The organism is Cupriavidus yeoncheonensis, from assembly GCF_905397275.1.
GTDB lineage: Bacteria > Pseudomonadota > Gammaproteobacteria > Burkholderiales > Burkholderiaceae > Cupriavidus > Cupriavidus yeoncheonensis.
The window spans coordinates 1-55794 of the sequence record NZ_CAJPUY010000027.1 but is presented as its reverse complement, the minus strand read 5'-3'; the positions used below and the strand labels follow the sequence as shown (position 1 = coordinate 55794).

Annotated in this window: 56 protein-coding genes; 18 read left to right on the top strand and 38 right to left on the bottom strand. The window is 63.8% G+C overall.

Features of this window, described 5'->3' with window-relative positions; genetic code table 11:
• Positions 1–64: 64 nt before the first annotated feature.
• The 4 genes from KHO22_RS27950 to KHO22_RS27935 all read right to left on the bottom strand — a co-directional run bounded on the left by KHO22_RS27950 (position 65) and on the right by KHO22_RS27935 (position 3101).
• Entirely contained in the window at positions 65–1291 is a 1227-nt protein-coding gene (locus KHO22_RS27950) for a CaiB/BaiF CoA transferase family protein (protein WP_211950422.1), read from the bottom strand.
• Positions 1288–2109, bottom strand: coding sequence for an HTD2 family dehydratase (locus tag KHO22_RS27945; RefSeq protein ID WP_211950421.1), 822 nt, complete (start codon positions 2107–2109; stop codon positions 1288–1290). The genes KHO22_RS27950 and KHO22_RS27945 overlap by 4 nt, the downstream gene beginning before the upstream one ends.
• A 96-nt stretch (positions 2110–2205) precedes the next feature.
• Complete coding sequence (locus KHO22_RS27940) at positions 2206–2877, bottom strand: isochorismatase family protein (RefSeq protein WP_211950420.1); 672 nt, start codon at positions 2875–2877, stop codon at positions 2206–2208.
• The gene (locus KHO22_RS27935) at positions 2844–3101 is read right to left on the bottom strand and encodes a CoA transferase (protein ID WP_230427059.1); all 258 of its coding nucleotides are present in this window, start codon (positions 3099–3101) and stop codon (positions 2844–2846) included. Before KHO22_RS27935 ends, KHO22_RS27940 begins: the two co-directional genes overlap by 34 nt.
• A gap of 130 nt (positions 3102–3231) precedes the next feature.
• On the opposite strand from KHO22_RS27935, the gene KHO22_RS27930 reads away from it, so the two are divergent.
• Positions 3232–4182 carry a LysR family transcriptional regulator gene (locus KHO22_RS27930; RefSeq protein ID WP_211950419.1) on the top strand — a complete coding sequence of 317 codons (951 nt, stop codon included), beginning with the start codon at positions 3232–3234 and terminating at the stop codon, positions 4180–4182.
• Here KHO22_RS27930 and KHO22_RS27925 read toward each other — a convergent pair.
• From KHO22_RS27925 to KHO22_RS27880, 10 genes are all read right to left on the bottom strand, one after another.
• Positions 4179–4337 carry an LLM class flavin-dependent oxidoreductase gene (locus KHO22_RS27925; protein ID WP_230427058.1) on the bottom strand — a complete coding sequence of 53 codons (159 nt, stop codon included), beginning with the start codon at positions 4335–4337 and terminating at the stop codon, positions 4179–4181. The genes KHO22_RS27930 and KHO22_RS27925 overlap by 4 nt on opposite strands.
• A gap of 37 nt (positions 4338–4374) precedes the next feature.
• A complete protein-coding gene (locus KHO22_RS27920) occupies positions 4375–5709 on the bottom strand; it encodes an acetamidase/formamidase family protein (RefSeq protein WP_211950418.1) in 1335 nt (444 codons plus the stop codon).
• 40 nt (positions 5710–5749) lie between these two features.
• A complete protein-coding gene (locus tag KHO22_RS27915; protein ID WP_211950443.1) occupies positions 5750–6655 on the bottom strand; it encodes an alpha/beta fold hydrolase in 906 nt (301 codons plus the stop codon).
• Positions 6656–6831: 176 nt separating this feature from the next.
• Positions 6832–7584 (bottom strand): HvfC/BufC N-terminal domain-containing protein, encoded by a 753-nt coding sequence (locus KHO22_RS27910; RefSeq protein ID WP_211950417.1) that lies wholly within the window; start codon positions 7582–7584, stop codon positions 6832–6834.
• Positions 7581–8414 (bottom strand): MNIO family bufferin maturase, encoded by an 834-nt coding sequence (gene bufB, locus KHO22_RS27905; RefSeq protein ID WP_211950416.1) that lies wholly within the window; start codon positions 8412–8414, stop codon positions 7581–7583. The genes KHO22_RS27910 and bufB overlap by 4 nt, the downstream gene beginning before the upstream one ends.
• 81 nt (positions 8415–8495) lie before the next feature.
• Positions 8496–8765: a BufA2 family periplasmic bufferin-type metallophore gene (bufA2, locus tag KHO22_RS27900; RefSeq protein ID WP_211950415.1), complete on the bottom strand. Its 270-nt coding sequence runs from the start codon at positions 8763–8765 to the stop codon at positions 8496–8498.
• Positions 8766–8812: 47 nt separating this feature from the next.
• Positions 8813–9577 carry an alpha/beta fold hydrolase gene (locus KHO22_RS27895; protein WP_211950414.1) on the bottom strand — a complete coding sequence of 255 codons (765 nt, stop codon included), beginning with the start codon at positions 9575–9577 and terminating at the stop codon, positions 8813–8815.
• A gap of 70 nt (positions 9578–9647) precedes the next feature.
• Complete coding sequence (locus KHO22_RS27890; protein ID WP_420839662.1) at positions 9648–10094, bottom strand: DoxX family protein; 447 nt, start codon at positions 10092–10094, stop codon at positions 9648–9650.
• Positions 10094–10369, bottom strand: coding sequence for a BufA1 family periplasmic bufferin-type metallophore (locus tag KHO22_RS27885; protein WP_211950412.1), 276 nt, complete (start codon positions 10367–10369; stop codon positions 10094–10096). The genes KHO22_RS27890 and KHO22_RS27885 overlap by 1 nt, the downstream gene beginning before the upstream one ends.
• Before the next feature lie 121 nt (positions 10370–10490).
• On the bottom strand, positions 10491–10823 hold the full coding sequence (locus tag KHO22_RS27880; protein WP_211950411.1) for a hydroxyquinol 1,2-dioxygenase: 333 nt from the start codon (positions 10821–10823) through the stop codon (positions 10491–10493).
• A 437-nt stretch (positions 10824–11260) separates the two neighbouring features.
• On the opposite strand from KHO22_RS27880, the gene KHO22_RS27875 reads away from it, so the two are divergent.
• On the top strand, positions 11261–11971 hold the full coding sequence (locus tag KHO22_RS27875; protein ID WP_211950410.1) for an SDR family NAD(P)-dependent oxidoreductase: 711 nt from the start codon (positions 11261–11263) through the stop codon (positions 11969–11971).
• 338 nt (positions 11972–12309) lie between these two features.
• Positions 12310–12945, top strand: coding sequence for a glutathione S-transferase family protein (locus KHO22_RS27870; protein WP_211950409.1), 636 nt, complete (start codon positions 12310–12312; stop codon positions 12943–12945).
• Positions 12946–13166: 221 nt separating this feature from the next.
• On the opposite strand, the gene KHO22_RS27865 is transcribed toward KHO22_RS27870, so the two are convergent.
• On the bottom strand, positions 13167–13565 hold the full coding sequence (locus KHO22_RS27865; protein ID WP_211950408.1) for a nuclear transport factor 2 family protein: 399 nt from the start codon (positions 13563–13565) through the stop codon (positions 13167–13169).
• A 67-nt stretch (positions 13566–13632) separates the two neighbouring features.
• Positions 13633–14247, bottom strand: coding sequence for an NAD(P)H:quinone oxidoreductase (wrbA, locus tag KHO22_RS27860; RefSeq protein WP_211950442.1), 615 nt, complete (start codon positions 14245–14247; stop codon positions 13633–13635).
• A 296-nt stretch (positions 14248–14543) separates the two neighbouring features.
• Here wrbA and KHO22_RS27855 point away from each other — a divergent pair, with 296 nt between their 5' ends.
• The 3 genes from KHO22_RS27855 (at position 14544) to KHO22_RS27845 (ending at position 17310) form a co-directional block, all read left to right on the top strand.
• Positions 14544–15542 carry an LLM class oxidoreductase gene (locus KHO22_RS27855; protein ID WP_211950407.1) on the top strand — a complete coding sequence of 333 codons (999 nt, stop codon included), beginning with the start codon at positions 14544–14546 and terminating at the stop codon, positions 15540–15542.
• 136 nt (positions 15543–15678) lie between these two features.
• Positions 15679–16590, top strand: a complete 912-nt coding sequence (locus KHO22_RS27850) for a LysR family transcriptional regulator (protein WP_211950406.1) — start codon at positions 15679–15681, stop codon at positions 16588–16590.
• Positions 16591–16848: 258 nt separating this feature from the next.
• Entirely contained in the window at positions 16849–17310 is a 462-nt protein-coding gene (locus KHO22_RS27845; protein WP_211950405.1) for a DUF6130 family protein, read from the top strand.
• A 134-nt stretch (positions 17311–17444) separates the two neighbouring features.
• On the opposite strand, the gene KHO22_RS27840 is transcribed toward KHO22_RS27845, so the two are convergent.
• The 6 genes from KHO22_RS27840 to KHO22_RS27815 all read right to left on the bottom strand — a co-directional run bounded on the left by KHO22_RS27840 (position 17445) and on the right by KHO22_RS27815 (position 24605).
• Complete coding sequence (locus tag KHO22_RS27840) at positions 17445–18926, bottom strand: amidase (RefSeq protein WP_211950404.1); 1482 nt, start codon at positions 18924–18926, stop codon at positions 17445–17447.
• 162 nt (positions 18927–19088) lie between these two features.
• Positions 19089–20402, bottom strand: coding sequence for an MFS transporter (locus tag KHO22_RS27835; protein ID WP_211950403.1), 1314 nt, complete (start codon positions 20400–20402; stop codon positions 19089–19091).
• A 223-nt stretch (positions 20403–20625) separates the two neighbouring features.
• Positions 20626–21900 carry a M20 family metallo-hydrolase gene (locus tag KHO22_RS27830; RefSeq protein WP_211950402.1) on the bottom strand — a complete coding sequence of 425 codons (1275 nt, stop codon included), beginning with the start codon at positions 21898–21900 and terminating at the stop codon, positions 20626–20628.
• 114 nt (positions 21901–22014) lie between these two features.
• Positions 22015–22479, bottom strand: a complete 465-nt coding sequence (locus KHO22_RS27825) for a RidA family protein (RefSeq protein ID WP_211950401.1) — start codon at positions 22477–22479, stop codon at positions 22015–22017.
• Positions 22480–22556: 77 nt separating this feature from the next.
• Positions 22557–23306: a creatininase family protein gene (locus KHO22_RS27820; RefSeq protein ID WP_211950400.1), complete on the bottom strand. Its 750-nt coding sequence runs from the start codon at positions 23304–23306 to the stop codon at positions 22557–22559.
• 12 nt (positions 23307–23318) lie between these two features.
• Positions 23319–24605, bottom strand: coding sequence for an MFS transporter (locus tag KHO22_RS27815; RefSeq protein ID WP_211950399.1), 1287 nt, complete (start codon positions 24603–24605; stop codon positions 23319–23321).
• A gap of 159 nt (positions 24606–24764) precedes the next feature.
• Between KHO22_RS27815 and KHO22_RS27810 the strand changes: the two genes are divergently transcribed.
• Entirely contained in the window at positions 24765–25688 is a 924-nt protein-coding gene (locus KHO22_RS27810; RefSeq protein WP_211950398.1) for a LysR family transcriptional regulator, read from the top strand.
• A 655-nt stretch (positions 25689–26343) separates the two neighbouring features.
• Here the strand turns inward: KHO22_RS27810 and KHO22_RS27805 are convergent.
• Positions 26344–26805: a MarR family winged helix-turn-helix transcriptional regulator gene (locus KHO22_RS27805; RefSeq protein ID WP_211950397.1), complete on the bottom strand. Its 462-nt coding sequence runs from the start codon at positions 26803–26805 to the stop codon at positions 26344–26346.
• 443 nt (positions 26806–27248) lie between these two features.
• On the opposite strand from KHO22_RS27805, the gene KHO22_RS27800 reads away from it, so the two are divergent.
• Positions 27249–28223 (top strand): alpha/beta fold hydrolase, encoded by a 975-nt coding sequence (locus tag KHO22_RS27800; RefSeq protein ID WP_230427055.1) that lies wholly within the window; start codon positions 27249–27251, stop codon positions 28221–28223.
• Positions 28224–28330: 107 nt separating this feature from the next.
• Positions 28331–28732, top strand: coding sequence for a cupin domain-containing protein (locus KHO22_RS27795; RefSeq protein ID WP_211950395.1), 402 nt, complete (start codon positions 28331–28333; stop codon positions 28730–28732).
• A 117-nt stretch (positions 28733–28849) separates the two neighbouring features.
• Here KHO22_RS27795 and KHO22_RS27790 read toward each other — a convergent pair whose 3' ends face one another.
• Positions 28850–29344 carry a winged helix-turn-helix transcriptional regulator gene (locus KHO22_RS27790; protein WP_230427054.1) on the bottom strand — a complete coding sequence of 165 codons (495 nt, stop codon included), beginning with the start codon at positions 29342–29344 and terminating at the stop codon, positions 28850–28852.
• 157 nt (positions 29345–29501) lie between these two features.
• Between KHO22_RS27790 and KHO22_RS27785 the strand changes: the two genes are divergently transcribed.
• The 7 genes from KHO22_RS27785 (at position 29502) to KHO22_RS27755 (ending at position 39144) form a co-directional block, all read left to right on the top strand.
• Positions 29502–30695 carry an MFS transporter gene (locus KHO22_RS27785; protein ID WP_211950394.1) on the top strand — a complete coding sequence of 398 codons (1194 nt, stop codon included), beginning with the start codon at positions 29502–29504 and terminating at the stop codon, positions 30693–30695.
• Between the two features lie 85 nt (positions 30696–30780).
• A complete protein-coding gene (locus KHO22_RS27780; protein ID WP_211950393.1) occupies positions 30781–31992 on the top strand; it encodes an efflux RND transporter periplasmic adaptor subunit in 1212 nt (403 codons plus the stop codon).
• Between the two features lie 4 nt (positions 31993–31996).
• Positions 31997–35161 carry an efflux RND transporter permease subunit gene (locus KHO22_RS27775; RefSeq protein ID WP_211950392.1) on the top strand — a complete coding sequence of 1055 codons (3165 nt, stop codon included), beginning with the start codon at positions 31997–31999 and terminating at the stop codon, positions 35159–35161.
• On the top strand, positions 35148–36563 hold the full coding sequence (locus KHO22_RS27770) for an efflux transporter outer membrane subunit (RefSeq protein WP_211950391.1): 1416 nt from the start codon (positions 35148–35150) through the stop codon (positions 36561–36563). The genes KHO22_RS27775 and KHO22_RS27770 overlap by 14 nt, the downstream gene beginning before the upstream one ends.
• 256 nt (positions 36564–36819) lie before the next feature.
• Positions 36820–37803: a Bug family tripartite tricarboxylate transporter substrate binding protein gene (locus tag KHO22_RS27765; protein WP_211950390.1), complete on the top strand. Its 984-nt coding sequence runs from the start codon at positions 36820–36822 to the stop codon at positions 37801–37803.
• Positions 37796–38662 (top strand): PhzF family phenazine biosynthesis protein, encoded by an 867-nt coding sequence (locus tag KHO22_RS27760; RefSeq protein ID WP_211950389.1) that lies wholly within the window; start codon positions 37796–37798, stop codon positions 38660–38662. Before KHO22_RS27765 ends, KHO22_RS27760 begins: the two co-directional genes overlap by 8 nt.
• Complete coding sequence (locus KHO22_RS27755) at positions 38659–39144, top strand: RidA family protein (protein WP_211950388.1); 486 nt, start codon at positions 38659–38661, stop codon at positions 39142–39144. The genes KHO22_RS27760 and KHO22_RS27755 overlap by 4 nt, the downstream gene beginning before the upstream one ends.
• Positions 39145–39161: 17 nt before the next feature.
• Here KHO22_RS27755 and KHO22_RS27750 read toward each other — a convergent pair whose 3' ends face one another.
• The 12 genes from KHO22_RS27750 to KHO22_RS27695 form a co-directional block, all read right to left on the bottom strand.
• A complete protein-coding gene (locus KHO22_RS27750; protein WP_211950387.1) occupies positions 39162–39932 on the bottom strand; it encodes an AraC family transcriptional regulator in 771 nt (256 codons plus the stop codon).
• Positions 39933–40433: 501 nt separating this feature from the next.
• Positions 40434–40862: a hypothetical protein gene (locus KHO22_RS27745; RefSeq protein WP_211950386.1), complete on the bottom strand. Its 429-nt coding sequence runs from the start codon at positions 40860–40862 to the stop codon at positions 40434–40436.
• Between the two features lie 350 nt (positions 40863–41212).
• Positions 41213–41446: a hypothetical protein gene (locus tag KHO22_RS27740; RefSeq protein ID WP_211950385.1), complete on the bottom strand. Its 234-nt coding sequence runs from the start codon at positions 41444–41446 to the stop codon at positions 41213–41215.
• 391 nt (positions 41447–41837) lie between these two features.
• Positions 41838–42632, bottom strand: a complete 795-nt coding sequence (locus KHO22_RS27735; protein ID WP_211950384.1) for a c-type cytochrome — start codon at positions 42630–42632, stop codon at positions 41838–41840.
• A gap of 31 nt (positions 42633–42663) precedes the next feature.
• Complete coding sequence (locus KHO22_RS27730; RefSeq protein WP_211950383.1) at positions 42664–44286, bottom strand: cbb3-type cytochrome c oxidase subunit I; 1623 nt, start codon at positions 44284–44286, stop codon at positions 42664–42666.
• Positions 44273–44857 (bottom strand): cupredoxin domain-containing protein, encoded by a 585-nt coding sequence (locus tag KHO22_RS27725; protein WP_420839660.1) that lies wholly within the window; start codon positions 44855–44857, stop codon positions 44273–44275. The genes KHO22_RS27730 and KHO22_RS27725 overlap by 14 nt, the downstream gene beginning before the upstream one ends.
• On the bottom strand, positions 44854–45048 hold the full coding sequence (locus KHO22_RS27720) for a hypothetical protein (protein WP_230427053.1): 195 nt from the start codon (positions 45046–45048) through the stop codon (positions 44854–44856). The genes KHO22_RS27725 and KHO22_RS27720 overlap by 4 nt, the downstream gene beginning before the upstream one ends.
• 14 nt (positions 45049–45062) lie before the next feature.
• Entirely contained in the window at positions 45063–46319 is a 1257-nt protein-coding gene (locus KHO22_RS27715; RefSeq protein ID WP_211950438.1) for a c-type cytochrome, read from the bottom strand.
• 88 nt (positions 46320–46407) lie between these two features.
• The gene (locus KHO22_RS27710) at positions 46408–47145 is read right to left on the bottom strand and encodes a c-type cytochrome (RefSeq protein ID WP_230427052.1); all 738 of its coding nucleotides are present in this window, start codon (positions 47143–47145) and stop codon (positions 46408–46410) included.
• An 867-nt stretch (positions 47146–48012) separates the two neighbouring features.
• The gene (locus KHO22_RS27705; RefSeq protein WP_211950382.1) at positions 48013–49392 is read right to left on the bottom strand and encodes a DUF1329 domain-containing protein; all 1380 of its coding nucleotides are present in this window, start codon (positions 49390–49392) and stop codon (positions 48013–48015) included.
• A gap of 304 nt (positions 49393–49696) precedes the next feature.
• A complete protein-coding gene (garL, locus tag KHO22_RS27700) occupies positions 49697–50488 on the bottom strand; it encodes a 2-dehydro-3-deoxyglucarate aldolase (RefSeq protein WP_211950381.1) in 792 nt (263 codons plus the stop codon).
• 15 nt (positions 50489–50503) lie between these two features.
• The gene (locus tag KHO22_RS27695) at positions 50504–51598 is read right to left on the bottom strand and encodes a malate/lactate/ureidoglycolate dehydrogenase (RefSeq protein ID WP_211950380.1); all 1095 of its coding nucleotides are present in this window, start codon (positions 51596–51598) and stop codon (positions 50504–50506) included.
• Positions 51599–52015: 417 nt separating this feature from the next.
• On the opposite strand from KHO22_RS27695, the gene KHO22_RS27690 reads away from it, so the two are divergent.
• Complete coding sequence (locus KHO22_RS27690) at positions 52016–53152, top strand: zinc-binding dehydrogenase (RefSeq protein ID WP_211950379.1); 1137 nt, start codon at positions 52016–52018, stop codon at positions 53150–53152.
• A gap of 160 nt (positions 53153–53312) precedes the next feature.
• Here KHO22_RS27690 and KHO22_RS27685 read toward each other — a convergent pair whose 3' ends face one another.
• Positions 53313–54035 carry a hypothetical protein gene (locus KHO22_RS27685; protein WP_211950378.1) on the bottom strand — a complete coding sequence of 241 codons (723 nt, stop codon included), beginning with the start codon at positions 54033–54035 and terminating at the stop codon, positions 53313–53315.
• A gap of 76 nt (positions 54036–54111) precedes the next feature.
• Between KHO22_RS27685 and KHO22_RS27680 the strand changes: the two genes are divergently transcribed.
• On the top strand, positions 54112–54699 hold the full coding sequence (locus KHO22_RS27680) for a TetR/AcrR family transcriptional regulator (RefSeq protein ID WP_211950377.1): 588 nt from the start codon (positions 54112–54114) through the stop codon (positions 54697–54699).
• 70 nt (positions 54700–54769) lie between these two features.
• On the opposite strand, the gene KHO22_RS27675 is transcribed toward KHO22_RS27680, so the two are convergent.
• The gene (locus KHO22_RS27675; RefSeq protein ID WP_211950376.1) at positions 54770–55633 is read right to left on the bottom strand and encodes a YciI family protein; all 864 of its coding nucleotides are present in this window, start codon (positions 55631–55633) and stop codon (positions 54770–54772) included.
• Positions 55634–55794: the final 161 nt, after the last annotated feature.

The window sequence follows — 55794 nt, the reverse complement described above, 5'->3', positions numbered from 1 at the left end:
TGCGGTGCGACCGGGGGTGTGTGTGGTAGGGCTTAGTCGTCTCCCGGCGCAGTTGATATCCCCATCAGTCAGCTTTTCCACTCGCGGAGGCTCCCTCAGCCAGGACGGCGCCGTCATCGATTAATTGCTGAACGGTGGCGGCCGCCATGCCAAGCTCCTGAAGAACTTCGCGCGTTTCCCATCCACGTGGCTGGGCCGGCGTACGCAGAGGCGGATAAGAATCGTTGAATCGGATCGTGGAGCGCAAGGCAGCAGCAGTACCTTCCGTCGGATGGTGCTCAAAGCTAATCAGGCCAACTGCCTTCAGATGCGGATCGTCTGGCAAAGATTCCAGCGTATGGCATGGCTTGGCGGCGATATCTGCTGCACACAGTATTTCGAGCCATTCTGCAGTCGTCCGTTGCGTCAACGGCGCACCACGGATGGCAAACCATTCCTTCACATACTTTGCGCGTGAGGACACCGATGAAAACCGAGAATCGTCCAGAAGCTCGTCCCTTCCAACTGCTTTCAGGAACGCGCGCACTTGGGAGTCGGTATTCACTGTAAACGAGACCCATCCGTCGGCTGTCTGAACAGGCTTATTATGCGGACTCAGAAGACGCATGTCCCCAGGCGGGCCAATGGGCGGGTCAAAGCTGCGCTGTGCCAGATGCTCCTGCAACACAAACGCAGACATCGTTTCGAACATCGGCACCTCGATGCTGCACCCGGTCCCACTCGTGCGCCATTGCGCCACGGCTGCCAACACCGCGCCTGCGGTAATTTCACCGACAACATGGTCGCAGATGAGCATGGGCACATAGGACGGCGTGCCGTCTCTGGCCAATGAAAGTCCTGTCATTCCAGTGGCCGCCTGGACAACGCTGTCGTACGTGGGCTGACCGGCATAGGGGCCGTCGGTGCCATATCCGGTGATCAAGCAATAGATCTTCTCGGGGTACTTCGCGCGAATCGTGGCGTCATCCAGCCCAAGTCGTTCCAAGGCTGATGGCCGCATGTTTGCAACAATGATATGGGCGGATTCCACAAGCTTCTCGATGGCCGCCAGGGCACCGGGCTTCTTGAGGTCCATGCAAATGTTGCGCTTGCCGCGATTGAAGTGAAGGTAAGTGCCCGAATGCTGGCCGGTAGGAGACAGACCTCCGAGCCCTCGCATGAGATCGCCATCGGGACTCTCCACCTTGATCACCTCGGCCCCATACTGTGCCAGACGCCAGGTACATACGGGACCCACTACGACGCTGGTGAGATCCAGGATTCGGATCCCTTTCAATGGTTCGAAACTCATTGAACCTCCACTTCCATCTTGGCCGCAACAACGCCCCGGTCGTCCAGAGCCCTCACATGCAACTTGCCATCGACCGATTCAGCCGTGAGTCGTATTGGACGGTCACAAAACAGGGGGGCGAGATGCTTCGTCTTGAAGCTGACCGGCAACGCCTTTAGGTCATTGGCGACAAACTCGGTCATCAGGAGGGTCACAAGGCCACCATTGACCACGAGGTCTGGAAACCCTTCGACGTTACGCGCGTAGGTCCGGTCTATATGAATCTTGTGGGAATTGAAACCCAGCGCGGAGTACTGGAACAACAAAGTCGCATCAGGAACAACGATTCTCTCACGCTGCCTGACCGCAAACTCGTCAGCCGCCGCTGGTGCAGCACCTGGGTTGGATTGCGCCGACAGCAGGAGGTATGTCTGCGTCTCAACGATGGCCACTTCGTAACCGGCAATCAGTTCATGGCGAATTTCAACGATTGCCATGCGTCCGGCTGCCGTGTTTTTTTCCACCAGATCCCGTATTGAACTCAGCCTGCGTACTGTGGCCCCTATGGGAATGTCGCGAGCATATTGAACCGACCGACCGCCTAGCATCAGGCGTGGCAAGCCCAAATCGGGCATCGGAACCCCCAGTCCGGGAAAACCATCGCGGCGCAACGCGCTGCGCGGTGTATCCGCACCGAGTAGAAGGAATTGCCAACCACGGGGCAAAGGGCTGCCCTCTACATACGCACCTGGATCACGGTCAAGCATCGCCGCAACACGCCGCGCCATGGCAACGGAGCAGGTCTCTGTCCGGGACACCCTGCCGTTCTCGATATTCATCCCTGCTTCCTGCCTTTTTCAGATATCTCTATAAAGTCGCGGAAGGCGTACTACTGTTCCGCCTTCACGCCAGAACGTCTCACAATATCGTCCGGCTTATGTCAGGAGAGCCACTACTTCGTCGGTCGTGCGTACGTCGGCGAACCATAGCAGCATGTTGGACAGTGTCGCGTTATGTTCTTCATCCGTGCGCGCCGCCGTGGCATCCGCGATGAAATGGACTTTGTAGTTAAGCATCATGGCGTCACGCGCAGTCGATTCACAGCAGACGTTGGTCACGGTCCCTGTGATGATTACCGTATCGATCCCCAGCGCCGAGAGCCGCTCGTGCAGGTCGGACGAACCCTGTATGAACGCGCTGAACCGTGACTTGAGCACCTCCTCGTCGTCAGGGTGGACCTCGAGCGCCGGATAGAGGTCGTGCCCGGTATGCCCCAGGCTCAGCACCTCGCCCAGCAGCTCCCCCCATCCGGCGGCGAACTCGGCGAACCGTTCCCACGGTGTCTCTCCGGCCGACGCCTGGGTATGCTTAAGCCAGAATACATGGCCGCCTGCCTGCCTCAGTGCCGTCGCCAGGCGATTCACGTTCGCGACGATACCTCGCGCCCCCGGCAACTCCCCGGGATAACCGGGGGCGACGAACCCGTTCTGCAGGTCGACCACGAGAAGCGCCGTCCTGGACGGCTGCAGGCCTTGGTACACATGCCGTGAGCCCCGGCGGGTGACGGCTCGGTCTATGACAGTCTGCGGAATATCGATCGTGTGCATGGTATGAAACTGAGTTGGTTTGGATGCCAATGGAAGACTCGACGGCTGGGGCAGGTCAGCGACGGGGCCAGCACTGGAGGCGTGCTGGATAACTGGCCGCGAACGACGCCGACATGCGGCCCCAGTCGCAGGCGGGAGCGCTCGACCTTAATGATCTCGGCACCCTGCTGGCAGAGAATGTGCGCGCAATAGGGGCCGGCGACGCCTTGGCCGATATCCGGCACGCAGGCCGGATATCGCCAAATCGGGATTCGGAAGAAACGCGGTCATATAGGAGAAATCAGACGGTTGGCTTATGCTAGGTTCAGCGCCCGCGCGAAACAATCCCGCAATTTGTGCCACCCGTGTTGACTCATGATTGACAATAATTTCGACCTCAACCTCGTCAGGCTGTTTGTAACGATGGTCGAGTCACGTACCCTCACCGCCGCAGCCGAGCGCAGCAGCATGACGCGGTCAAATGTGTCGCGACGACTGAAGATTCTCGAGGAGCGCTTTGGGGCTCAGTTGATGCGCCGCACTACCCGTCATATCGAACCTACTGAAGCCGGGCGGTTGCTCTATGGGCATGCGCTGCGCATGCTGGACGAGTTGCAGGCGGCGAACACGGCAATCGACAGCCTTGGTACGCTGGTTCGCGGCGATGTCCGCATTCGCCTGCCTACGGGACTTGGGCATCTTTATCTGACCCCATTGCTGCTTGAGTTTGCCCGTACCTACCCACAAATCTCGCTCCGGGTGGCCATCAATGACAATATTGGCGACCTCATTTCCGCAGAGGTGGACCTGGCATTGAAGATCACCTCCCACCCGCCCGAAGATCATGTGGCCCGGCGTATCTGCGACGTAGGCTGGTGCTTGTGCGCGACGCCCACTTTCCTAGATCGCCACGGGCCTATCTTGGGCGTGGAGGATTTCGAGCGTTGCGAGATGATTGCCCCATCATCGCTCGGGCGGCGATTTGCGCTCAAGATCTGGATGGCGGGAACACCGATGACCCTTCCTGTGACGCCTCGCATCCAGTCGGGGGATTATCCGTTCCTGCGCGAGTCCATGATGGCGGGCCTTGGCGTGGCGCTGCTGCCACGTTACGCCGTATGGCAACAGCTCCTGTCCGGAGAGGCTCGCGAAGTACTGGAAGAATGCGAGCCAGAAGGTGTCGGTGACAGCCTCTACATGCTGACCGCACCAAATCGATACCCGACGCTGGCCACGCGCACGCTGATGGATTTCATCCGCATCCATCTGGAGCGCCAGGCGGAGAACTGGGGACGCCGCAATCTGGCGCATCTACCTGTCGCCTAGGGCAGTAGCACGGCGGCGAGCGACCTCGATGCCGAACGCAGGGAATTCGATGGCGCGTCTCCGGACGCGATGCCCGGCACCAGCCGGCCTCCCTTCAACTGGTCAACGCCGGCGGCGGCCTTCGCGGTGTGCAGGGGATGCCGCAGCGGCAGCACGATGGCGCGGGCGACCCCAGGCCCGCGCCATCCATGGTCAGTCTAGCTGGTACTTCTCCCGCACCAGCTTGCCGATCCCCATGCGGTCGAGCACGGCCAGCGGGCACAGGAAGGTGACGCGGACGGTGCCGGGCAGCCTGCTGATGTCGATGGAACCGGTGATCGTCGCGCGATTGAGCACCTCGTCGTACGGCAGCCCGGTCACGTCAGCCGCGCGCTGCAGCCCGTTCTTCGTTGCCGCGTTGAGATCGACGCCGCTGCCGAGGAATGTCACGGGTCCGGATTCCTCGATTTCCAGCTGGCCCCAGCGCGCGCCTAGCTCCCGGGCCTTCTTCCGCTCGGCGGCGGACAGCGGGCGGGCCAGCGGCGGCAGGTCTTCCACATTCTGCAGCAGGATCGGTCCGTCGATCGTCAGGCCCTTGATGACCTCGACAGTCAGTTCCGTCTCGCCGGATACATCGGTCGCATGGCCGGCGATCTCGCCATTGCCCTGCTGCGCATGCATGTCGCCCAGGTACACGCCCGCGCCCGGCACCTTGACCGGGCTGATCAGGATGCAGCCCTCGCGGACCGAGTTGGTGTCCATGTGGCCATCGGTCTTGGCCTGCTGCAGCTCGTCGCTGGTCAGTGCGAAGCGGTGCGGCGCGCCGACCAGGTACTGCCCGAAGTCCGCGCAGTTGTGCGAATCGGGCAGGTCCCGTGCCGGCATCGTGCCGATATTGCCCAGGAACGGCCGCATGCGCGACGCCACACCGGGCATGTCGGCACGCGCCAGCGACAGGATCGAATGCTGCGCAGCCAGTTCGGGCAGCGCGGACATTTCCGACGCCTTGCCCGCCAGCCGGTCCGCCACCGCCTGGTTGACCGTCAGGCTGATCTGGTTTTCCTGGTCCAGCACGATCACGTAGCCGTGGCTGAAGCGGAAAGCGCTGACCTCGGCGCCGCAGTGACTGCAGCGAATGGCATCGTTGCCGATGCCCTCCACGTGGCTGGCGGGATGCTCGGTGCCGCACTGGCCGCAGAACTTGGCCACGAAGGGGTCGCCGTGATAGCGCCCTTCGACGAACTGCATCACGCCGGACGACGTGGCCGACGAGGTGACTGTCATCCGGCGAATCTTCAGCGCCACCGCATCGCCGACCTCGGCGCCGGCAATCGCCACCGGCTGCGTGACTTCATGCCCGCCCTCGAAGGCCGGCGTGATCATCGGGCCCCAGCAGCCCGGCGGCGTGCCGGCGACCAGCGTACCGCCATCGGCCAGCGGTCCCAGCATCGGCTGGCTCGGGCCGATCACTCCCTGCGTATAGCGCTGGACGCGGATCCAGTCCACGGCATCGGCGTCGTCGATGGGTTGAAGCGAATGGGATGTCATGACTCGTTGTCTCCTTGAGGACTAAGGTTGGCGCACCGCATCAGGTGCGCCACTTGCCGCCGCGCACCAGTTCGGTCACGGCATCGGCGAAGGCTTCGGGGGCTTCCTGGGGAAGGTTGTGGCCAACACCAGGGACCTGGCGATGGATGCGCGGGCCGATGAAGCGGGCGGCCGACGCCTTGCCGTCGGTAGCCGGTACCACGCCATCCGCGGTCCCGTCCAGGGTGATGGTGGGAACCGCGATGGGCGGAATGGCCGCGAGCTTTGTCTCGGTGGCCTCGTGCAATGGATAGCCGGCCGCCAGGCCAAGCCGATGCCGGTAGGAATGGATCACGACATCGACATAGTCGGGATTGTCGAAGGCCTCGGCCGCGCGGGCGAACGTCTGCGCATCGAACTGCCACGACGGCGAGTTGTTCTTCCACAGGATGCGGGCAATGTCGCGGCGGTTGGCTTCCAGGCCGGCACGGCCGCGCTCGGTCTGGAAGTAGTACTGGTACCAGAGGCCATGTTCGACCGGTGCCGCCAGCGGTGCGGCGGCATGGGCGATATCCTGGATCAGGTAGCCGTTGACCGAAACCAGGCCGACGCAGCGCGACGGACGGACGGCGGCCACGACGCACGCGGCACGGCCGCCCCAGTCATAGCCGGCCAGCACGGCCTCGGGCATGTGCAGCGCGTCCATCAGGGCGATCACGTCTTCGCCGATGGCGGCCTGCTGCCCGGCGCGCGGCGTGGAGTCGGCAAGGATGCGCGTGGTGCCGTGCCCGCGCAGATGCGGCACGATGACACGGCAGCCACGCGCTGCCAGGATCGGTGCCACGTCGACATAGCTGTGGATGTCGTAGGGAAAGCCGTGCAGCAGGATCACCGGCCGCCCCTTTTCCGGGCCGGCTTCGTGATAGCCGATATCGAGGTAGTCCGTGCGGACCTGACGGACCCGCATGCGCGGCAAAGGGTTGCCTGAAGCGCTTGCCGCGCCGCGATTGGCGTCCGGTGCTGCCAGCACCTGCGAGGCGGCGACCAGCGTGGCGCCCGCAACGCCGGAAAGCAGGACCTTGCGGCGGGAATGGAAGAGATTGCTCACGATGTCATGGCTCAGGGTTGGAGGAAGGGAAGCGCTCAGGCGGCTTCGACGCCGGCGATGAGTTCATTGCCAAGCCAGCTCGCCAGCAACTCGCCCGCCCGGGCGATGCCGTCATCTTCGCCAAGGCGCTCGACCAGCCACGCGCACAGCGCATCGAAGCGCCCGTTCGCCTGGACGTGCACCAGGGCGTCGCGCTCGATGGCATCGACTTGCCGCAGGTAGCATCCGAACTGCCGGCGCCAGACGACCAGGCCCCAGGCCCCCGCGAGCATCTCGCTGTCAGGCGGTGGCTGGTCATCGTTCATGGCAATCCAGATGTCCTGCGCATTGGTGCTGGCGGCCCGCAGCGTCAGTGACGGCGCCAGGACCAGGCGCGCGGCATCCCAGTCGATGTCCGCCAGCGATTCGACCGGCAGTGGGGCCGCGTCTGCCGACACGAACGACTGAGACATCGCGTGCTCGATCCAGGCCAGTTCGTGCAGGTCGGGGTTGTCCGGATACAGCGCAGCCAGCGTTTCGCCAAAGCCGTCGGCATAGGCATCAAGTGTCCAGGCGTGCGGCGGATGGCTGTCGACATGCGCGATGGCGGCGGCCAGGAACGCTTCGTCCCCCATCCATGCATGCACGCGCGGGAACGACGTCTCCAGGCAGCCCATCAGTTGCGCGCGGTAGTTGTTCTGGTAGACCGCGAGCCCGGCCGCAGCGTCCGCACCGAGGCGCCCCGCCGCATCGGGTGATGCCGTCGTCAGCCAGGCCCGGAAGTCCTGCTGCAAGGTCTCGAGCTTCATGCCTGGTCTCCCGCCATGGCACGCGCGATGGCAAGCTCGCCAAGCAGTTCGGCAAGCGGCGGAATGTTGTCGTCCCGCTCGATCATGGTGGCGACCGCGCCGACGCGCGACCGCACGCGGGCATAGAGTTGCCACACGGCCTCGCACACCTCGCTGTCATGGGTGTCGATCAGCAGGTCGCGTCCCTGACTGTGGCCGGCCAGGTGGATCTGGCGTACGTGCGCGGCGGCAATGCCTTCGACAAAGGCCTGCGCGTCGAAGCCGTGATTGGTGGCACTCACGTAGATATTGTTGACGTCCAGCAGCAGCCCGCAGCCGGTGCGATCGCACATCGCGCCGAGGAACTCCCACTCGGTCATGGCTGCGCCGGGAAAGGCAAGATAGCTCGACGGATTCTCGAACAGCATGGCACGGCCAAGCACGTCCTGCGCCATGGCGATGTTGCTGCAGACGATGTCCAGGGCTTCTTCGGTGTACGGCAGCGGCAGCAGGTCGTGGGAATTGAATCCGCCGACACGCGACCAGCTGAGATGGTCGGAGACGAACAGCGGTTCGATCTCGTCGACCAGCGCCTTGAGCCGCTGCAGGTAGCTGCGGTCGAGACCGTCCGACGAGCCGACCGACATCGACACGCCATGCAGCACGACCGGATACCGGCCGCGCACCTCGCGCAGGACATGGCGGGGCCGGCCGCCGTCGACCATGAAGTTCTCGGAGATCACTTCAACAAAATCGACCGGCACCTCGGCTTCCAGGAAGTCCTGGTAGTGCTCCTTGCGCAGGCCGAGACCGTAGCCTGCGAATGGCTGACTGAGTACTGGCATGGTCATGCTCGCTACCGTGCAGAAAGTGGGGCATGGAAAGGCCGGGGGCTTGCGCCGCCCGAATCCTTCCGGCGCGGGTTGCAGTGTTTACTTCGGTTCCGTCAGCGTCCCGCCTTCCTTCAGGCAGACCGACGCCGGCTTGACAAGCACGCCCTTGCCCTTGCATTCGTTCAGGCCGGCGCAGTCGTTGCTGGCCGTGGCGCACAGGCTGGTGCCCTTGCAGGAATTGACGCCGTAGCAGCGGCCCGGCTCATCGCCGCCGGCGGCGCGCGCCGGGGCGGTCATCGACAGGGAGGCCAGCGCGACGAGGGCGGTGGCGGCGGCAAGGGTGGCACGGGACTTGATGGTCATGTTCATGGTGAAACTCCAGGTTGGGTTGGAAAAAAAAGAAGATCTGACTACCGCTAGCGGACATTCAGCGCGGCTTCCTCGATCACCTGCGCAACCGCTTCCGGCTGCGAGATGTGCACGGCGTGGCTGGCCTTGATCTCGGTCACCTTCGAACCGGCGCGCTTGTACATCCAGCGCTGCAGGTCCGGGTTGATGACGCGGTCATCCGAGGCCACGATGCCGTAGGTCGGCTTGTCATGCCATGCCGCCGTCCAGATGTTTCCGGAAAACAGGGCGTTGGGCACCAGCGCCTGCGAAGCCGCCATGAAGTCGGTGCGGTTCACCTTGATATCCGCGGCATAGTCGGCGTTGAACTTGTCCGCATCGACGAACAGGTGGCCGTCACGCGTCGAGCGAACGCTGGCGGCGCCGGCGGCCGGCATGGAGGCGTTAAGCTGCTTGATGCCTTCGCCAACGTCCGGCTGGAAGCCGGCGACATAGACCAGTGCCTTCACCTTCGGCCGGGCGCCGGCTTCCGAGATGACCAGGCCGCCATAGCCGTGGCCGACCATGACGACAGGGCCGAGCTGCATGGCGATGCGGTCGCGCACCACACCGACGTCGTCTCCGAGTGACACGTGGGGAAGCTGCACCACGCTGACCTTGTAGCCCTTGTGGAACAGGATGTCGTGGACCACGCGCCAGCCCGAGCCATCCTCGAAGGCGTCGGATACGAGCAGGATGTGCCTGGCGCCTGCCGGCGCCGGCGGGGTGGCCGCCGGGGCAAGCGAGGGGGCCGCCAGCACCACCGCGGTGGCGATTATCGGTATAAACCGCATTGCGAATCTCCGGCAGGCCGGTGCGGCCTGCATTGAATGGGAAAGACAGATAAAGAGCGAGCGTGTCCGGCTAGTGCCTGCGCAAGGCGCCGCGCACGACGTGATCCAGCGACCAGGCTCCACCGCCGTAGGCCACCAGCGGCAGCAGCAGGCCGGCCCAGCTCAGGTGCGTCGGCCACGCATCGGGATAGACGAAGATCTCGATCACCGCGGTCATGCCGAGCAGCGCCGCTGCCGAGAACCGCGTGCACAGACCAAGCACAAGCAGCAGCGGGAACAGGTGCTCCGACCACGTGGCCAGAGCCGCGGCCAGATCCGGCGGAATCACGGGCAGCGCGTATTCCGATGCGAATAATGCAAAGGTCGACGCCTTGATCGTGAGCAGCCCCTCCACCTTGGTCCTGCCCGACAGAAAAAACACCGAGGCGATGCCCAGCCGGGCGACCAGCAGCAGCGCGGCGTTCACCGCAGCGGTGGCCTGCTCCGGCACGATCGCGTGTTGGCTGGAACGCGACATCATTGGATGGCCTTCAGCGAACCGTAGCCCTTGGGCGTCTTGATCGTCGTGCAGGTGCCTTTCTCGACCATGGTCCAGGCATCGCCCTGGTAATCCGTCTTGGACGTGCCGGCACAGCTGGTGCCCGGGCCGGCGGCGCAGTCATTCTTGCCGGCGAGCGACACGCCATAACATTTTTCGAGGGCCTTGGCCGGCTCCGCGGCATGGGCAGCGCCACCCAGGGCATTGAGAGAGAGCGCGAGCGTGGCAGCAATGAGAGCGTGGGAACGAATCATGATGAACTCCTGATTTGGGAACAAGGAAAGAGTCAGACCCGCCGGCTGCCGTCGATGACGGCGAGGCCGGCGTGGAGGCGATTTCGATCACGCCTCCTGGTCATGCGGCAAAGCTGGGGCTTCAGGCGTAGGAGCCGTCCAGATACGGATCGAACGTGCGCGCCGGCGACGCCGAGACACCGCTGCGGTCCATGCCGGCCAGAGTGCGGGCGCCGTCGGTATAAGGGTCGCGCGGCTCTTGCAGCGTGCGGGCGCCGTCGGTGTACGGGTTGCGGGATTCCTGCACCGTGCGGGCGCCATCGGTGTACGGGTTTCGTGCTTCCTGCGCCGTGCGGGCACCGGCGGTGTAGGGGTCGCTTGCCCCGGCATAGGACAGCCCGGCCGCCTGGGCGCCAGCTGCGGCGGCTGCCAGGGTGACGGCGAAGACAAGACGATTGACGAGGTTGGTACGCATGATCGGTTTCCTTGGGACGTTGCGTTGAGAATCAAGCAGCTGCGAATCGCTTCGTTGTGCTTCGCCGCCGTCTACGGAACGTATTTAAAGAGACCGACGTATCGCGCCTGTAGCGTGCGGGAACCTTTTCTGTCAGGGCTTGTATCGTTCCGGCCGCGTGATACAAGCGCGTACAAAGTGGGGATCTCGCCGCCGTACGGGAATGCCATGGCTTACCGGCCTGGTCTGATGTGATGTGTGGGTTGCCCCGGTGCAAAGCGACACCCTGCCACCCCCGCCAGACCTCCACCGAGCGCGCCGGACTTGTACCTCGCGCGAACAACTGTTTGTTCCCCTGAGGTCTTCGAAGACGGCAAGGAATTGCCTAGATTGGAACCCATCGGAGCCGCCGGCCCGATCGGCGGCAAGGCCGAGCCAACTTACATCGAGGTGCAAGAATGAGTGCAGCAAAGAAAGTCGTAGTGATCACGGGCGCATCGCAGGGCATTGGCGCTGAACTGGTCAAGGCATTCCGGGAGCGCGGCCATCGCGTTGTCGCCACGGCACGCAGCATCAAGCCGTCCGACGACCAGGACATCCTGGCGGTCGCCGGCGATCTCGCCGACCCGTCCACGGCGCGTCGTGTCATCGCCGAAGCGGTGGCGAAATTTGGCCGCATCGACACCCTGGTCAACAACGCCGGCATCTTTGTCGCCAAGCCGTTCACCAGCTATACCGACGAAGACTATGCGGCCGTGACCGGCATCAACCTGACCGGCTTCTTCCACATCACGCAGCTGGCTATCGCCGAAATGGAGAAGCACCGCAGCGGCCACGTGGTGAGCATCACGACCAGCCTCGTCGACCATGCGATCAATGGGGTGCCCTCGGTGCTGGCCTCGCTGACCAAGGGCGGCCTCAACGCGGCAACCAAGTCGTTGGCCATCGAGTACGCCAGGACCGGCATCCGTGCCAACGCGGTGGCACCGGGCGTCATCAAGTCACCGATGCATCCGCCGGAAACGCACGAAGCACTGGGCGCCCTGCACCCCATGGGCCATATGGGCGAGATGCGCGATATCGTCGATGCCGTGCTGTATCTCGATTCCGCCCCCTTTGTCACTGGCGAGATCCTGCACGTCGACGGCGGCCAGAGCGCCGGCCACTGAGCCAGGGCCGCAAGCGGCAAAGGCAGCGGCGTCAATACCGGACGCTGCGTGAACTGGGGCGCGGCACCGGTTTTGACCGGGGGGCGCGGTGGGCGGGTCTCACCGCGCCCCCATCGCGATGACCAGACCGCAGCGGCGATTGCCTGACCTGACGAGTAAGGTGATACTGGCAAACGGTGGATCGTCCCTATAAGCAGGGAGGAAACCACGGGCGAGAAGGCAAGGGCAGCGCAAGCTCAAGCCCGGCCCGGAGAACTGCCGGGGCCAGTTGTCCTGGTAGAGCAGGGAGGCGGCGCGCCTCGCGCCTGGCCACGTGCCCGATCTGAGGATTGCATCTCATGAGTATCCTGTTGCATACCTGGAATACGCCGAACGGGCGCAAGATCAGTGTCGCGCTCGAGGAACTGAACTTGCCCTACACCGTCAGGACGGTGAACATCCAGAAGGGCGAGCAGTTTGCGCCGGAGTTCCTGCGCATCAGTCCGAACAACAAGATTCCGGCAATCGTCGACCCTGACGGTCCGGACGGCCAGCCGATCAGCGTCTTCGAATCCGGCGCGATCCTGCTGTATCTCGGTGAAAAGACCGGCAGGTTCCTTCCGGCAGGCTTGCGCGAACGCATACCGGTGCTCGAATGGCTGATGTGGCAGATGGGCGGGTTCGGCCCCATGCCCGGCCAGGTCCATCACTTTCGCATGCTCGAGTCCGAAACGGACCGGCGGTATGGTCTCAAACGCTATTCCGAGGAAACGTACCGTCTCTATGGGGTCCTGGACCGCCGCCTTACACACGTGGAGTTTGTCGCCGGCGAGCTGTCCGTAGCCGATTTTGCAATCCTTGGCTGGGCCTGGAGGCATGAGCGCCATCAGGTCTCCCTCACTCAGTTCCCGAACGTCAGGCGTTGGTATGAGACCTTGTGGGCGCGTCCAGGCGTGCAGCGCGGTTTCGCGGTCAAGCTGGACGACGAGGCGTAGCGAAAGGGACGGGCGCTGTCGGTCCCGGCGGCTTGCGCTGGCATCTGCCCCATCCGCAGCCCGCAGCGCTGCGCCGAATCAAATCGATTGCCGCAGTCATTCAACCCCGCCCTGGATTTTCGTCAGCCGGACTCGAACCGGCATCTATTTAGGCCGCCCGTCGCATCGCCGGGCGGCCTTCTTGCGCATGGCAGATAGAGAACAGTAGGTCACGAACGGTACTACGCGTCGAGATGGGTATAGAGCTTGTTGACGATGCGCCATTCATTGCCACCGGTCTTGAGCAGCGACAGGAAATTGAAATAGTTGTTGCCGGTCACTTTTACGCGAACCTTGGCCGAGGCGATCGCGCCGATTACCTCGACCGAGAGGATTGACATGCCATAAGGATCATTGCGCGACGCCGGACTCTCGCGATTGGCCACGCCGTCCACGTAGACGTCGAGCGCCTTCTGCACGATTTCGCCGCGGACTTCGGCGAACAGCAATGCCTGGGGATGAAACGTCGATCGCAGCGTGCGGGCATCGCCGTCGTAGAGGGCGTCTAGGTAGGTTTGCAGCAGTTCCAGGATCCGCTGATGGTCATCGTCGACGGACGGCAGGGTGCTTCTGCGGGACATGTTGCGATCTCCTGAGGGATGGGCAGGGATGGGCGGCGCGATGATCCCGCCGCCCGGCTGGATAGGCTTACTGGTTGCGGCCGCGCAGAAGTGTGGTAGTGACCTCGGCGATATGACGACCCTGGAAGCGTGCGCCCGCCAGCTCGTTTTCGCTTGGCTGGCGCGCGCCATCCACGCCGGCCAGCGTCGTTGCGCCATACGGGGCGCCGCCCGTGACTTCGTCCATGCGTGTCAGGCCACTGAACGAGTACGGCAGACCCACGGTGATCATGCCGTGATGCATCAGGCTGGTCAGGATCGAGAACAGCGTGGTCTCGGCGCCGCCATGCTGGCTCGCCGTCGAGACAAAGGCACCGCCTACCTTGCCGATCAGCTTGCCGCCGGCCCACAGGCCGCCGGTCTGGTCGAGGAAGTTGGCAACCTGGGCGGCGACGCGGCCGAAGCGAGTCGGCGTGCCGATGATGATCGCGTCGTAGTCGGCCAGTTCTTCAGGATTTGCTATCGGAGCTGTCTGCTCGGTCTTGGCGCCAGCCTGCCTGGCGACTTCCGGAGGCATCAGCTCTGGCACGCGCTTGACCGTGGCTTCGGCACCGCCGCTGCGTGCACCGTCGGCGATGGCATTGGCCAGGTGTTCCGTGTGACCGTAGGTCGAGTAGTAGAGCACGAGGACTTTGGCTTTCATTTCGGGTTCCTTTGCGGCGTCAGCCTGGTTGAGGGCCGACGCGAGCAGTTGCTTGATGAGTTTGAACATTGGGTGGTTCCAGTAACGCGCGGATGCATCGTTGGAAAGCAATGTAGGCGGCGAAAAGGGCCTGAAAAACCGTGCAGGCGGAACATGAGTCCATACACGGTGTAACAACCGCCGGATTGGCCCGGGCGCTGTCAATGCCGGAGAACAATTGAATTGCCGGGAACCCCGATGATCCGAGGGCGAGGGTGCGCCAGAATGGCCACATCGACCCATGCACGGAGGCAGTCATGCTGATACCCGCTCCCCAGTCCGCACCACAATCCAACCCGGGGTTCGCGCGCATGTTTGCACCAGGGCGGCTTACGCTTGGCGTGCTGTTCGCGATCGAGGCCTATGCCGGCGACGCGCCAACAATGAGGGATCAGGTCCGTCTTGCCCGCGAGGCGGAAGCCGCCGGATTTGCCGCACTGGGTGTCCGCGATGTGCCATTGCGTGACCCGGACTTTGGTGACCTCGGGCAGATCTACGATCCGTGGACCTGGCTCGGATTCGTTGCCGGCCAGACCTCGTCGATCGCGCTCTTTACCGCGGCGATCGTCCTGCCGCTTCGCCATCCATTGCACACAGCCAAGGCGGCCGCCAGTATCGACAGGCTAAGTGGCGGCCGGTTCGTACTTGGAGTTGCCTCCGGCGACCGCGCGGTGGAATTTCCCGCGTTCGGTGTCGACCATGCCGAGCGCGGCGCGCTGTTTCGTGAGCAGGCCGCCTACCTGGAAACGGTGTGGGGCAACAATTTTCCGCAGATCCGCAGTCCGTATGGCGTCTTGCAGGGGGCGGACCTGGTGCCGAAGCCCGTGGCGGCACGCGTGCCGTGGATCGTGACCGGCAACAGCCAGCAGTCGGTGGACTGGATTGCCCGCAAGGCCGACGGCTGGATCACCTATCCGCGCCGGCTCGACATCCAGGTCGAGCTGATCCGGCAATGGCATGCCTCGGTCGAGGCCGTTACCGAGGGTGGGTTCAAGCCATTCGCCCAGCCGTACCACATCGACCTGGCATCGGACCCCAACGTCTCACCCACGCCGATCCACGGTGGTCACCGACTTGGCCGCAGCTGGCTGATGCGGCATCTCGAGACGCTCGAACGTGCCGGGGCCAACCATGTGCTGTTCAATCTCAAGTATGGAAGCCGCCCTGCGCAGGCAGTCCTGGACGAGCTCGCCACGCATGTCTTGCCACGCTTCCCGGCGCTCGGTATCTCCGGGGCGCCCGCGACGAACGGCTGATCCTGTCTTCCGAGCAGATCCATTGCCGGCGCCTCCCATGGCTTTGGCAGTATGACATCGCCGCAGACGTGTTTAGAATGTGTTGCGCGGCCACTGCCGGACGCGTCGCCAACCCTCACCAGAAGGTGTCACGCCCATGAAGCGCCAATTCGACGATCTGCAACTCGGCAGTATCGAACTGTTCTGCCGCGCGGCGGAGCTCAGCAGTTTCACCGCCGCCGCGGTGGCCGCTGGGGTGACGCCGGCGGCGGTAAGCCGCAGTGTGTCACGACTGGAGGAACGGCTGGGTGTTCGCCTGTTCGTGCGCACGACGCGCCAGATCCGGCTCACGGAAGAAGGGCGCGCCTATTTCGAGCAGACACGCAGCGCTCTGGCGCTGCTCGTCGACGCCGAGCGGCAGATCAGCGGCCAGCATGGGACGCCCGCGGGGCGGCTCAGGATCAGCTTGCCTACGCCCTATGCGCACTATCGCGTATTGCCGGTATTGCCAGAGTTCCGCAAGCGGTTTCCGGAGGTGGAGATCGACACGCACATCAGCAATCGCAATGTCGATTTTGCGGACGATACCTATGACCTGTCGGTCCGTGGGCGCGCGCCTGATGATTCCACGCTGATCGCGCGCAAGCTCGAAGACGCCGAGATGGTGGTGGTGGCCACCCCCGAGTACCTGCGACGCAGCGGCGTGCCGAAATCTCCGGAGGACTTGGTCTCGCACGAATGCATTCAGTTCGAACGGCCCAGCAGCGGCCGGCGTCTTGCATGGACATTCAGGCAAGATGGTGAGGAATTCGACGTGGTCACCAGCGGCGCCTATGCGACATCGGAGGACGCGCTCGGTGGTGCAACGCTGGCGCGCGCCGGAGCGGGCCTGTTCCAGACCTATCGCTTTGTGGTGGAGCACGACCTGCGCGATGGGACACTGGTGGAGGTTCTGCAGGAGTTTGGTGGTAGCACGCGCCCGTTTGTCCTGCTGTACCCACACGCCAGGCACGTATCACACCGGGTGCGCGCCTTTGTCGAATTCCTGGTGGACAAATTCGCGCCATAACTGTATCTGGCAGCGACGCGAATACGTGCGCCAATCGAAGCCACGCTTGCACGATACGGGAGCGATACGGGCGCGATGGAATACCGGCGATTGGTGTATTGCTATGTATCAGCGATGGCAAGCGATACCTTCTCATACAACATCACCACAACGGGCAGCCGGCGTGTGATGAAATGCGGAGACTATCCTCAAACTGCGCGCGATCGCTCTGCCCGGCCCGCGCATCGAGGCAGCCCATCTGCGAAAAAGGACCATGTCATGCGCCACAACCTGAAATACTTTTCGGCGGTCGCCATTGCGGCGACATTCTGCATAAGCGCTTCCGCGCAGACAGCACAGGATTCCGTGCGGCCACCTGCCATTCTTCCACTCAGCGGCGAGCCCGCTCCCAGGCTGATAGCGTACCCGGCACTTGCCGAGCCGCTTGCGCGCGGCGTAGTCATCGTCCAGTTCCGGACGGAGAATTTCCGCGTCATGCCCGTATTTGGCAAGCCAGCAGTCGATATCTCGCCACGCATCGGGCATCTGCACGTAACAATGGACGACGTTCATGGCACTTGGGCCCATACGAGTGAAGACCCGATCATCGTCGTCGGGCTCACGCCGGGGCCGCACAAGCTTCGGCTCGAGTTGGCTGACCCGAGCCACAAGATCCTGGCGACGGAGGTGGTTGCCGTCACGGTTCCAGATCTTGGAGTCTCGAAGCCGCATGCGCATTGATGTATTGTGTGCCCGTCTGTTTCAGGCGGGCGCGCGGACTGGAAAACGAATCTGCTTTAACTCCCCCAGGCTCGCACGCCTTCTCGACAGACTTATTTCTGCAACGAACTTCCAACTCAGGACACTAGCGGTTTCTACTGTTTCGAGGTCTCGTTGACAATTGACCCTGCCCATACCGGTGGCCGCCGTTCGCACCAGGGGCTTGCCGCTTCCAATTGTGCGGCCAGACGGAACAGCGTGTCCTCCCGCCCGAAGCCAGACATAAAATGCGACCCGATTGGCAGACCCGTTTGCGGGTCGATGGAAAGCGGCACCGACATTGCCGGCGTTCCCGTCACGTTCGATAGCGCGGTAAACGGTGACTGGCTAAAAACGTGCGCGATCCAGCCAAGCCCATCGACCGATGTTTCCACCTGGTTGTATTCACCAATCCGAGGCGGAAGCTCGGGTAACGTCGGTGTCAGCAGAATGTCGTAGTCGCCGAAGAACCGCCCCAGCGCCCGTGCGACCGTATTCCTGACCTGCAATGCCGACAGGAGCTCTACGGCGCCAATCTCAATACCGTATCGATAGAGCGCGAGCGTTGCCGGCTCGAGGTGCTTTTCATCCACTGTTCGTCCGGTGGCTTTGGCAATGTCGTTGATCCGGAGCGCTGCGTTGGCAGCCCAGATTTTCGCGTTGCATTGCACAAAGGCGTCCCAGCTCACACCTAAGTCTGGCGCCACTTCATGGACATGATGACCCAGAGACTCGAGTGTCCTGGCCACCTTGCTCAAGGCATCAGCAACCCCCGTGTCAGTACGCGCGGCACTGAATGGATTCTTCATGAACCCGATCTTCAGGTTTCCCGGCTGCTGCCGGATCTCCGACAGATAGCTGGCTTTGGGGGGGGCAATGTAGTAGGGCTCGCCCACGCCGCCGCCGTGGATGCCATCGAGCAGCGCCGCACTGTCACGCACCGTTCGGCTCACGGCAAAATGCACGCCCAGACCATTCCATACTTCGTCCACGTGGGGCCCGTTCGACACGCGTCCCCTGGTCGGCTTCAGACCGAACAGCCCGTTGCAGGAGGCCGGCACCCGTATCGATCCGCCTCCGTCCGTCGCATGCGCAATCGGAACGATACCGGCGGCCACCGCCGCTCCCGCACCGCCGCTCGATCCGCCCGCGCCATGCTGCAGACTCCAGGGATTCCTCGTCGGTCCGTACAGCACGGGTTCCGTTGTCGTGCTAACCGCCAGTTCGGGCATGGTAGTTCGCCCGAGCGTGATCAGGCCTGACCGACGGAAGCTCGCCATCACGTACGAGTCTTCCTTTGCAACGGTTCCCATCGCCAGGCGACTGCACATTTCGCTCCTGCGTCCCTGCATGGTGACGCCGAGATCCTTGAGGAGAAACGGCACGCCGCCGAGGGGTCTCGGATCGACACTCACGATGCCGGCTGACTGTATCTCCACCTCTTCGGGCCAGTAATCGAGCACGGCATTTACCTGGGGATTGACGGCCTCGATGGCAGCCAATGCGGCTTGCGCCACTTCCATTGCGGTCACTTCTCGCGTGGCGATGAGGTGATGCAGCCCCATGCCGTCAAGGGCGGTGTATTCGGCGAGCTTCATGTGGACGTTCTCTTTCGGGGACATCGGGAGGGCGCGCATCGCAACGGTTGCGCATCTGGCTGGTCTGACCGCAGGCAATGAAAGACGTTTGTCCCGCATCGCCCCCCCGGGTGTTTCATAGTCGAGTGCCTGCTGGCAGGCGTGATCACTGGCCAGAGGAACTTACTTCGCTTGACGCGCGCTGGCCGGCATGGGTGACTCGTGGCGAAGCGCAGTATCGCCCCTGGGCTTCAGGCGCAGGAACAGGATGATGAATGCACACACCAGCAACATCGCTGCCATCAGCAGGAACCCGGGGTAGATGCTGCCAGTCACGGATTTCGACCAGCCGATGATGCTTGGCCCGAAGAAGCCGCCAGACAGGCCAATCGTATTGATCAGGGCAATGGCTCCTGCTCGTGCGTTGCCCTTGATGTACGCGGGCGGAACCGCCCAGAAGACGATGTTGGCCATCCACATCAGGCCGGTAGCGACGGTAACGCATACCAGTGTCAGTGCGAGATTGCCGTCGGCGAGGTACCAGCCAATGAAGCAAAGACTGCTGATGGCAGCCGGCACGGCGATGTGGATTCGACGCTCCTGACGCCTGTCGGAGCTGCGGCCGCCGAAGAAGATGGCAAACGCCGCTGCCACATAAGGAATCGCCGCATACCAACCGAGGGTCTGTGTGCTGGTGACGCCGGCGGATTTGATGATTGTCGGCAGCCAGAAGCTCAGGGCGTAGATCGGCGCGATGATGCACAGATAGGCTACCGCCAGGATATACACCTTGGGATCACGCAGTACCATGAGAAACGATCCGTGCCGCCGGTCTGCAGCCGTGTTCGTTTCCGCGGCCAGCGCGCGTTTCTCCGTGTCGTTGAGCCATTTCGCATTGGATGGGTCATCGACGAGCAGGAAGTAGGCCGCGACGCCAAGCACGAGGGTTGGGGCGCCTTCAATGAGAAACATCCATTGCCAACCGGCGAGGCTGGCCGTACCGGCGAAAGCTGTCATGATCCACGCCGACAGCGGCCCGCCAACAATTCCGCTGAAAGGACCCGCAAGCCAAACCATCGAAATTGCGCCGGCGATGCGGCTCGGACCATACCAGCGCGACAGGTAGAACAGGACGCCCGGCGCGAAGCCGGCTTCGAAGACGCCCAGCAGAAAGCGCAGGGCGTAGAACACCGGGACGCTATTGACGAACACCATGCACATCGAGGTAATACCCCAGAGCACCATGATGCGGCTGAAGGTAAGCCGGGCGCCAACCCTGGGCAGCAAGAGATTGCTTGGCACCTCGAACAGGACATAGCCCACGAAAAATATTCCTGCCCCGATGCCGTAGGCGGCGTCGGAGAAGCCGAGGTCGCTCTGCATCTGAAGCTTCGCAAAGCCTACGTTGACTCTGTCCAGATAAGCGAACATGAAGCCAATGAACAGCAGCGGCAGCAGGCGTATATCTACCTTTCGATAGAGGGACGCACCGTCCATCCTGCTCTCTGAAATTTGCTCCTTCCGAGACACAGACCTCTCCTCTGTTGGTGTGTTTAGCGTCGCCACGGTGCGCGTCGGCGCCGACATCCGTGGTCGAAATGGTTCTGGCGTTATGGCGTGGCAACTTCGCTTTGTGTCGACCGACACTTCGCGGTGGCCGCGCGTCCGATGGCTGCCCGTGTGCCCTTAGTCCGGAATCGATGTGGGCAGTTGGAACGGCTTAAAGTGGTTCGGACATGATCGCAAGCATGGCGTCGCAGAGGACCTGCGCCCCAGCCGCGACATCGACTTCGCGCGCGTTCTCGGCCTCGTTGTGGCTGATGCCCTTTTCGCAAGGCACGAAAATCATCCCGGTGGGAATATGTTGCGCGGTGTACTTGGCGTCGTGGGTCGCGCCGGAAACGATGTCCAGGAATTTCATGGCCCGACCGCTAGCAGCCTTGCGCACGGTTGCCACCACGCGATCGTCGAAGGTTATCGGCGTGGACCGCAACAGAACCTTCGCTGACACCGGGCAGCCTTCGATCTCGCCGGCGCAAAGTCGAAGGATCGTCTCGCCGGCACGCAGGAGGGAATCGGGGTCCGGATGCCGCAGATCGATATTGAATGTCACTCTTCCTGGCACGGTGTTGGGCGATCCCGGATAAACCTCCAGCCTTCCGACGGTGAAGCGCAGGATGTCCTCGGGGTCGTCTATCGCGGCGCGAAGGTATCCGATAAGCGTGGTGGCGGCCACCAAAGCATCCTTGCGATGCCGCAGCGGCGTCGTGCCCGCGTGGGCCTCGGCGCCTAGCAGTTGGATCTCGTAGGCATGAAGTCCCTGAATGCCCGTGACAATGCCCACATCGCATGCCTGGTTCTCAAGGATGGGGCCCTGCTCGATGTGGGCTTCGATATAGGCAAAGCCGCTCATGCCAAGCGGGCGCTTCTCCAGAACCGGCAGCTCGGCGACCTGTGCCTTCAATGCGCTTTCCACATCGATCCCGCTGACGTCCTTGATGGCCAATGCATCGGCCAGCGGCAGCGCGCCGGCCGCAACGGCGGAGCCCATCGTGGGGGGAGGGAACCTTGAGCCCTCCTCGTTCATCCACACAACGAGCTCGATCGGGCGTTCGGTCTCCATGCCGTGATCGTCAAGTGTCTCGAGTACCTCGAAACCGGCAAGCACGCCGTAGACACCGTCGAATCTGCCTCCGGTCGGCTGGGAGTCAAGATGAGAACCCGTCAATACCGGGCTGAGGCCCGGATTCCTTCCCGGGCGGCGGATGAAAAGATTGCCGATCGGGTCAATCGAAGTCTGATAGCCACGCCTGGATGCCCACTGGAGCAACAGCGTCTTGCCCTGCGTGTCTTCCGCGGTGAGCGCCTGGCGGTTGACACCGCCTTTGGCCGTGGCGCCGATCCTTGCCATGGCGCAGACATGTTCCCAGAGCCGGTGGCTATTGATGCGGGGACCGACGGGGGTAAGAGAGGAGGGGGGAGTGGGGGCGTTCATCTGACTGCTTGCCTGGTTTCGTTGCTTAGCATGAGCAACTGGTTGCCGCGTTGAAAGTTGTCGCGCAGATATTAAAAGTTCATCTGCGTGCTCTGTTTGGTTCAATCGGATGCCTCAGTCCAGTTCGACGCAGGCTTCGATCTCCACGCAGGCCCCCAGCGGAATCTGTGCGACACCGAATGCCGACCGCGCATGCTTGCCGGCCTCGCCGAACACCTCGACGAACAGCTCCGATGCGCCGTTGGTGACCAGATGCTGCTCGGTGAAGTCGGGCGTTGAATTGACCAGGCTCATGACCTTGACGATGCGTTTGACCCGATTCAGATCGCCGGTATGGGCCTGTAGCGTCGACAACAGATCGATTGCGACCGCGCGGGCCGCTGCGCGGCCCTCGTCCGTCGACATCGTGGCGCCGAGCTTGCCAACCCGCACGTTGCCGTTCTTCTTCGCAATGTGGCCGGACAGGTAGACAAGGTTGCCGCTCTGCGCGCTCATGACGTACGCGGCAGCGGGCGCGCCTGCGGGGGACAGCTCGATGTCGAGTGCTTTCAGTCTTTGGTGGATATCGTGTGATTGCATGATGCTTGTCGATGGAGGGCAAGATGACTGGCGCCACGGGGAGTCATCGCGAGTCATGTGGCGCCGGCGGACCGGTTTCAGTCCGGCATCGGTTCGCGGCCGAACGCTTCGAGTTCGCGCACCAGGGACTGCGCGGCCAGTTCGACCAGTGCGCGGCCTTTCTCGCGCGTGGCCAGGCCTGGATCGGAACCGATGCGTCCGTCCGGGAAGCGGGCACGGAAGTCGAGGGCTTCGCGGATCGGGCCGCTCGGGGCAATGGGCGGCGCATAGTCGGCCGACTTGACCGAGTCGGGCAAGGCGTACTGCGTGATCGCAATTTCCGAGGGTGTGGCATGGGCGCCGTGGCCGGTCGGGAACTGGTCTCGTGCCAGTTCGCCCACGCCTGCGAGATCCCACCAGTTGCAGAGCTTCAGTGCGAAGCCGGCGCGACGACGCGCAAAGCTTGCTTCGGCGTACAGCTCGGAGAACGCGGCATCGATCGACGAGACATTGCCGCCGTGGCCGTTCAGGAACAGGATCTTTTCGAAACCATGTACCACCAGCGAGCGGGTCCAGTCGCCGATCGCGGCGATGAACGTGGACGGGCGCAGCGAGATGGTGCCGGGAAAGCCGAGGTGATGCTGTGCCATGCCGATGTTGAACGTGGGGGCCACGAGGATATCGGCGGATTTTTCCGATTCACGCGCAATGATTTCGGGACACAGCCAGTCCGTACCCAGCAGCCCTGTCGGACCGTGCTGTTCGTTGGAGCCGATCGGCACGACGATCGTGCGGCTGCGCTTGAGGAACTGCTCGATTTCGGACCAGGTGGAGAGATGTAGAAGCATGACGACTCCTTGTTACCGCTTTGCGGGCAGCTTGTTGGCGAGGATGATCAGTGCGGCGATGATTGGCAGCGTGGCCAGGATCAGCACTCCGAGGTGAAGGTTGCCGGTGGCGGTTTTGGCCCATCCGATGATGGCCGGGCCCCAGAAGCCGCCCGACAGCCCGATCGTGTTGATCAGTGCGATGCCGCCTGCGGCCGCCGGGCCCTTGATGTATTCGGAGGGCATGGCCCAGAACACCGTGTAGGCCATCCACAGCGCGCAGGTACCGAGCGTGAGCAACACCAGCGATGCCGCAAGATTGCCGTCGACGAGGATGGACGCGGCGAGCAGCAATCCGCCGACGGTTGCGGGCACGGCACTGTGGAAACGGCGCTCCCCGACCCGGTCCGAGCGGCGGCCCATGTAGTACATGCCGAAGGCCGCGGCGACATAGGGCAGGGCCGAGTACCAGCCGAGTTGCACGGTGTCGTTCACGCCCTGGGCCTTGATGAAGGTCGGCAGCCAGAAGCTGATCGCATAGATCGCGGCGATGATGCAGAAGTACGCGAGGGCCAGGACATAGACCCGGACATCGCGGGCCACGGCCAGGAAGGAATGGTTGTGCGCCGCGCTGGATCCGATTTCGTTGGCGAGCAGGCGCTTTTCCTGCTCGGTCAGCCAGCCGGCGTCAGCGGGACGGTTCGGCACGAAATACAGGGCGAGCACGCCGAGCAGGATGCAGGGCAGGCCTTCGACCAGGAACATCCACTGCCAGCCGGCCAGGCCACCGGTGCCTGACAGCGCGGTGATCAGCCATGCCGAGACCGGGCCGCCGACAATGCCGCCGAGCGGGCCGGCAAGGAACACGATCGCAATGGCGCGCGCCATGCGCTGCGGCCCGTACCAGCAGGACAGGTAGTAGATCATGCCCGGGGCAAAGCCTGCCTCGAAGATGCCGAGCAGGAAACGCATGGCGTAGAACATCGGCACGTTGCGCACGAACAGCATGCAGGCCGAGGTGATGCCCCAGAGCACGAGGATGCGGCTGAAGGTCTTGCGTGCGCCGATGCGCGGCAGCATCAGATTGCTCGGTATCTCGAACAGCACGTAGCCGATAAAGAAGATCCCCGCGCCCACGCCATAGGCGGCATCGGAGAAGCCGAGGTCGCCTTGCATCTGAAGCTTCGCAAAGCCGATGTTGACGCGATCGAGGTAGGCGAACAGGTAGCAGATCAGCAGGAACGGAAGAAGTCGCCAGTTGATCTTGTTGTAGAGGGTTGAGGTGTCGTCTACTGCGCTTTCGCTCGAGATCACCAGCATGCCAGTCTCCAATGTCTTTTATGGGGGTACCGCGTGATGGATCGATAGTGGCAGCGACAAGGGCAATCTCCAACAGCAACCATGTCCACACTTCGTTGCCCTGTGGGCAACGCATGAGGTATGGTGTGAGTCTGTCATCGGCCAAGTGGATGGTTCGACATGCGTGAAATCAATCAGCAGCGGCTGCGCTATTTCCGCGAAGTGCTCGAGCAAGGCACCATTCGCGGCGCTGCGGACAGTCTCAACACATCGCCATCCGTGATCACCCGGCAGATCCGGCTGCTCGAGGACGAACTTGGCACGACACTGTTCGAGCGGCAGGCGCGTGGGGTCAGGCCGACCGAGGCCGCCGCGCATCTGCTTGAGTTCTGGCGCGGCTACCGGTCACATCAGGAGAAGCTCGAGGACCAGCTCCATGCCCTCAAGGGCCTGCAGCAGGGGCAGGTCCAGCTGGTCCTGAGCGAGGGCTACGTGGATGCACTGGTCAATGAAGTGCTGGCGCCGTTCTGCGCGCAGTACCCGCTGCTCGACATCAGCATGGAGATCCTCGGCGTGGATCAGGTGCTCGACGCCGTGGCCGAAAGTCGCGCGCACATCGGACTTGCCTTCAATCCGCCGCCACATCCGCGCATCGAGTCTCTGGCGAGTTCGTCGCAGCCGGTCGGCCTGCTGGTGCGGCCCGACCATCCCTTGGCATTGCGTGGCGGCGCCGCCAGCGTCAAGGACATCTTGTCCTGGCCGCTGGCCATGATGCCGGCGTCATTCGGCGTCGGGCATGCCGCCAAGATGCTCGAATTCGCGGAGAACATCAGGATCCGGCCGACGCTGGTCACCAATTCACTGACGGCGCTCAAGCAGTTTGTTGCCTACGAAAACTACATGACGCTGATCGGCGGCGAGTTTGCTGCGTATCGCGAAATCGCCGCCGGAACGCTCACGGTGGTGCCGATCGATCATCCGCTGTTCAGGGGCACCCAGGCGCGCTTGCTGGTCAAAGCTGGGAGGCCGTTACCGGCGGCGGCGCTCAAGCTGCTTGAACATATCCTGCGGGACATGCCGATGTTTGCGCAGGGCGGCCAGTAGGCGCCTGCTACCAGGCCCCCTGCGTGGCCTGCCCCCTCTAAAAGAATCGGCGGACGCAGCAGCCCGGTACGTTCTTGGGTTTTCTACTGGGAGGAAGGCGGATTCAAAAGCTGACGCAGCGGATTCAGAGGGCCAATTGGGTGGAGCGAAAATGTCATTAAGTGTGATTTCCCCAAGGGAAGTGCCTCGAGCATTTCATGCGCTTGATTTACGTCCGTAACGTTCAGGATGAATGCCACCCCGGCCCTGTCTTCCAGTGAATACCACTGGTCAATCTTGCCCTCGAGGTATAGCTGCGCCGTCTCGCGAACTTCGGTCGGAAGAGTGTGTTGGACTAGTTGCATGTCCGTGCCTGGCGGAAAGGTGCCAATCGCCAATATCTTCGTGGTTGGCGTAGTTGGCATCGGCGTGGTTTGCGCAATGGAGACTCCAGTCGCCCGCACAGTCGATGAGGTAGGGCGATGGGCTGGCTCGGCCTGAGTGGGTATGGCAGCCAGCATGAGGGCGGCGAGCGCGACGCTCGGAATAGCATTCCTAAACATGGGATACAAGGGAATCTCCAGATTGGACGATGAGATGGCCCGGCTGGACGGCGCTGGAAAAAAGATGCGGTGATGATGCACATGCAACATCAATGGCAAAAAAATGGTGGCCGCTAGTGTTTCGGCAGACCACGGGCAATGTCCATGATGGCGTCGGCACCGGCCTCGCCGAGCAACGTCCTCGTCGTCGCTTGTGCGGAAGCCCACGCAGGCGCGGCATTGCGAAGCAGGGTCTGACCAAGCCTCGTTACGACGAGTGGCCGCGTCCGGCCATCCTCGTCCGGCGTGCCTTCGGCTATCCAGCCTTGTGCCAACAGCGGCTGCAGGTTTCTGGTCAGTGTCGAACGATCATGGTGGTTGCGTCGGCCAAGCGCCGCGCGGCCTATCGGGCCCAATTCCTGGATCATCACAAGCAGCGTGAACTGAGGCGCGTTGATCCCGAACGGCCGCAGCGCATCGTCATAGATTGCTGTCAGCACACGGGAAATCTGACGGGTACGGGTAAGCAGGCAACTCCGCAGGATTTCGGCGCCTGCGCTGTCCTTTCTTGCGGTGCTGGAGTCGGAAGTCTTCATGGTGACCGAGTTGCACATGCAGCCATTCGGGCGGTCAACGTAGCTAATTGCATCAGAACCCGTTTAGGACAGGGCTTGTGTCCCGTCTGTATGGCGGTCTGTCCTGATTTGCCACGGAACGTGTCAGCGCCGGCACGCGATACAGGCCGTACAAATCGCCTCAATGCCCGAGAGGATCCCGAGGCCTTCGGGTGCGTACTACGAGGCCGACCACTTCGCGTGCAACCTGACGATGGGCATTTGCATTTGAGCACACGTAGAACTGCGCACTGAGGGATTTTTGTATGCCAACGTATCGATGGCAGCGGCAGATACGAACAAATACGTTGGCCCCGGCGATTCACTACAGTAGGGATACAAAACCGTTCTTCAATGCTGCATATGCAACAGAAACCCGCCGCGTCGGTTTGGGTGCTTGCAGGTCAAGCAAGATGGTGAAAGACATGACGATGAAAACCACGGTTCGCAGCGCGCTTCGGTTCACAGGTGCCGCCGGTCCTGCAGCCGCCCTGGCTGCCACATTGCTCATTGGCAACGCACACGCGGCAACGCCGACGCCCGAAATCGGGTTCGTGCAAGTCAATCCCGATATCAAGCTAAGGCGTCTGGTTGTGCACAATGCGCGCGCTAAGGGCACGGTCTTGTTTCTGCACGGGTTTCCTGAAACGCTCTACGCGTGGAAAGACGTGGCGTCTTCCCTGGGCCAGGACTATGAGGTTCACGCTTTCGACTGGCCCGGCTATGGCGAATCGTCTCGTCCCGGCGTGGACAAGTTTTCCTATGGGCCCAGGGACTATGCCAAGGTGCTGGTGGATTACATCTCCACGACTGGCATCGATAAGCAGCGGCTGGTGATCTACGCGACCGATATCGGGGCGCTGCCCGCCCTGATGGCTGCCGTCGATGACCCAGCCATCGCCAGACGGATCATTGTTGGCGACTTTGCACCGTTCAACCGTCCGCAGTTCATGCAGGAGCGACTGCAGGGGCTCAAGGATCCCGCCACCGCGGATGCTGTGCATGCGGCGTTCAACCGGACCCGCGACGAGATCCTGCAGAACGCATTCACGCGTGGGCTGCCCGAGTCCTCGCACTATGAAGTCTCGCCGGAGTTCAAGGCAGACATGGCCCGTGGATGGCAGAACGGTGCACTGACCTCTGCTGATGCGTTCTATCAGTACTACACCCGGTTCACACGCGACCAGGACGATTTCGAAGCGAACCTGGCCAGGTTGAAAACGCACGTCACGGTGATCTGGGGCGAGAAGGACATCTACATTCGCAAGGAGATGGGCGAGGAGCTGGCAAGCCGCGCGCATCTGAATCTGAAGCTGTTGCCCGGCATCGGCCATTACCCGCATCTCCAGGACAAGGCCGCGACAATTTCAGAGGTGCGCGCCGCATTCGACGCGGAGTAGGCGAGGCCGCCCCAGCATCTCTCACCTGCGATGAATCGTTGCGGATGCAGCCAGCCGGCCCCGCACGAATCGCTTGCTAGCTTCGAAAGACAATCAAGGAAAGTGAAATGAATATCGTCCGAATCACGATGGGTGCCCTGGTCGTCGCCAGCCTTGCCGCGCACCTCCACAGCGCGCAGGCACAGACGCCTGAAGTCCATCGCACCGATCTGGCCCGCCACGACCTCAGCGTCCCGGGTCGGGAAGGCATTCAGGTCCGCGTGGATTTCGACCGCGGCGCGTTCGCGCCGAAACACTCGCACCCCGGCGAAGAGATCGCCCACGTGCTGCAGGGGACCCTTGAGTACCAGCTTGCCGACCAGCAACCGGTCACGCTCAACGCAGGCGAGTCGCTTTTCATTCCCGCAGGCACGCCACATTCGGCCAGGAACGTCGGCAGCGGGCAGGCGTCAGAACTCGCGACCTATATCGTCACGAAGGGCGCCCCACTCGTCGTGCCTGGCAAGTAGGGGGAAGGGCAGCGGGCGTGCGAAGTCCCACAACCCCGGACCGCGCGCCGTTGGCGTGCGGCGGCCGCCGGGCCCGCGCGATCCGGCGGCCTTGCCAGGATGTGAGTGACTTGATGATTATTTGCCGAGTATGGCCTTGTTGCGGGCGTCGATGATCTCGGCCGTTCGCGCCGTCGCGCCGTCGCCGGGTTCCAGACGGACGTCGCGCAAGCCCAGCGTGCGGGGACCCACGCGCAAGCTGATCGGTTCGACCGGTTCGCCGGTGCTGTCCTCGACAAGGCGGATGGGCGTCCGTTGGCTGCACCATTTATCGCCCCACTGCATTAGCCCCGCGATAACGGGATAGAGCGCCTCACCCTTTTCCGTCAGCCGGTACTCGGTGCGCCGTTCCGCGCCCTCGGCTACCACCTTCACCAGCACACCGTGCTCGATCAGCGTGTTCAGTCGCGTGGTCAGCACGTTTCGCGCAATACCCAGGCGCTGCTGGAAGTCGTCAAAGCGCGTAGTGCCCATCATGCACTCTCGCACGATGAGCAGGCTCCACCATTCGCCGACCTGTTCCAGCGCGCCAGCCACGGAGCAGTTCATCCCTGTGAAAGTCTTGCGGTGCATAAGCGAATGTCCTGCGGTACATAGCGCTCATGGTAGACGAAAAAGTTGCATGGAGCAACTTAATGCGCTATCGTAAGTTTCATCACGAAACTTACGTGGGCTGCGGCCCGTCGCGATTCCCCAACGGGCGGCTCGATGTGCCGCGGAGGACATTCACATGGATAAACGTCTTATCGTCCTGGCCAGCGGCATGTTCGCGATTGGCACGGACAGCTTCGTGGTTGCCGGCGTGCTGTCGCAGGTTTCCACCTCGCTTGGCGTATCGGTGGCGCTGGCCGGCCAGATGGTGACGCTGTATGCGATCAGCTATGCGCTGCTGTCGCCCGTCATCGCTGCGGCGGCAGCGCATTGGCCGCGCAAGCGGTTGCTGCTCACGGGTCTCGCAGTGTTCGTGGTGGGCAACGTGGTGACCGCGGTGGCGCCGAACATCGAACTCGTGCTGGCCAGCCGGCTGATCGCGGGCCTGGGCGCGGCCATGTTCAGCCCGACCGCCACGGCCACTGGCGCGTCGCTGGTACCGCCCGAGCAGCGTGGGCGCGCGCTCGCCATCGTGATCGGCGGTCTGTCCAGTGCAACGGCGCTGGGCGCGCCGCTGGGCACCTTCATCGGCGGCGCGCTGGACTGGCGCGCGACGATGTGGTTCGTGGCCGCCGTCGGCACGCTGGCCGGGCTGGGCGTAGCGTGGCGCCTGCCGGAGATCCCGACGCCGCCGGCCATCAGCCTGTCGCGCCGCCTTGCACCGCTGGCGGACACTCGCGTGCTGCTGACGCTGCTGACCACCTGGATGGTCTATGCGGGCCTCTTCCTCGTCTACACCTACATCGGCCTGAGCTTCGACCGCGCCACGGGTGGCGACTCGCGCGTGCTGGCGGCCTTGCTGCTGCTGTGGGGCGTGGCGGCGACCGCCGGCAATTTCGCCGCCGGACGGCTGACCGATCGCTACGGCAGTCGCCGCATCATCAACGCCGCCATCGCCGTACTGGTCATCGACTTCGCCTTGTTGCCGCTGACGTCGGCATCGCTGGTGACCGCGGTCCCCGCGCTGATCGTCTGGGGCGTGTGCGGCTGGGGTGTGCTGGTCCCGCAGCAGCACCGGCTCATCAGCATCACGCCGGCTGCCGCGCCGCTGTTGCTGGGGCTGAATTCGGCGGCAATCTACGTCGGCGTATCGATGTCAGGCGTCATCGGCGGCGCGGCTATTGCCTGGTTCGACCGTCATGCCCTCGGCCTCGTGAGTGCGGTCTTTCTGGTAGGGGCGCTGTTTGTCGCCGAATGGGCGCGACAGCGGATCGCCCGGCCGGAAGTGCGACCGACCGGCGTGGTCGGCGCCACGTCCGGTTCGGCGCGCTGAAGCTGAGGAGGGAACCCCGACAGGCGCGTGGCGCGTGAGTGGATCGGATCACGGATGAATCAATCGATGGATTGGGCAGCAGAGCATGACAGACAGACAGAAAAGCCGGGCCGCCAGGCGGCGGTGGCTATTGGCAGGTGGGGTACTGGTCGTGACGACTGGCACGCTGGTCGCAACGATGGCATTGAAGGACACGCGTGCGGCAACAGCCCCGGCGGTGTCGGCGCCCGAGGTCTTCGTGAAGACACTGGCGCCCGAGAACGTGCGCGTCTGGGCCAACTTCTCCGGCCGCCTCAATGCGGTGGACGAAGCGCTGGTCCGGCCCGAAGTGGGCGGCAAGATCGTGGAAGTCCGCGTGCGCGACGGGCAAACGGTGAAGGCGGGCGATGTGATGTTCGTCATCGATCCACGTCCCTACGAGGCCGCCGTGGCCCGTGCCCGCGCCGAACTGGCGTCGACCCGAGCGCGTGCCGAATTCGCAGCCGCCGAGCGTGAGCGTGCCAAGGGCCTGATCGACGCCGAGGCGATCCCGCTGAGCCTGCACGACCAGCGTACCAACGAAGACCGCATGGCCAAGGCGGCCGTGCTGGCGGCCGAAGCCGCGTTGCGACAGGCCGAGATCAATCTCGACTATGCCTACGTCAAGGCGCCAATTGCCGGCCGCATCAGCCGGGCGGAAGTCACCCTCGGCAACCTGGTCCAGCCCGGCGCGAATGCGCCCGTGCTGACCCGCATCGTGTCGAATGACGGCATCTATGCCGACTTCGACGTCGACGAACAGGCCTACGTCCAGTCGATCCGGCGCTATGCCGAGACCCAGAACAAGGAGCAGCACATCCCGGTGGAAATGCGCGTGCAGGGCGACACGGAGCGCATCTACTCTGGCGTGATCTACACGTTCGACAACAAGATCGACACCCGCAGCGGCACGATCCGCGCGCGGGCGAAGTTCGAGAACCGCGACCGGGCGCTCGTCCCCGGCATGTTCGTCTCGATCGGGCTGGCCGGCAGTGGCGACACGTCGGCCCTGGTGGTGCCGGACGTGGCCGTCGGCAGCGACCAGAGCAAGAAGTTCGTGTACGTGGTTGGGCAGGACAACAAGGTGGCCTATCGGGAAGTCGCGCTCGGGGCAGGGCTCGACGGCAGGCATGTGGTCGCGAGCGGACTCAAGTCCGGCGAGCGCGTGATCGCGCGCGGGCTGCAGTTCGTGAAGCCCGATGCGACGGTTATGCCGAAGGAACTGGCTGAAGCCGAAGTGAAGACCGCCGCCACGACGGCAGCACGCGGGGCGGAGTAGTCACATGAATCTGTCCAAGTTCTTTGTCGACCGGCCCAACTTCGCGGCGGTCATCTCGATCCTTATCTTCCTTGCCGGTGTGCTGGCCATTCCGAAGCTGCCGATTTCCGAATATCCGGAAGTCGTGCCGCCGTCGGTGGTCGTGCGCGCGCAGTTCCCCGGCGCCAATCCCAAGGTCATCGCCGAAACCGTGGCCACGCCGCTGGAGGAGCAGATCAACGGCGTCGAGAACATGCTGTACATGTCCTCGCAGGCGGCCAGCGACGGCGTGCTGACGCTGACGGTCACGTTCAAGCTTGGCACGGACCCCGACCTCGCCACGCAACTGGTGCAGAACCGTGTCAACGAAGCGCTCCCGCGCCTGCCCGAGGTGACCCGGCAGCTCGGCGTCAGCACGGTCAAGAGTTCGCCGGACCTGACGATGGTCGTCCACCTCATCTCGCCGTCGGACCGCTATGACAATCTTTACCTGCGCAACTACGCGCTGCTGAACGTCAAGGACGAACTGTCCAAGATTCCCGGCATCGGCCAGATCAAGCTGTACGGTTCGGGCAACTATGCGATGCGCGTCTGGCTCAATCCGCAGAAGATCGCCGAGCGCAACATGAACCCCGACGAGGTAGTGGCCGCGATCCGCAAGCAGAACATCCAGGTGGCGGCTGGCGTAGTGGGCGGGCCGCCGTACAAGGACAACGTCGAGATCCAGTTGCCCGTGAACGTGCAGGGCCGCCTGGCCGACGTGGACCAGTTCGAGAACATCATCGTCAAGCGCGAGGGGGGCGTGGTCACTTACCTCAGGGACGTAGCGCGTGTGGAGATGGGCGCGAGCGAGTACGCCCTGCGCGCGCTCCTCGACAACCAGCAGGCACTGGCGCTGGTGATCTTCCAGACCCCGGGGGCGAACGCTATCGACATTTCGAACAACGTCCGCGCCAAGATGGCCGAACTGAACAAGCACTTCCCCGATGGCCTGGAGTACCGCATTGCCTATGATCCGACGACGTTCGTGCGCGATTCGATCAAGGCGGTTATCCATACGCTGCTCGAAGCCATCGTGCTGGTGGTGCTGGTGGTGATTGTCTTCCTGCAGACCTGGCGCGCGGCCATCATTCCGCTGCTCGCTGTGCCTGTATCTGTGGTCGGCACATTCGCGGTGATGCTCGGCTTTGGCTTCTCGATCAATGCGTTGTCGCTGTTCGGGCTGGTGCTGGCGATTGGCATCGTCGTGGATGACGCGATTGTCGTGGTCGAGAACGTCGAGCGGAACATTGCCACCGGCCTGCGGCCACGCGAGGCCACCATCAAGGCGATGCAAGAGGTGACGGGGCCGATCATCGCCATCGCGCTGGTGCTTTGCGCAGTCTTCGTGCCCATTGCGTTCATCAGCGGCCTCACCGGGCAGTTCTATCGCCAGTTCGCGCTGACCATCGCAATCTCGACCGTGATCTCGGCGTTCAATTCGCTGACGCTGTCGCCGGCGCTGTCCGCCTTGCTGCTGCGCTCGCACGACGCCCCCAAGGACAGGCTGACGCGCCTGATGGATCGGTGGCTCGGTGGCTTCTTCAGTCGCTTCAACCGCGTATTCAGCAGAGGTGGGGAGTCCTACGGCGGCGGCGTGAAGCGGGCGTTGCAGCACAAGCGCGGGTCCATGGTGCTCTACGCGGCGCTGCTGGCGGCCACGGTGCTCGGCTTCGTCAGGGTGCCGGCCGGCTTCGTGCCGATCCAGGACAAGGGCTACCTGGTCAACCTGGTTCGCTTGCCGGAAGGCGCGACGCTGGATCGCACGGAGTCCGTGGTACGGCAGATGGTCGACGTGGCCTTGAAAGCGCCGGGCGTACGCACCGCCGTACAGTTGCCGGGGCTGTCGATCAACGGGTTCATCAACAGCCCGTCTTCCGCCGTGGTCTTCGTCGGCGAACAGTCGTTCGAGGAACTGCACAAGCAGGGGACGTCGGGGCCGGCGATGGCGGCCAGCCTGCAGAAGCAGTTCGCGTCGATCCGCGATGCCTTCATCGCCGTGTTCCCGCCGCCGCCCGTGCAAGGGCTCGGCAACACCGGGGGCTTCAAGCTGCAGATCGAGGACCGTGGCGACGCCGGCTACCTGGCGCTGAGCAAGGCAGTGAACACGGTGCTGGAGAAGGCGCGCAAGGCGCCCGAGCTGGCGGGGGTGTACACCAACTACAACGTCTCCACGCCGCAACTCTATGCGGACGTGGACCGTACCCGGGCTGCGCAGCTCGGTGTGGATGTGGATGACGTGTTCAAGACCATGCAGATCTACCTTGGCTCGCTCTATGTGAACGACTTCAACAAGTTCGGCCGCACATACCAGGTGATCGCACAGGGCGACAAGGACTTCCGCTCGAAGCGGGATGACATCCTCGGACTGAAGGTGCGCAACGTCGAAGGCAAGATGGTGCCACTGGGAGCCGTGGTGACGCTCAGCGACACCAGCGGCCCCGACAACGCCTCGCGCTACAACGCCTACCGCTCCGCCGACATCAATGGGCGTCCGGCACCCGGCTACTCGACCGGACAGGCGCAGGCGGCAATGACGCGCATCCTGAATGACACGCTGCCGGGCGACATGGCCTTTGAATGGACCGAGTTGGCCTACCAGCAGATCCTGGCCGGCAACACGGCGCTGATCGTGTTCCCCATCTGCATTCTGCTGGTGTTCCTTGTGCTGACCGCGCAGTACGAAAGCCCGTTCGTGCCGCTGGCCATCATCCTGATCGTCCCGATGTGCCTGTTCTCGGCCATCGCGGGGGTCTGGCTGACCGGCGGGGAGAACAACCTCTTCACGCAGATAGGGTTCTTCGTGCTGATAGGACTGGCCTGCAAGAACGCGATCCTGATATGCGAGTTTGCCCGGGAACTGGAAATGCAGGGCAAGGACACGCTTGCGGCAGCCATCGAGGCTGCGCACCTGCGCCTGCGGCCGATCCTGATGACGTCGATCGCCTTCATCATGGGGGTGCTGCCGCTGGTGCTGTCACATGGTGCCGGCGCCGAGATGCGCCACGCCATGGGTGTGGCCGTGTTCTTCGGCATGATCGGCGTCACGTTCTTTGGCCTGTTCCTGACGCCGGTCTTCTATGTCCTGATCCGGAACCTGGAAAAGCGCATCACGCGGAAGGAAAGGGTGCAGCAGCATGTTGAAGCTTGAGCGATTGGCTGCCTCGGTCCTTGCTGCCGCTGCGGCTGTCGTAGCCGGTTGCACGAGTCCGGTGGGGCCGCAAAGCTCCGGTGTCGACGTCGCGCCGCGCTGGCAGACGCTGACGCCCGCGCAGGCGAACGCCGACCTGATCGTCAGCCACGACGATGCGCAGGTCGACCAGCGATGGTGGTCGCATTTCCACGACGCCGCGCTGGAGGCGCTGATCCGTGAGGCGATTGCCGGCAACAAGTCGCTGGGAATTGCGCGGGCACGGGTAGAAGAGGCCCGGGCAGCGCGGCTGCAGGCGCAATCCGCGCTGGCCCCGGAAGTCAACGCCGTGGCGAGCAGCGAGCGCGGAAATCGCGGGCTGCTGACCAACGACAAGTCGGTCACGGTGAACCAGGTGGCGCTGTCGGCGGCATGGGAACTGGACCTGTTCGGCCGCAACCAGGCCCGCACGGCACAAGCGACGGCGATCCTCCAATCGACCGAAGCCAGCGAGCAGGCCGTGCGCGTGGCGCTGCTGGCGGAGGTGGCGCGCACCTACTTCGAGTTGCGCAACCTGGACCGGCAGATCGAGCTGACGACCAGCAACCTGGAGACGCAGCGCAGGACGCTCAAGCTGGTGGAAGCCCAGCAGCGCGGCGCGCTGGTGAGCAACTTGGACGTGCAGCGCGCGGCCGCGCAGGCTTCGACGACCGAGTCGCGCGTGCCGTCGCTCCGGGCAGCGCGGGACGCTGCGGCTAACCGGCTATCGACACTGCTCGGCAGGACGCCGGGCACGTTGCAGGAAGTCGTGGCCGCGCCGCAGCCGTCGCTCGACGGGCGCATCGTGGTCTCGGCACCGGCCGCCGTGATCGCCACGCGGCCGGATGTGCGGGTAGCGGAGCGCCGCTTCGCCGCGTCGATCTCCGCACGCAAGGCGGCCGTCGCAGAATTGTTCCCGAATATTTCGCTGACTGCGTTGTTCGGCGTGCAGAACGCCACGCCGTTCTCGTCCACGCCATGGGGAATCGGAGTTGGACTGGTACAGCCGGTGCTGAACTTCGGCCGCATCCGCTCGCAGATCGATGCCGCCGACGCGCGCCAGACGCAAGCCTTCCTGGCCTACCAGCAGACCGTGCTCGATGCACTGGAGGATATGGAAAGCGCGATGTCGGCCTACCTGAACGAGCAGTCGAGAAACACCTCGCTCGCAGCGGGCGTGGCCCAGAACCGGCGCGCGGCGGAACTGGCGCGAGCGCAGTACCGTTTCGGTTATGTGGGCTTGCTGGACGTGCTGGTGGCCGAGCGTGATCTTCTCGACGCGGAGTCGCAGCGGGCCACGTCCGATGCGAGCCTGCGGACGAACTTCGTGCGAATTTTCGCTGCTGCGGGCGGTGGTTGGGAGGTTCAAGGCGATGCCCACTGAACTCGTTGCGCCAGCGGTCACCATTCCAGGCGCAGGGTTCAGGACCTGGAAGTAATGCGAAATCTGACGGCCGGTCGCGGCGGACAGACGGTCGTTGGGCGCATGGTCCTTCGATGACGGGATTTGGCCGGCAAGCGCCGGTCGTCATTCCAAGCCCCCGGCGCATGCGCATTTCGGATGGCTGAAAGTCGTATTCCGGTTCGTAGCCCGCCCGACACCTTCGTAGACTCCATGCATTCCAACAAGCGGAGTGCACATGTCCATCCTGTCCATTTCAACGCGCAAGGCCCGCTGCGCCGTGCTGGCGGCCGCGGCCGCGGCAAGTTGCGTCGCCGCGTATGCGGAGACCTGGCCATCAAAGCCGATCACCGTAGTCGTGCCATTTCCGGCTGGCGGCGGTACCGATCTGGTGGTTCGCTCCATCCAGCCGCTGTTGCAGCGTGAGCTCGGCCGCCCCGTCGTGGTCGATAATCGCAGCGGCGCAGGTGGCACGCTTGGGTCTGCCTATGTCGCGCGGGCTGCGGCCGATGGATATACGGCCGGCGTGGTCACGACGAGCACGCACGCGGTAAGCGTTGCCCTGTATCCAAAGCTGACGTACAACCCGGCGAAGGACTTCGCCTATGCCGGATTCATTGGCACGTCACCTTATGTGCTGGCCGTCAACAACACCTTGCAGGTGTCGGACGCCAAGGCGCTTGTCAGCAGACTGAAGGCCGACAAGGCGCAGCACAGCTTCGGTTCGGTTGGTGTCGGCACCGTGTCGCACCTGATGGGCGAGCAGTTTCAGAAGCTCGTCGCCGTGCCGATGGTGCACGTCCCGTATCGCGGTGCGGCGCCGGCGTACACGGATCTGATTGGTGGACAGGTGCAGATCATGTTCGACAATCCGGTGGGACTGGCGCCATACATCAAGGCACACAAGATTGCCGCCATTGCCGTGACCGCTCCGACATCGCTGCTGCCCGATGTCCCGACGTTCGCCAGCCAGGGCGTGCCAGGCTTCGAGCAGCAACTGTGGTATGGCATCGCCTTTCCCAAGGGCACGCCCGCTGCGATCGTCGATCGCTTCAATGCAGCACTGAACAAGGTGCTTTCTGACAATGCGGTCGTGGCCGATCTATCGAGCAAAGGTGTGACGGCGCGCCCCGGTACACCCGCCGCACTGCAGGCCGCGGTTCAAGCAGACATCCCGTACTGGGGCAAGATTGCCAGTTCCGTGGGAGCTACAGGTGAATAATGTCAGTCTGATCCGGGTTTTTGTACGCGATGGGCGAGGCGGCAATCCGGTGCCCCTGGTCTCCGATGCCCGTGACATGAGCGCGGCGGAAATGCAAAGGGTTGCTGCCGCATATGGGCACGAGTCCGCCTTTGTATTGCCGAGTGATATCGGTTGCGACTGGCGTTTCCGATTCTTCGTTCCGCAGCACGAGATGGAGATGTGCGGCCACGCCACCGTGGGCACGCTGTGGGCGTTGCGCCAATGGGGCCGCTGGACGACCCCGGCGGTGCGCATCGAGACGCTGAGCGGCATCGTGCTGGCGTATTGGGACGATGCGCTGCAATCCGTCTGGATCTCGCAGCCGGCGGTGCGTACCCAGACGCTGGACGCCGGGGCATCGGGCCGAGTGGCGGCGCAACTTGGTTTTCCAGCCGGTACGTATGCGGCCACCAATGCCGCGACGAGTCGCGTCAAGACGCTCATGGCCTTGCCTTCCGTGGCGGTGCTCGACAGCTTGCAACCGGACTTCTCGACCATGGAGTCGCTCTGCGCATCGATCGGCTCGACCGGGCTCTATCCCTATGCATTTGGCGTATCGAAAGCGGACGGCCGACCCGTAATCCATGCGCGGCAATTTCCAAAGTCGTCCGGCTATCCCGAGGATGCCGCCACCGGCATAGCGGCGGCTGCCTTATGGGGCTTTCTGAACCAGGCGGGTGAACTGGCTGGCCCTGATGGAAAGGTGTCTTCCATCGCGGTCTGGCAAGGCGATGCCATGGGCAGCCCCTCGGAAATTCTCGTGGCGCCGCGCCATACGGATTCGGGCGAGCCTGACGGATGCTGGCTCAGCGGCAGCGTGACTTGGAGCGATGCGTGACGGACAACTCCCCCGAGGCACGGCTTGCCGCCGCCGGATTCACGTTGCCCGAAGTGTCAAGTCCACGTGGCAGCTATGCGCCGTATTGCGCGATCCAGGTCGGCACATCGCAATGGGTGTCGATTGCCGGTCAGGTATGCCGGCGGGACGGCGTGGCCATGGCGGGCCAATGCCGGAGCGACGATGATCTGGAACCCGCCCGCCATGCCGCCGAAGTATCGGTGCTGAATGCACTGGCCATACTGCGGCTGGCTTGCGATGGCGAGTTGTCGCGCGTGATCCAGATCGTTCGCCTGCGTGGCTTCATCCGCGCGGCACCGGACTTTACACGACATGCGGCAGTGCTCGATGCGGCCTCGGCGGTGATGCGCGCAGCATTCCCCGGTCAGCCGCTGCCGGCACGCAGCGCGCTTGGCGTGGCCAGCTTACCGGACCGGGCTTGGACGGAGATCGAGGTCGACGCCATTGTGATGACGGCGTGAAGGCGTCGGCCGCCAGGCTACGACGGCGCCGGCACCTCGCGCAGCAGCCGGTGCAGATGCCCGCCGGAGGCAAAGCCGAGATCCATGCTGACGCAGGCGGCGGACCGGCCTCCTGCAATCAGCTTGCGTGCGTGCTCGGCCAGAATCCGACGTCGTACGGTCACGGGCGTCGCGCCGAACTCGATCTGACAGGCGCGCTGCAACTGTCGGATCGAGATGCCCAGTTCGCCGGCCACGGTATCGATCGATGGCAAGGGCATGTCGCGTTCGAGCGCCGCATGGAAGCGCTGGGCCATGCGCAGTGCGACGGACGCCGGCTCTTCGGGCACCGCCAGCGGCCGGCTCGTCATGATCTGCGCCACGATGGCGCGCACGAGCCAGGACGCGCTGGTGACTGAGATCGTAGGCGCGAGCAGCGCCTCAAGCATCGCGATCGTCGCGGCGTCCAGGTGCATGGCGCCGAACCGCAGGCACACGGGCAGGCGATCGGGCGGCAGATAGAGTTCCCCGTGCTGCTGAAGGCCGTGCTCGGATGCCGTCAGGTGCGACGTCGACGCATGCAGCAATACAGCGGTACCGCGCACCAGCGAAGCGGCATGCAGTGCGTCTGGCTCGCCGGACGAATCGTTCCAGACCGTCCTGAGCCTGCCCATGCGCGGCCACAACAGCATGCCGCAGTCGTGGACGTGCCATGCTCGGCGAAAAGCAGGCTGTCGGCTGTCATGCAGGGCGAATCCGTGCTCGGCGGTCAGGTGAAGCTTGGGAGACAGGTGAGGATCGTTGGTCATCGCAGGCGTTCCGGCAGTCACAGGCGGAATGCCGCCGATAATACGCCGTTCCGTGAAGTGGGGGCAGCGGAGCGCTAAATCGGCTGAGCCGCGCACGCCCTGTTATGGCAACAGTCTCGTTTCCCGTTCCGACGTAGTGCGTGACTCGGCCATCGACCACGGCGACCGTCGCTTTGCGGACCCATCTGAGTCGTTCGACTCCACACTATCAATGGCCGCATTCTGACTTAATGCCGCCGCTCCGGCGACGACGTCAATGCTTGTCCACGAGGGCTTACTTCCTCATTGTTAGGTTGCGTAACCGTCCTCGATCAGTTTTGGAGCGAGGCGGCTCCAAGTAGCGAACCTCGCTGCAAAATGCAAATGGCCATCAGAACTCGACCGATTACGAATCGCTCGCCTTTCGCGACCCAATGACCGATTGTTGGAAAAGCCATCACGCACGCGACCGTGCGCGAAGCTACGTGATGCCGGCCCTTGTCTCGGATTGCCCGCCTGTTGTCAGGCAATTTCACTGGCAGCTTCGCCAGCCAGCGCGACTTCCGTTTCGTCGGTCACTGTGCTTTCCGCTATCGCGTTGTCGTCTTCGGAAACCATGTCGCCCAGACCGATGACGACCGTGATATTCGGCGTCCAGTTCTTGCGATCGGTGCTGACCTCGGCAAACGTGGTCACCGTTGCGGTGTAGCCCTGCGTTCTGAGGTCCTCGGCTAGCCGTTGCGCGCGCGGTTCCAGCGCTGCTTGCGGATTGTCTTCGTTGATGTCGAGTACCAGTCTGGTCTCGAATTCTTCCTTGCCCCTCTGGATTGCCGTTTGCATTGTCTTGAGTTGCTTGTTCGCGAGCGCGACGAGTTTGCTGTACCTGGACTCTTCCTGGCTGGCGCGCAGTGCCTTGGCGGCGTTGATGATTTCGGTGCGGTCCACGAACATGATTGCCTTTCAAGGTGGGGGGAAAGAAAGCGCAGGCGCCGCACGGGCTTGACTTCAGCAGCCAGCTTTTCCGGGATGCGACGACAACTGTATAAATATACAGTGTTCGCCGGCTAACTGGCAAGGCGTACAGGGTGAAATTCCCTGACAGCAGAAGATCTGGCGAATCGCGCTATGGCTGCCGCGTCCTGACTAAAGGCGGCGCTGCTCCGAAGTGATTGAGTCCCGCACATGGTGGGATCGCGATACCTCTCCAGGCTCCGGCTGAGGCTGGGTAGCCCGATGCAGGCCGTTGTGAAATCAGAAAGCAAACTGCGAACCGCGAGCGCCTGGTGCGGCGTATCGCGCGGTCATCCGTCAGGCAAGATGTGAATGACCGGGACTGGCCGAACTTTGTCAATCGTAGGCAGTGGGTGGAAGACCCAGCGATCAGTAACCTTACCGATAGTCGCAGCGGCTTCGCAGCGTTCGCGTAGCAGTAGCAGCTTGGTCTTGCTTTCCGTCAAATCCGGATATGCCGCCGCACGCTCCTCGAACTCCTGCCGGGATTTCGCCACGAGGACGCGTTTCTGGTCGATGGTCATCTCCTTCGAGATGCGTACGAACAGCGCGTCGACGCTTCGCTCCTTAATCCGGCGCGCAGATGCCCCCAGGCAAGCTGCGCGCATTCCCGCATCCATGGCTAGGAAGAAGCGCAGCTTCTCCGTGGGCCACCTACGAGTGTAGATCCGGTCAGCGCATAGGCCCCTGCCGGCGGCCTATTTGGTCAAACTCGGTGGACGGCCGGACTAAATGGCTTGCAGCGATCGGGGAAGTCGGGTTCCGGGCGAAAACGTCGGGGTTCTGGGCGTCAGCGAGGGAATTCCGCCTTGAGCGAAGGTGGGACGAGGATGGCGCGATGACAAGCGGTGGGAAATGCGCCGGTGGCCGCGACGACGCAGCAGCGCGTCAGACAGCCAGCTTCAGCGCATGGTCCTAATGGCCTTCCGGCGCCGCCTTTCGTGCGTAGAACACCGCAACTTCCTCGATCTCCTGATCGGTCATGGCTCTCGCCATGTTCCGCATCTGCGCCTCGGCGTCATTGGCGCGCGAGCCGTTGCGGAATGCCCTTAGCTCGGCGGTAAGGTAATCGCGCGGCATGCCTTCGAGCCAGGGGGCGCCGAACTTCTGATCCACCCCGCCATGGCATGCAATGCACGGCGCGATATTGCGCAGCGGATCGCCCACGCGTACCAGCGCAGGCAGCGATTCATCGTAGGTCGTCGGGGCAGTGCGCGCCTTTGGCAGCGAGGCGTAGTACGCGGCAACATCGGCGATATCGCGCTCCGACAGCTTGCGGGCCAGCGTTTCCATGATCGCGCTGCCGCGCTTTCCGGCGTTGTAGTCGTTCAGTTGCTTGATGATGACTTCCGGGTACTGGCCGGCGAGGTTGGGCGCGTTGGAGGCTGTCATGCCGCGTGCGCCGTGGCACATGGTGCAGTTGTTGAGCGCGAGCGTGGCGCCGCGTCCGACGCTGTCCGCCGAGCCGACGCGCGCCATCGAGCGGTCGAGCACGACGTTGGTGGCGATGCGCCCCGTGCGCGTCTTGTCGTCGCCGCTCCAGTTCGTGGGGACGCCGGCGGCGCGGCAGATGGCGTCCCATACGCCGCGCGCGCTGAAGTCGCTTTGCACCGATGGCAACCAGATGAAGCCGACCAACATCAGGACGATGGTCAGCACGACCAAGGCCAGTACGCTTTTGGCGCCGATGGGATTGGGTTGCGCGGACATGGGAGGATCCGGTGACGGTGGCTGCGGCGGACTAGCGGCCGCCAATCGGCACGATGGGCACCGAGGCGTTTTCGAGTACGGCGAGCTGCACGATGGGGTAGCCGTAGTTGACCAGCGTCAGCGCGACCATCATCACGACCCACAGCGCAAAGCCGTTGAGCGCCGCGGGTGGGCGTCCTCCCGCGTGGATGGGTTCGCTGAACGTGTAGGGCGTCGGCGTGCCGAGCGGACGACGATGCGCGTTGGCGAGGATGTAGACGAACAGGATCGCCGAGATGACCATCGCCAGTCCGCCGAACGTCGAGACCGCCACGGTCCACGCCTGCGAGTGCAGGTCCGGGTGGCTGTAGTCGTAGTACGCCATGCGGCGCGGCATGCCGAGCAGGCCAACCCAGTGCCAGGGCAGCGAGAGAACCAGCATGCCGAGGAACCACAGCCAGAGTTGCAGCCGCATCAGGCCGGCCGGCAGCGGACCGCGCGCGGTCAGTTGCGGCCAGAGGTCGTAGGCGAGCGCCATGTACATGATGACGATGGCGCCGCCGAAAATCAGGTGGAAATGCCCGGTCACCCATTGGGTATTGTGGATCGACTCGTTGAGCTGGTAGCTCATGTTGATGATGCCGCCTGCGCCGCCGAAGCCGAGCATGATGAACGAGAACGTCACCGCGAGCATCATCGGGTTGTGCCACGGCAATGCCTTCACCCAGCCGAAGGGGCCTATGCCGCCGCGCAGGCGCGCCGCGATTTCGACCGAGGCGACGATGGTGAATACCGTCAGCAGCGTTGGCACCGTCACCATCGCAGTCATGGCCGCGTGGACGAACTTGAAGCCCGAGCCGACCTGCGGATCGGCGAACAGGTGGTGAATGCCGATCGGCATCGAGAACACGAGGAATAGCGCGAAGGCCATGCGGCCCATGGTGTCGCTATAGAGCCGTCCGCCAATCGCGCGCGGGACGATGGTGTAGAACGCGACGTAGGCGGGGACGAGCCAGAAGTAGACGATGGCGTGCAGCGTCCACGAGAAGAACACGCGGGCGAGGCCCGCATTGATGGTGTCGGTCAGACCGAGCGAGGCGGGCAGGATCAGCACCAGCACCTCGATCGCCGCGCCCAATGAAGTCCACGCCCACAGATAAGCGCCAGCCACCGTGCCGTACACCGCAAGCGGCACGGTGGCACCCGGATTCTCGCGCCGCCACGCACGCAGGTTGACCGCCATCAGCGCGACCCAGACCCAGGAGCCGACCACCACCAGCACCACGCCGAGATAGTAGAACGGGCTGCCGATCATCGGCGGGTAGAACGTATAGAGGACCGATGCCTTGCCGAGTCCCATCGTCGCTGCCGCAAGCACGGTGCCGGCGATCAGCAGCCAGAAGCCGATCCAGGCCCAACGCAGGCCCACGAGCGGACGCTTGAGGCCGAGTTCGCAGATGGCATAGCCGAAGCCCATCGCCACCAGCGTGGGCAGCACATAGGCCATCACCGTGCCGTGCGCCGTCACCGAGCGGTAGTAGTGCTCGGGATTGTTGACCCAGGTCGACAGCGGACTGCGGATGAACATCTGCCACTCGCCGAGGACGATGGCGCCGAGAAAGGCCACGAAGGCCACCCAGAAATGCGCGAGGACGAGTTTTCTAGCGAGGAACACAGGACATCCTTTCCGCGTGTCGCGCACGCTCCATGAATTCCTCGCGTGGGAGCACCTGCACTCTCGCCCACATCGCCTCGTGCCCGATGCCGCAATATTCGTGGCACGGCATCAACTGCTCGCCCGCACGCGGAAACGTCGTCGTGAAGGTCGCCACGAAGCCGGGGATCAACATGGTATTGGCATTGGTGGTGCCGACGATGAAGCCGTGGATCGCGTCAGCGCTCGTGCCCCGGAACGTCACCGGTACGCCCTGTGGCACCACAAGGCATTGCGGCTCGAATGAATACTGCTGCGCGACCAGCCTCACGGTCACCTTGCCGTCGCCGTCGACTGCCGTGCCGAGGTTGCCTTCGACAAACTCTCCCTGCAGGTGCAGCGTTCGCACGTTCACCGTCTCCACGCGCGACGGCGGCATCGATAGCCAATGCACGCCCGCGAAAATCATCAGGAGCACGATGACGCCCATGATGATGCCCACCACCACGGCCCAGCGCCGTTCCGCCGCAACGGCGACTGCCTCGGCGTGGTGGCCATCGGGCGTGGCAGGCGTTGGCGATATCGTGCTCACTGGATCAGCCCCCGCTGCGCATAGATGCCGAGGTAGAACGCCAGGTAGATCACCACGACGATGGCGGTGGCTACGCTCGCCACGGCAAACGTTCCCTTCGGACCGTCGCTTACCACGCGGTGTACGTCGTGGTCCGCTGGCGGTGGTTCGTCGTGATGCATTGGCGCGTGCGGATCGGTCATGTCGGTCATGTCGGCGATGTCGGTTACTCGGGCAAGAGCTTGCGTAGCGCGTTGACCTGTGGTGGTGCCACTGGCGTGCCGGTATTGCCCCAAGCCACGCGGATGTATGTCACCACGGCGGCGGCCTGTTCGTCGTCGAGCGCGTGCGAGAACGGCGGCATGCCATGCGGGCGCGGGTTCTTCTTCGTGCCCGGCGCGTAGCCGCCATTGAGCACCATGCGGATCGCATTGACCGGCGACGCCATCGTGATCGACTGGTTACCCGCGAGCGGCGGGAACGATGGCGGATGGCCCTTGCCGTCCTCGGCATGGCACATCACGCATTGCTGCTGGTAGATCTTGCGGCCGTTCTCCATCACGGCAGGCTGCACCAGATGTTCCTGGCTCGACGGCGGTGGTTCGGTATCGCGTTGCGGCAGCGCCTGCAGATACACGGCCATCGCCTGCACGTCCTCGTCGGTCATGTACTGCAAGCTGTTGTAGACCACTTCCGCCATCGGGCCGTAGACCGTTGCGCGATGCGACACGCCGACTTGCAACAGATCGACGATGTCCTGGAGCGGCCAGTTGCCCAAGCCAGCTTCGCGGTTCGACGTAAGCGACGGCGCATACCAGTTCTGGTTCGGGATCATCCCGCCCTCGAACTCCTTCGACTCGCTCGATCCGCCGAGCGCGTTGATCGCCGTGTGGCACATCGCGCAATGGCCGAGGCCCTGCACGAGATACGCGCCTCGATTCCACTGCACCGACTGTTTCGGATCGGGCTGGAATTCGCCCTCCTTGAAATAGAGCGCACGCCAGCCGATCAGCAGTTCGCGCTTGTTGAACGGAAAGCGAAGCTCGTGCGGATGGTTCTTGCGCTTCACCGGCGTCACTGACATCAGGTAAGCGTAGATCGCGTCCGAGTCCTCGCGCGTCACCTTGGTGTACGACGCGAACGGCATGGCGGGGTAGAGCAGATTGCCATCGCGCGAGACGCCGGTATGCATCATTCGGTAGAAGTCGTCGGCGGTCCATTGGCCGATGCCGGTCTCGTCGTCGGGCGTGATGTTGGGGACGAAGAGGCTGCCGAACGGCGTCGCCATCGCGCGTCCGCCCGCGAACGGCGGGTTGTTGGGCTCGGTGTGGCAGGCGACGCAATCGCCGGCGCGCGCAAGGTATTCGCCCTTGACGATGATCTGGCTGGCCGGGCTGAGCGCCGCGGCGCTGCTCGCTCCATTTGCGGCGGGAGCGCTCGCCGCCGTGACGGGCGCCGGCTTCTCCCGCGGTCCGGACGGCATCAGGCGCAGGGCCAGTACGACGAGTACGGCCACGACCACAATGCCGATGATGAGGATGGGTAACCTGCGCGCTTTCATGGCGACCCCATCAGCGCTGGCTGCCACATGCCAGCGGCATGCGCACAAGGTTGGACGATTCCGGCGACGGATCCTTTGGGGGCACCTGCTGAGACAGGAAGGCCGCCACGGCAGCGATGTCGGCGTCGGACAGCCGCGAAGCGATTCGCTTCATGCAATCGGGCTCCGCCGCATGCCGTTCGCCCACCTTCCAGCGCGTGAGCTGGCCAATGATGTACGCGTGCCGCAGTCCCGTCAGCCCCGGAATGCCCGGTTCCATGCCAGTGAGCCCCGCAGCATGGCACGCGATGCAGGCCGGTACGCCTTGCTTGCTATCGCCGGCGGTCACCAGCGCCTGGCCACGCGCCACCACGGTCGGCTGCCCATCGGACGCCTCGGGCGCGGCGAATGGCGGACGCAGCTTCGCGAAGTACTCGGCAATCTCCTTCAGGTACGGGTCCGGCAAGTACGCGACCAGGTAGTTCATCGGCGCATAGCGGCGCGTACCGTCGCGGAAGGCAACGAGTTGGTTGTAGAGGTAACCGGCCGGCTTGCCGGCAATGCGCGGGTAGTATCCGTTATTGGTGCCCTGGCCGCTCTGACCGTGACAGGTCACGCAACCCTGCACGCGCGCTTCCATCGAATCGACCGTCTGGAATGCGGGAATCGCGTCGGACTGGATAGTGGGAGCGGCAGGCACCTGCGCCCGGCCGACAGGCGGCAGGGCAAGAAGCAATCCGAGCATCAGGACCCGCCATGGGGAACGCATGATTCTAATCCGGGGCGCGTACGGGAAAAGCCTATGCGCTATAGGGGTAATGTCAATTTCGGATTTCTTTTTGTGGTGATGAGGATGTTGGTTCGTGGCTCATGCGCCACCTATTCAACGTTGAACTGCATCGATTGGTCGCGTCGGGGGCAGAACAGACCGGCCCGTGGATATTTGGCCGGGTGCACCAATGAGGGTTTTGGCATCCGCCTGGGTGCGCTTTCGAGTCATCCAATCGGGGGCGGCGCGGAAGTGATCTTAAGAGCCTGCCGATAAGGAGCCTCCTGGATGCCGGGGCATAATCTGACGGTAAGCAGCCCTGCGGCTGGCCGGATTGCCCGCGTGACTACGGCACGATTGCTCCTCGCCGATGGCGCATACCGGGCCGAGCAGAGCGTGCTCTCAAACGGCCGCATAGATCGCATGGATGAGACCGCGAAGGCCTTCCCTGGCGAGCGGCGTGCCGTCTGTGCGGCCGGTGCTGCGATCCTGCGGACCCATGGATGAGTCGCTTCTCAATCTCACGTCAGTCATTGAGCCGAGCGAAGGGCGTCGCAATTGGGCAAGGTCGAGTCCGTCCATCGAGGCCACGCAAGAGCGGGGATGCGCGCTGATGCTCGTCACCCATCCGATAGGAACATTGCGATGGGTGGACCTGGCGAGGCTCGAGTCCCATCCTCGCTTGAACGACGGTAGTCAGGCCAGCTTCGGTCATCATCAGTCTGGAGCCAACTGACTCAAACTGGCCGGTCTCCGCCTTTCCCGGAATTCGGCGATGAACCGTAAAAAAGCCCTTGCCGTGCGGCAAGGGCGGGTGTGGGAAGAACGGCCGGCGAAGGGTTCGCCCGGCCCGGCCGTGTGCTGCGATCAGGTGCCCGATCCGCGCGCGGCGTCCGGCGAGAAGAGCGCCTCGCTGAATTCCGGGTTGCTGTTGAGCTTTGCCATCGGGCCCTCGTTGGTCAGGCGGTCGGCCAGGTAGGCGCCGGAGATCAGGTCGTGGTAGAACACGGTGGCGGCGGAGAAGCGGCGCGCATCATAGGCGTAGACCAGGGCCTGGAGGTTGGTGCGCCACAACTGGCCGCGGCCGTCGTAGTTGTCGGCGGCCACCGACTGCCAGGTGTCCTCGTCGAGATACAGCACACGCTTCGCATACTGGTGGCGGAATCCCGGCTTCAGCGTTGCCTCCAGGATCCATACGCGATGCAGCTCGTAGCGCATGACGTCCGGGTTGGCGTGCCCATTCGTCAGCAGGTCCTTGTACTTGACCGAGGCGCTCATCAGCTTGTAGCTGTGGTACGGGACGTAGATCTCCTTCTTGCCGACGATCTTCCAGTTGTAGCGCTCACCCGAGCCGTTGAACAGGCGGTCGTCATCCACTGTGCGGAAGCCGCCGGGGCCCTGGGGCTGGTCAAAGCCGAACTCCGGCGCCTGGCGTACGCGGCGCGTGCCCGGGTTGTAGATCCACGTGCGGTTGGTGTCCGAGCCTTCCTGGTCCCAGACGGTGTACCCCACGATCACCTGGCCGCGGTCACGCAAGGGCAGGTCGGTGGCGGTGCGGAAGAAAGTGCGCTCGTTGAGGGGGTTCTTGGGGTCGAACTTGCCGTTGTTGCGCGGCGAGAAGATGCTGTAGGAGACGCGTCCCCATGCGATCGAGCCATTCGGATAGACCACGGCCTGGTCGTACTGCGCTTTCTCGGTGCCGATCGCCGCGGAAAAGCGCTGGTTCCACAGCAACTCCATGGCCGTCTTCGGGATCGGGTAGGGCACCTGGGGGGCTGCATCCTTCAGGCCATTGGCATCGCCTGTCATGCTGACGGTGGTGGCGTAGGTGCGGATGTCCTTGTACGCGGCGTCCTCGTAGCGGAAGTCGCGATGGCTCGGGTACACCGGCATCTTGAAGGTGTCGGGGTACTTCTTGAACAGCGCCTTCTCGCCCTCGCTCAAGCGCTCGGCATACTGCGCCATGTTCTGCGCGGTGATGACGAACAGCGGCTTTTCGTCGGCATACGGGTCGGGATAGCGGTCGCCACGCTGGTACTTGACGCTGGGCGGGGTGCCCAGCCACTTGCCGGTCCAGGCGGGAACCTCGCCGTCCTTGCTGGCGGCGCGCTCCGCGCCCATGGGCGTGAGGCTGCTGTCAAGCTGCTTGAGTTCTTCCGGGGCGACCGCTGCCCACGATGCCGCGGCGAGTGCCATGCTGGTGGCCAGCACGCTGCCGCGCAGCAGCCGTTGTGTAGGGGATGTCATTGAAGTCTCGCTCCTTCTAAGGGATTGCCCGGCGGCGCCTGCGCCGGTACGGAAGTCGCCCACATGCCCGAAAGCGGCGGCAGGACCGATGTGCCCGGCGTGCCGCGGCCTTTGTCGGGGTGGACCTGCCACGCGGTTGGCGTGTGTCGGTGGTGACAGCGTAGAGAGGGGGCGCTGAAGGTGAATCGTTGGAATGGACTAGAGGGTTTCCCTAGCAGGGGGCAGTGGGGTGTTGGGGGAGTCACCCAACACCCCGCCAGTCACGCCGGCGCGGCAGCGGCGTCGGTCGGGGACGACAACCCGATCATCCCGCGAAGCGCTCGCGCAATGCCCGCGCCGCATCGCGCAACAAGACATGATCAAGCCCGACGGCAACAAAATGCATGCCCATGTCGAGGTATCGCCGTGCATCGGCTTCCACCGGCGTCAGCGTTCCGATGGCCTTGCCGCCCTGGTTGGCCGCATCGCAGATCTGCCGCACAGCCGCCTGCACCTCGGGGTGGTTCGGGTTACCAAGGTGACCGTAGGCGGCGGCCAGGTCGTTCGGGCCGATAAAGATGCCGTCGACGCCCGGCTCCGCGCAGATTTCCGCGATCGCCTCCACCCCCTTGCGACTTTCGATCTGAACCAGCACGCAGATATTCTCGTTGATGGTCTTGAAGAAGTCGGGCAGCGTGCCGAAGCGGTTCTGCCGCTGCACGCCCGACACGCCACGGATGCCGTCCGGCGGATAACGCGTGGCCCGCACCGCGCGACGCGCTTCCTCGGCCGATTCCACGAACGGGATCAGGAAGTTGTAGAAGCCGATATCAAGCAGGCGCTTGATCATGACGGGGTCGTTCCACGGCGGCCGCACCACGGGCGCGCTGACGCTGTCCTTGAGCGCCATCAGCTGCGGTGCGAACGTCAGCACGTCGTTGGGCGAGTGCTCGCCGTCGAGCAGCAGCCAGTCGAAGCCGGCCAGGCCGATGATCTCGCTGGTCACGGGCTGCCCCAGCGAACTCCACAAGCCGATCAGGCGCTTGCGTGCCAGTATGTCGGCGCGGAACTGGTTGGGCAGCGGATGAATCTGGGGCAGATGCGGAATGGTGGTCATCGTCGGCGTTCCTGTTCAGTCGGTTGCGAGGGCGGAAAGCGGGCCGGGCGACTTGCCGCGTGCCTGCAGCACGCGCGCGGCGGCGTCGTCAAGCTGGGCCAGCGTGCTGCTGTCCACGGGAATGAATTCGGCGCGGGCACGGCGCCATGCCCGCTCGGGGTCGCCGGGCAGCTGGATGGCATCGCTGCCCGGCTGCAGGCGCGAGGCCTTGAGCCATTCGACGAACGCTTCCACTTCATGGCCAAACGTGGTGCTGCTGCCGAGCCGCTGCGGATCGAAGATGATCGCCAGCATGTTGTTCCAGACCGCGTGCTCATGGGTGAGCGTCTCGGGCCGGATCGTGTGGCCGCCGGTCACCGCTGCGCCCAGCAGCTCGCACATCACGGCCAGCACATAGCCCTTGTGCTCGCCAAACGTGCGCAGCGCGCCTTGCGGCGTACCCGGTTGCGGAAACATGACGCCGGGATCGCTGGTGGGGTGGCCGTTCGGGTCCATCAGGCATCCGGGCGCCACCGGCTCGCCCTTGTTGTTGGCCACGCGTACCTTGCCCAGGGCGATGGCGCTGGTGGCAAAGTCCAGCACCAGCGGCGGCCGGCCGGCCACCGGCACGCCGATCGTGAACGGATTGGTGCCGAAGCGCGCATCGTAACCGCCATGCGGCGCGACGATCGGCTTGGACAGGACGTTCACGAAGTGGATCGAGATCAGTCCGGCGGCGGTCGCCTGCTCGGCCCAGTGGCCCACGCGGCCGAGATGGTGCGAACGGCGCAGCCCCAGCACGCACACGCCATGTTCCCGCGCGCGTTCGATGCCCAGCCGCATCGCCTGCTCGGTCACGGCCTGGCCCATGCCGCGATTGCCGTCGAGGCTCAGGATGCCGCCCGATTCATGCACCACGCTGACCTGCTGGTTCAGCTGCAGCTGGTCCCCCTGCCACGACATCACGTACTTGGGAATCATGCCCACGCCATGCGAATCGTGGCCCGACCGGTTGGCCCCGACCAGATGATCGGCGGTCAGCGCGGCCTCGCGCTCGTCGGACCCGGCCGCCAGCCAGAGGTCGACGACCCATTGATGCAGGCCGGCGGTCGGGATTCGGTGTTCACTCATGCTTGCTCCAGGCGAAGTTGGCTTGGTTGACAGAATCGCACGATAGGCCGCGCAGCACCGCCCGTCAAACGGAACAGTTGGGAACAATTGCAGACATTGCTCGTCGATATCCAGTGCGTGATGGGCGTGCTGTCCGTGACGCACTGGTTGTGCGGCCAGCGCACCAGGCGGCTCAGTGAACGTCCGCGCAAGACTCGAATCGATACGCCGGCTGTTGGATGGATTGTGGGAGGGTCAGGCGATTGACATATCCGCCGCTATCAGTGCGATGCATGATGGCCTGTCGGCTGACGCATAACCTGGATTTCCGGGCCCAGTACGTGATTCGCAGGAACTTGCTACATTGCTGACTGCTGGCGAGAGCAGCCCCGCGCTGCTGCCCGCCCACCGCAAACCGGCAGACCAAGGAGACATCGAATGCACACCGGACTTCAACTTCGTTCGCAGATCAAGAGCAGTGGTGAACTCGAGCTGTCGCTGGACAGTATCGACACGCCGCAACCTGGCCCGGATGAAGTGCTCATCCGCATTGAAGCCTCTCCCCTCAACCCGTCCGATCTCGGCCTGCTGTTCGGGGCGGCCGACATGAGCACGGCCAGGGCCAGCGGCACGGCCGAGCGCCCCATAGTCACCGCGCGCGTGCCGGAAGGCGCGATGCGCAGCATGGCGGGCCGCCTGGATGCGTCCATGCCGGTTGGCAACGAGGGCGCGGGCGTGGTCGTCGCCGCGGGCTCGTCCCCTGCGGCGCAAGCCTTGATGGGCAAGACCGTGGCTGCCATCGGCGGCGCGATGTACTCGCAGTACCGCTGCGTTCCCGCGGACCAGTGCCTGGTCCTGCCCGAAGGCGCCACGCCTGCTGACGGCGCGTCGTCATTCGTCAACCCGCTCACCGCACTCGGCATGGTCGAGACCATGCGGCTCGAAGGACATAGCGCCCTGGTGCATACCGCCGCGGCCTCCAACCTGGGACAGATGCTCAATCAGATCTGTCTGAAGGATGGCATCAAGCTGGTGAACATCGTGCGCAAGCAAGAGCAGGCGGATCTGCTCAGGGCACAAGGGGCGGTCCACGTCTGCAACGCCGCGGCGCCCACGTTCATGCAGGACCTCACCGAGGCTCTCGTCGCCACTGGCGCAACGATCGCGTTCGACGCCACGGGCGGCGGCAAGCTCGGCGGCCAGATCCTCACCTGCATGGAAGCGGCCTTGAACAGGACGGCCCGCGAATACAGCCGCTATGGCTCGACCACCCACAAGCAGGTCTATCTCTACGGCGGCCTGGACACAAGCCCGACGGAGTTCAACCGCAACTTCGGCATGGCGTGGGGCATGGGCGGCTGGCTGGTATTCCCGTTCCTGCAGAAGATCGGGCGCGAGCGGGCCAACGCGCTGAAGCAACGCGTGGTGGCGGAGCTGAAGACCACCTTTGCCAGCCACTACTCGAAAGAGATCTCGCTGGCCGAGGTGCTGGACCTGGACGTGATCGCCGTCTACAACAAGCGCGCGACGGGGGAGAAGTACCTGATCAACCCGAACAAGGGCCTGGCCGGATGAATCACCGCGGGGGCGCCTTGTGCTCCCACGGTGTCAAGAATCAGCCGCCGCGCCACAGCCAGCGGCGCGGCGCCGCCGGCGCTTCTGTTCACTGGCAGCATAAGTCAGTGGTGCCACTCGGAAGTCTTCTCGTCCTCGCCCCCTTGCAGCGACCGAGCCTTCAGCCTTGCCGGGCAACAACCGGATGCTCCGGAAGCGAGTGCCACAATCGCCGAAAGATCATCAGGTGCTGGAGCGCCAGCAGCGGCACGTTGAAGCAGGGAATGAGGATCCATGGCAGCGTGGTCATCAGGTCGCTGCTTGCGCCTGGCGTTCCATGACCAAAGGGCAGTCCTGGCGAGGATGCTACGCCAAGAGCAATGGCGTCCACCAGGTCGAGCAGGCCCAGTGTGTTCCACAGCAGCGTCGCAATGCGCCACGCTGGCGCCCGGGTTGCGGCCAGGTAGGCGACCGGCAGCGCGGTGGCGCCGATCAGCACATCTCCCCAGCCGGCTGCCGGCGCAAAAGGCGCGGGAAGCCGGCCTTGCAGATACAGCAGAACCAGGAACCCGCCAAGCAGGCGCACGGCATGCACGCCGATCAGCGCGGGAAGAGGTATCGTCTGCAGGGCTTCGTTCAACGGTCCGGCCCGCATAACGAAGTACGAGAGCGCCACAAGCGGCAGCATGACCGCGATGCCCATTCCCGCCGGCCCCATGCCGCGCACGGCACCAAATGCGCCCGTAGCGCCGCACGCTATCACCAGTGCGAACCAGATGGCAAAGGCGGACGCAATGCGCCCACGCATGCTCGCTGGAAGAACGATCACGTAGGCAAAGACCACAAGCACTGAGACTGCCCCGAGGACAGTCGCGCCAATCAAGTCGATCATGGCACTCTCCATCTGGCAATATGATGCCCGTCATATTGACAAAATATGACGGGCATCATAGTTTGTCAATGAAAAGCGGGAGGACTGTATGCCCTGGAGCGAAGACCACAAGGAAGCCACACGGGAACGGATTCTTGGCGCGGCGGCAAGCGCCATCCGCGAGCATGGGCCGGACGGTGTGAGCGTTGCGGCCATCATGAAGAGCGCCGGCCTGACTCACGGGGGGTTCTACGCGCATTTTGCCTCCAAGGAGGCTCTTATCGCCGAGGCCATCACGCGCGCGAGGGCCGAGACCTTTGCCTACCTGGAGGGAACGGCCGTGGGCGCCGGCGGCGAGCCACCGGAGTTGGCGGACATCGCCGATGCGTATCTGAGCATCAAGCACTGGGAGCATCCGGAGCGAGGCTGTGTGCTGGCCGCTTGCGGTGCGGAACTTGCCCGCGCCCAGGACCAGGTAAGCGCGAGCTGTGGCGAGAACGTGCACGACTATGTTCGATGGATGAGTCGGCACAGTCGTGCTTCGCAGTCCAGGGAGCGCACGCGCGGGGCAACCGGTGCGCTCGCGGCGATGGTTGGAGGAATGATCCTCGCGCGCGCAGCGGACGATGCGGAAGAAGCAGCCAGAATCCTGGCCGCGGTGCGGTCCTTCGTGCGACGTGGGTTGAAGGAAGACTAGACGCTGCTGCAGCGCACGGAGGCGGTTACCCGCGGCAGATTGCGGCCGCGCTCGCCGGGAAGCGTGCGCTTCAACGCCGCTCGATCAATCCCGCGTTCAGGCCGAACAGCCGCCACTCCGAGAGCGCCGTCGCTTCGTAGACGCCCTCGGCCTGGTACGGGTCCTCTGATATCAGCGCCATCGCTTCGTCTTTCGACTTCGCCTGATAAATGAGCAGGGCGCCCGAGTCGTCTGCGAAAGGACCGGCAATGATCAGCGCGCCTTTCGCCCGGATTGCCTGTGCATACGAGCGGTGCGCCGGCCTCGCCCGCAAGATGCGCGAGTGGTCGGAAACATATTTTGCGTAGTTGACGTAAAGCCGCGCGGAGTGCGCATCCGGTCCGACTGGCGTAGCACCGGATGCGTGCGGTTCCTTGGACGGAGCATGCCGATCCGCCGTGACGAGCTTGGCAGCAAGCGACTCGACGTCGACGTTGCGGCTGAGCACGGCCCACTCCGCCAGGCGATAGTCCGCAATCGCACCTTGCAGGACAAACGGATCGCTTTGCACTAGCGTCTCGGCTTCCTGTTGCGACGCCACCTGATAAATAAGCAGGACGCCGCGGGCGTGCCCGTCGTCGTCGAGCAGCGGCCCGCCCATCACCAGCCGGTCGTGTTTGCGAAGCGCGTCCGCATAAGCAACATGTTCGGCTCGGGACGCGTTCACTTTGCCCTTGTCCTGAACGTACGTCGCGTAGTTCACGAACTTCATTGAGCCAGGGGCTCCCGTGAGCACGTCGGAAAGCGCCGGAAGCGCTGACGCCGGCCCTTGCAGGGCGGCGTCTTTGGATAGCGGGGACGCAGCCATGGCCGAGGGCATGTCGGCAAGCGCGAGGCTTGCGACGCCTGCGGCAGTGGATACGAGGAAGCGGCGGCGCGACAGATCATGTGACACGGTGTTGTCCTTGGTTCGGGGTACGGGTGATGAGGGTTGGCTAGTGCTCGTCAATAGTTGTTCATCGGGCGAGCCCGACCCCGAAGGATGAAGCGGGCTTGCGGCCCATGCGTTGCGATGGGATGGGCATAAGATGGCGTCTGGTAACGGCAACGAGGTCG

What these genes read in the sequence shown, in the direction of transcription:
- KHO22_RS27950 (WP_211950422.1), bottom strand. Translation starts at nt 1,291, where the DNA reads ATGAGTTTCGAACCATTGAAAGGGATCCGAATCCTGGATCTCACCAGC.
- KHO22_RS27945 (WP_211950421.1), bottom strand. Translation starts at nt 2,109, where the DNA reads ATGAATATCGAGAACGGCAGGGTGTCCCGGACAGAGACCTGCTCCGTT.
- KHO22_RS27940 (WP_211950420.1), bottom strand. Translation starts at nt 2,877, where the DNA reads ATGCACACGATCGATATTCCGCAGACTGTCATAGACCGAGCCGTCACC.
- KHO22_RS27930 (WP_211950419.1), top strand. Translation starts at nt 3,232, where the DNA reads ATGATTGACAATAATTTCGACCTCAACCTCGTCAGGCTGTTTGTAACG.
- KHO22_RS27920 (WP_211950418.1), bottom strand. Translation starts at nt 5,709, where the DNA reads ATGACATCCCATTCGCTTCAACCCATCGACGACGCCGATGCCGTGGAC.
- KHO22_RS27915 (WP_211950443.1), bottom strand. Translation starts at nt 6,655, where the DNA reads ATGCGGGTCCGTCAGGTCCGCACGGACTACCTCGATATCGGCTATCAC.
- KHO22_RS27910 (WP_211950417.1), bottom strand. Translation starts at nt 7,584, where the DNA reads ATGAAGCTCGAGACCTTGCAGCAGGACTTCCGGGCCTGGCTGACGACG.
- bufB (WP_211950416.1), bottom strand. Translation starts at nt 8,414, where the DNA reads ATGACCATGCCAGTACTCAGTCAGCCATTCGCAGGCTACGGTCTCGGC.
- bufA2 (WP_211950415.1), bottom strand. Translation starts at nt 8,765, where the DNA reads ATGAACATGACCATCAAGTCCCGTGCCACCCTTGCCGCCGCCACCGCC.
- KHO22_RS27895 (WP_211950414.1), bottom strand. Translation starts at nt 9,577, where the DNA reads ATGCGGTTTATACCGATAATCGCCACCGCGGTGGTGCTGGCGGCCCCC.
- KHO22_RS27890 (WP_420839662.1), bottom strand. Translation starts at nt 10,094, where the DNA reads ATGTCGCGTTCCAGCCAACACGCGATCGTGCCGGAGCAGGCCACCGCT.
- KHO22_RS27885 (WP_211950412.1), bottom strand. Translation starts at nt 10,369, where the DNA reads ATGATTCGTTCCCACGCTCTCATTGCTGCCACGCTCGCGCTCTCTCTC.
- KHO22_RS27880 (WP_211950411.1), bottom strand. Translation starts at nt 10,823, where the DNA reads ATGCGTACCAACCTCGTCAATCGTCTTGTCTTCGCCGTCACCCTGGCA.
- KHO22_RS27875 (WP_211950410.1), top strand. Translation starts at nt 11,261, where the DNA reads ATGAGTGCAGCAAAGAAAGTCGTAGTGATCACGGGCGCATCGCAGGGC.
- KHO22_RS27870 (WP_211950409.1), top strand. Translation starts at nt 12,310, where the DNA reads ATGAGTATCCTGTTGCATACCTGGAATACGCCGAACGGGCGCAAGATC.
- KHO22_RS27865 (WP_211950408.1), bottom strand. Translation starts at nt 13,565, where the DNA reads ATGTCCCGCAGAAGCACCCTGCCGTCCGTCGACGATGACCATCAGCGG.
- wrbA (WP_211950442.1), bottom strand. Translation starts at nt 14,247, where the DNA reads ATGAAAGCCAAAGTCCTCGTGCTCTACTACTCGACCTACGGTCACACG.
- KHO22_RS27855 (WP_211950407.1), top strand. Translation starts at nt 14,544, where the DNA reads ATGCTGATACCCGCTCCCCAGTCCGCACCACAATCCAACCCGGGGTTC.
- KHO22_RS27850 (WP_211950406.1), top strand. Translation starts at nt 15,679, where the DNA reads ATGAAGCGCCAATTCGACGATCTGCAACTCGGCAGTATCGAACTGTTC.
- KHO22_RS27845 (WP_211950405.1), top strand. Translation starts at nt 16,849, where the DNA reads ATGCGCCACAACCTGAAATACTTTTCGGCGGTCGCCATTGCGGCGACA.
- KHO22_RS27840 (WP_211950404.1), bottom strand. Translation starts at nt 18,926, where the DNA reads ATGAAGCTCGCCGAATACACCGCCCTTGACGGCATGGGGCTGCATCAC.
- KHO22_RS27835 (WP_211950403.1), bottom strand. Translation starts at nt 20,402, where the DNA reads ATGGACGGTGCGTCCCTCTATCGAAAGGTAGATATACGCCTGCTGCCG.
- KHO22_RS27830 (WP_211950402.1), bottom strand. Translation starts at nt 21,900, where the DNA reads ATGAACGCCCCCACTCCCCCCTCCTCTCTTACCCCCGTCGGTCCCCGC.
- KHO22_RS27825 (WP_211950401.1), bottom strand. Translation starts at nt 22,479, where the DNA reads ATGCAATCACACGATATCCACCAAAGACTGAAAGCACTCGACATCGAG.
- KHO22_RS27820 (WP_211950400.1), bottom strand. Translation starts at nt 23,306, where the DNA reads ATGCTTCTACATCTCTCCACCTGGTCCGAAATCGAGCAGTTCCTCAAG.
- KHO22_RS27815 (WP_211950399.1), bottom strand. Translation starts at nt 24,605, where the DNA reads ATGCTGGTGATCTCGAGCGAAAGCGCAGTAGACGACACCTCAACCCTC.
- KHO22_RS27810 (WP_211950398.1), top strand. Translation starts at nt 24,765, where the DNA reads ATGCGTGAAATCAATCAGCAGCGGCTGCGCTATTTCCGCGAAGTGCTC.
- KHO22_RS27805 (WP_211950397.1), bottom strand. Translation starts at nt 26,805, where the DNA reads ATGAAGACTTCCGACTCCAGCACCGCAAGAAAGGACAGCGCAGGCGCC.
- KHO22_RS27800 (WP_230427055.1), top strand. Translation starts at nt 27,249, where the DNA reads ATGACGATGAAAACCACGGTTCGCAGCGCGCTTCGGTTCACAGGTGCC.
- KHO22_RS27795 (WP_211950395.1), top strand. Translation starts at nt 28,331, where the DNA reads ATGAATATCGTCCGAATCACGATGGGTGCCCTGGTCGTCGCCAGCCTT.
- KHO22_RS27790 (WP_230427054.1), bottom strand. Translation starts at nt 29,344, where the DNA reads ATGCACCGCAAGACTTTCACAGGGATGAACTGCTCCGTGGCTGGCGCG.
- KHO22_RS27785 (WP_211950394.1), top strand. Translation starts at nt 29,502, where the DNA reads ATGGATAAACGTCTTATCGTCCTGGCCAGCGGCATGTTCGCGATTGGC.
- KHO22_RS27780 (WP_211950393.1), top strand. Translation starts at nt 30,781, where the DNA reads ATGACAGACAGACAGAAAAGCCGGGCCGCCAGGCGGCGGTGGCTATTG.
- KHO22_RS27775 (WP_211950392.1), top strand. Translation starts at nt 31,997, where the DNA reads ATGAATCTGTCCAAGTTCTTTGTCGACCGGCCCAACTTCGCGGCGGTC.
- KHO22_RS27770 (WP_211950391.1), top strand. Translation starts at nt 35,148, where the DNA reads ATGTTGAAGCTTGAGCGATTGGCTGCCTCGGTCCTTGCTGCCGCTGCG.
- KHO22_RS27765 (WP_211950390.1), top strand. Translation starts at nt 36,820, where the DNA reads ATGTCCATCCTGTCCATTTCAACGCGCAAGGCCCGCTGCGCCGTGCTG.
- KHO22_RS27750 (WP_211950387.1), bottom strand. Translation starts at nt 39,932, where the DNA reads ATGACCAACGATCCTCACCTGTCTCCCAAGCTTCACCTGACCGCCGAG.
- KHO22_RS27745 (WP_211950386.1), bottom strand. Translation starts at nt 40,862, where the DNA reads ATGTTCGTGGACCGCACCGAAATCATCAACGCCGCCAAGGCACTGCGC.
- KHO22_RS27740 (WP_211950385.1), bottom strand. Translation starts at nt 41,446, where the DNA reads ATGACCATCGACCAGAAACGCGTCCTCGTGGCGAAATCCCGGCAGGAG.
- KHO22_RS27735 (WP_211950384.1), bottom strand. Translation starts at nt 42,632, where the DNA reads ATGTCCGCGCAACCCAATCCCATCGGCGCCAAAAGCGTACTGGCCTTG.
- KHO22_RS27720 (WP_230427053.1), bottom strand. Translation starts at nt 45,048, where the DNA reads ATGACCGACATGACCGATCCGCACGCGCCAATGCATCACGACGAACCA.
- KHO22_RS27715 (WP_211950438.1), bottom strand. Translation starts at nt 46,319, where the DNA reads ATGCCGTCCGGACCGCGGGAGAAGCCGGCGCCCGTCACGGCGGCGAGC.
- KHO22_RS27710 (WP_230427052.1), bottom strand. Translation starts at nt 47,145, where the DNA reads ATGCGTTCCCCATGGCGGGTCCTGATGCTCGGATTGCTTCTTGCCCTG.
- KHO22_RS27705 (WP_211950382.1), bottom strand. Translation starts at nt 49,392, where the DNA reads ATGACATCCCCTACACAACGGCTGCTGCGCGGCAGCGTGCTGGCCACC.
- garL (WP_211950381.1), bottom strand. Translation starts at nt 50,488, where the DNA reads ATGACCACCATTCCGCATCTGCCCCAGATTCATCCGCTGCCCAACCAG.
- KHO22_RS27695 (WP_211950380.1), bottom strand. Translation starts at nt 51,598, where the DNA reads ATGAGTGAACACCGAATCCCGACCGCCGGCCTGCATCAATGGGTCGTC.
- KHO22_RS27690 (WP_211950379.1), top strand. Translation starts at nt 52,016, where the DNA reads ATGCACACCGGACTTCAACTTCGTTCGCAGATCAAGAGCAGTGGTGAA.
- KHO22_RS27685 (WP_211950378.1), bottom strand. Translation starts at nt 54,035, where the DNA reads ATGGAGAGTGCCATGATCGACTTGATTGGCGCGACTGTCCTCGGGGCA.
- KHO22_RS27680 (WP_211950377.1), top strand. Translation starts at nt 54,112, where the DNA reads ATGCCCTGGAGCGAAGACCACAAGGAAGCCACACGGGAACGGATTCTT.